Origin of the sequence: Aeromonas sp. ASNIH1 (genome assembly GCF_002934285.1) — a bacterium.
Classification (GTDB): domain Bacteria; phylum Pseudomonadota; class Gammaproteobacteria; order Enterobacterales; family Aeromonadaceae; genus Aeromonas; species Aeromonas caviae.
Map to the genome: position 1 here is coordinate 4224710 of NZ_CP026228.1, position 57671 is coordinate 4282380.

A 57671-nucleotide genomic window follows, 5' to 3' on the forward strand; every position below is an offset into this window, starting at 1 on the left:
AGCAGAGCAGTTGCTTCTTGCTGTCTTCGTTTCCACCGCAGGCGCTAGCGCTTGCCATGAATACAAATGGTTGGTTGCGGGGGCCGGATTTGAACCGACGACCTTCGGGTTATGAGCCCGACGAGCTACCGAGCTGCTCCACCCCGCGTCAGAGGTCGCCCATAATAGGCGCCAACGCTGAGATTGCAAGTAAATATCCTAAAAAAAGTTTATTCGGGGATTAAACCGTCACATACTGCGCTCTTTTGCAACAAATCGCAGTTTTTTCAGGCAGCTAGCGATCTCTCGCCCCTCAGGCCCCTCCCCGCGCTCCCCCCGACTTGCCCCTCTTTGCCATAAAAAAAGCCCGCACAACAAGGTGCGGGCGGGAGGATGCGCCGGGATCAGGCGAGCTGGTGCAACACGCTGGTCGCCGCAATCTGGGCGATGATGAGGCCGCACAGGGTCACGGAGACCACCACGGGGGCCGTCTCCTGCTGACGGTAGATGGGGCTGAACCAGAGCAGCAGGGCTGCGACCAGCAGGCCGGCCTGGGTCACTACCCCGGGGATCAGCGGGTCGAGCCCGGCGCTGCTCCCCTGCCAACCCACCAGCACCGCCAGCCAGATAAGACTCAGGATGGCGGAGACCAGCCCCGCCAGGGGCAGCAGCAGATTGAAGGCTTGCAGGCGGTGGCGGGCACGTAGCAGCATCAGGTGGGCAAAGGCCGACCCCAGCAGCACCATCTGCAGCAGGCCGCCGAGCCAGCCCTGGATCTGCATCAGACCCAGCCCGTAGAGGGCGAGCGGCATGGCGGGCAACCATAGCAGGGTGGCGGGGATGGCGCGCTTGCCCTCCAGGCGAGACTGGACCAGGGAGAGCACGATACCGAGCACCAGGGCGGCCCCCCCGCTCCAGATGAGCCAGCCCGCAACCTTGGCCTCCACCGCCAGCATCAGGGAGAGCCCGGTGATCACCCAGACCGAGAAGAGCTGGGTAGTGATCCGCGAGCGCTGGCCCGGGCAGAGATCCCCGCGCCACAGGACGAGCCCCACGGCGATCAGGGCTCCCAGGGCCATCAGACCGGTCAGGGGGAAGAGCCAAAAAGGAAGTTGGACGAACATAGGGTCTCCGGCAGCAGTCCGGGTGCGGGTGCACCCATCACAGGGTAAGGAAGGACAAGAGGCAGGGAGTATATCCAAACTCCCCCCGTCTTCCCAACGTCGCCGGTCAGCTTTGTCCCCGGGCAAGGGCGACCACCCGGGCAAACATCTGCTTGAGCACAGGGGGAATGTGCTCGCTGCCGAGGCGCTCCGCCTCCTCCACCACCGCCAGGGCCATGCCTGGCTTGCTGCGATGGTGGATCGCCTTGGCGATGACGCGCCCGGCGTTGAGGGTGGAGCGCCCCCCGACCCCCGCCTCACGCCGGAACACCCCCTCGAACCCGTTCTGGTAGAGGTAGTGCTCTATGTCTGCCGCCGGCAACTGGGTCAGCCGATCCCGCTCACGCTCCCCCTTGAGCAGGGAGCGGGCGGAGCTTGCATACTTGGCGCCCGCCTCGTCACCGTCGGTGAGCAGGTGCCACTCTATGCCAAAGTCCCGGGCCACCTTGATGAGGGGAGCCTGGCCGCACTGGGCGAACTCGATGATACGCACCCCCTCCGCCCGCAGGCTGTAGCCGCAGATCTGGGCCAGCTCCGAGAGCAGCCAGATCTCGGTCTCCCCTTCCACCAGCAGCCAGCAGCGGGCAAACATCGACATGGGCCTGTTGATGCGCACATGGAAGGCAATCTTGCGCAGATCGTCGCTGCTGTAGCGCTCCCCTCCCAACTGATGGCAAAGGATGTCCTGCTGGCGGCGCACCAGACGGCGCACCTGATTGAGGGGCAAGGAGGAGAGCAGGTCCCCCGAGTTGGTGGTGAGCAGCTTCTGGCCGGGCAACTGCTCCAGCAGACCCCAGGCCAGGGCCAGCATGGTGGGATGCAGGCGGCTCTCTGGGTCTTCCAGCATCAATATGGGTCTGGCCCCCTCCTCCAGCTCCCGGTTGCCTCGGGCGTGGAGCAGCATGGCCGCCATGCCCGCCATAGCCAGTTGCAGCGCCCGGTTGTCCGCATTGCGCAGCAGCACCTGCAGGTTGCCGGGATTGCGCAGGGTCATGGGGCGATTGACGATATCCCGCTGGCTGCGAGGCTTGTGCTTGATGGGAGCTAAAGCGCTGAAGTAGTGCTCCATCAACTGCTGCACCGCCTGCAGCGCCTCCTTGAGTTCAGGCTCGCCGATGCGCTGGGGCTCGTCGGTGAGCTTGCCGGCCAGCTCGTCCAGCCGCTGCTCGCACAGATCCCCCCAGGGCAGCCGCTCGATGCCCTCCCGGGCGGTACGGGCATCCCGCAGCCTGAACACCGGGTTCATGGTAATGAGCAGACGCACCAGCGCCTCGTTGTTGTCGATGGCCAGGCTCTTGCCGATGCCGTCGAGAAAGTCGTGGGTGGTGAGCACGCTGCCATCGTCCTGCAACTCGGCACTGGCACGATAATGCACCCGGTGGAACTTGTCCTTGTGGGGGATCCAGGCCGCCCCGAGGCGGGCCAGACGGCGGGAGTGCTGGCACATCTGGGGACGATACTCGCTGAAGGTGAGCACCAGTTGCAGCGTGCGCGAGGGTTCGAGCTCGGGATCTTCGGGCCGGTGAAAATCATCCTGACCAAATTGATAGGGCTCGGCATCCCCCAGCAGGCACCAGAGGGCCCGCAGCAGGCTGGATTTGCCCCAGGCGTTTTCGCCGATGAGCACAGTGGTGTTGTCCAGCCCGAGGGAGAGGCGATTTATTCCGCGAAAACCTTTGACTTCAATGCGTTCCAGAAACATGCGGCCATATCCAGTCCATCCTGATGGCGCAATAGTGGCAAAGTTGCCGGAAAAATCCTATCGGGTTAAGGCGTTTTCAGCGGGAACTGTGAGGAACGAGCGGTTCGGGCGGCGTCGGCTGGGTGGCGCGATAGAGGGGGGCATTCCAGTGGTTGAACCAGAGATGGCGAGTGCGGGTCTGACGTTTGCGATGATTCAATGGGCATTCCTTTCAATGGATAAGAGACAGAGGGTACACCTCTTTTGCCCAGAGTCTCAGGGTTATCTGTGACAGGAGAATGACAACTGGGCTCGCCACTGGCCCGGGCTCAGGCCGAACGCCTCCCGAAAGCGGTTGCCAAAATGGGCCTGGGAGGAGAAGCCGCACTGGGCGGCGATGCTGGCCAGAGGCTCGCTTCCCGCCAGCAACTGCTTGGCCCGCTTGAGCCGCAGCCCGAGCAGGTAGCGGTGGGGCGGACAGCCCAGGCTCTGCCCGAACATCCGGGCGAAGTGGTATTCGCTCAGACCCGCCTCCCGGGCGAGCTCTCCCAGAGTGACCGGCTCGGCCAGGTGAGCCTGCAGATACTCCTGCACCCGGCGCACCACGGCGGGGGCCAGGCCGCCGCGCACCTCCGGCAGCGCCGGGGCCTCGCGGGTGTGATGGCGATAGGCGTGCAGCATCAGCATCCAGGCACCGTGGGAGAGCGCCATGCGATCGATGCCGTGCTGCCAGTCCAGCTTCATCAATTGCCCCTGCACCAGGGCCGCCGCCTGGGGATCGTCGATGAAGGTCTTGTCTTCCAGTTGCAGATGACGCCCCTCCTTGTCACACGCCTGCTCGGCGATACGGGTGAAGTGGGCGGGGGTGAAGTAGAGGTGGAAGAAGCGAAACTCCTCGCGCACCAGCCACTCGGATCTGTGGTGATCCGGCATGATGCACACCTTGCCCGCACCGCCATGGCCACCGGGGCCGTCCAGCCGCTCAGTCTGCTCGCCCCCCTGCAGGTAGACGCTGATGGTGTGGTTGCCCGGCTTGTGGTAGCGGGTCTGATCGTAGCGGTTGCACCAGCTCGCCACCCCGAGCCCGGGCTCCAGCCAGCAGGAGTCCTCCAGTCTGGCACCGGTGCTCACCAGGGCATCAAAGACCCCCGCCTGTCTTGTCTGCTGCATGGCATGCTGCACGCTTGCGTCCCTCTCTGGCACTTGCCGCCCCTTTCCTGTCGCCATCTTATCGCGCCTCATGGTCAAAGGCTGCGCCTCCGTTGAAAAAACCGCAAGATGGTGCAAGCCGGCGCCCCGCCTCCCGGTTCATGCTGATCACATCATCTTCTCTTGATGGGATCACACCATGAATCTGATGCTCTATGTTTCCACCGTCCTCATCTGGGGCAGCACCTGGATTGCCATCGCCTGGCAGCTCGGCCCCATCCCCATCGAGGTCTCGGTGCTCTATCGTTTCGCCCTGGCGGCCCTGGCCCTGTTCGCCCTGCTCACGGTGAGCGGCAAGTTTCCGCGACTGCCCTGGGCGGGCCAGCGTTATGCTGCCCTGCTCGGCGCGTTGCTCTTTTCTACCAACTTCCTCTGTTTCTACCACGCCACCCTCTATATCCCGAGCGGCCTGTCGGCGGTGATTTTCGCCAGCGCCAGCATCTTCAACGGCCTCAATCTCTGGCTGTTCGAGGGTAAACGACCGGGCCTGCGCTGGCTGCAAGGATCGTTGCTGGGGCTGCTTGGCACCCTGCTGCTCTTCTGGCCGGTGCTGGCGGATGCGCAACTGGGTGCAAACGGCTGGAAGGGCTTGCTCTTTGCCTGCGCCGGCACCCTCTGCTTCTCCCTGGGCAACCTGGTCTCCGCCCGGGGACAGCGCCAGGGCTATCACGTATTGCAGATGGTACCCTGGGGCATGGTCTACGGCGTGGCGCTGCTGCTGGGCTGGGTCACGGTACTCGGTCAGTCACTCACCCTGCCCACCGACCCGCGCTACCTCGCCGCCATGGTCTATCTGGCCATCTTCGGCTCCGTCATCGCCTTCACCGCCTACCTCACCCTGGTGGGGCGCATCGGTGCCAGCAAGGCGGCCTACGCCACCGTGCTCTTCCCCCTGGTGGCCCTCACCCTCTCCACCTTCTATGAAGGCTTTGTCTGGCAGACGGTCTCCATCGTCGGCGTAGTGGTGAGTCTCATCGGCAACCTGGTGATCTTCGCGCCCCCCGTCAAGGCGTGGCGCTGGCCGCTATCAAGGGCCGCAAACGGTACTTGCCCCTGATGCCACCAGCCCCTAAGGTAACCGCGTCCAACACACGAGGAGGGAGGACGCATGTTACTGGAAGGGCTGGAGACACTCTGCCTGCTGGCAAGCGAGGGCACCATGGCCAAGGTTGCAAGCCGCCTCTATATCAGTCAGTCGGCGGTCAGCAAGCGCATCGCCCAGCTGGAGCAGCGCCTTGGCAAGAAGCTCATCGAGCCGGATGGCCGTCATATCCGCCTCACTCCCCAGGCCCGTGAGCTGCTCGCCCGGGTAGCCCCGAGCCTCGCCGAAATGAAGGGGGTGCTGGCGGACAGCCAGACCCTCACGGATCAGACCCCTCTGTCCATCGCCTGCTCCGAAACCCTGCTGGCGGGCTACCTCGCCCGCTTCATGCACGCCTACCTTGAACGGGATCCCCACATTGCCCTCTCTACCCACCACACCCCGGTCATTCTGGCCCGGGTGCGCGGCGGGGATGCCCTGCTCGGGATCTGCGCCGGCCGCCTGCCGCCTGGCCATGGGCTGTGTGCCGAACGGCTGCTGGAGGAGCCCTTCTATCTGGTGGGGGACGCTCTGGATGAGGCGGCACAGCCGGATCACCAGAGCGCCTTGCAAGAAACTGTGACCAGCAAGCAACTGGCTGAAGGCGACGTGAGTCAGGGGATGCAGGGCAAGGTGCGCAAGATCCTGACCATGGATCTGGAGAACCCCTCCAACCGCTATCTGCGCGAGCCCCTGGCCGCCCTCGGGCTTATCCCCGCCATGGAGCTCGATTCCTACCTGGCGCTGATCGAGCTGGCCAAGGCAGGCATTGGCCCCGTGCTCCTGCCCGCCGGCCTGCTGGCGCTGGTGGGTGAGCAGGGGACACAGGCACGCCCCCTGCCGGGACTGGGCCGCCCGCTCCACCTGGTCTATCGGCCAAACAGCCTCAAGCGCGATCGCATTGCCCGCCTGGTGCAGGCGCTGCAAGCCCATTTCCGGCAACTTTCGGCACTGGGCTGAAACGCAAGAGGGCCCGATCTGCGATCGGGCCCTCGTCATGGGGGGTACCGGCTCAGCCCAGCCAGGCAAAGAGCTCGGGGTACTGGCTCCACACCAGCTTGGCGGACATCACCAGGGAGACGGTCACCAGCAGCGGCTTGATGAGCTTCACCCCTTTCTTGAGCACCAGCTTGGAGCCCATGCGCGCCCCGATGAACTGCCCCAGCGCCATGCACAGCCCCACGCTCCACACCACCTTGCCCCCCAGGGTGAAGAAGAGCAGGGAAGCGATGTTGGAGGTGAAGTTGAGCAGCTTGGTGTGGGCGGTGGCCCGCGCCATGCCAAAACCCGCCAGGGCCACGAAACCGATGGCAAAAAACGACCCCGTGCCCGGCCCGAAGAAGCCGTCATAAAAGCCCACGCCCCCGCCCACCAGCAGGGCGAACGCCATGGGGGTGAGGCGGCGCTGGCTCTCCGCATCGCTCACCCTGGGGGAGAAGTAGAAATAGCAGGCAAACGCCATCAGCAGGAAGGGGAGCAGCCGCTCCAGGATGGCGGCATCGATGGTCTGCACCGCCAGGGTGCCGATGGCTGCCCCGATGAAGGTGCAGATGACAGCCGGCCAGATGATGGCCCACTCAAGGAGCCCCTTGCGGGCATAGAACCAGGTGGCGGAGAAAGAACCGAAACTGCTCTGCAACTTGTTGGTGCCAAGCACCAGGGCTGGCGGCATGCCGGTGGCCAGCAGGGCCGGCACCGTCAAGAGTCCCCCGCCCCCGGCGATGGCGTCGATAAAGCCGGCGATGAGGGCCACCCCGAACAGGGCAACCAGGGTGAGCAGTTCCAGTTCCATCCATAGACCTCGTGTGATTGGCGGCGCCCGGCATGGCCTGGAGCCTGAAGGAGTCAACAGGTCGCTATCCTAGCGAGGACAGGCTCATGAAGCCAACGAAACAATGGCAGCCAACTAATTCCTTATTTTCATCAATCAACGTGCGAGAGGGTCTGTGCTTTGATAACCGCCAGCCCCTCCAGCACGGGCGCTTCATCCGCGCCGGGAGCACGGCTTACCCGGCCAGCCATGTAGCGGCTGCTGAGAATTAATCCAGAGCGCGGCTCTGGGCTTTGATGGCCTCCAGCCCCTCCAGCAGGGGCGCTTCATCCTCGCCGGGTGCACGGCTTACCCGGCCAGCCATGTAGCGGCGGCTAAAGAGATTGAACCAGAGCTGCAGCGCCTGCCCCGCCCGTAGCTCCCCGGCCACTTCCAGCACGCAGGCGGCCACCTCGGCGGTGCACAGGTGCTCGTCGCTGTGGGCGACGCGCATACCGTAGGTAGAGAGCGCGTCCGGCTTGATGGCGAGCACAGGGAAGCCGTCCAGATAGGGACTCTTGTTGAACATCTTGCGCGCCTCGGGCCAGGTGCCGTCCAGCAGGATGAACAGCGGCTTCTTGCCGGGAGCCAGTACCACCTCGCCGGTCAGGCGGTCGGGCGCTTTTTCGCAGGCGGGAAAGACCACGTAGGGCTGCCAGGCGGGATCCGCCAGCAGGGCCAGCAGCTCGGGATGGGGTTCGGTACGCGACCAGAGAAAGGCCCAGGTAGAGTCCGGCAGCACGTCGGCGATGAGGCGCCCGGTGTTGGAGGGCTTCATGGGCTCGCTGTCATACATCATGAGGCAGAACCCGGCCTCGGCCTTGAGCGCCGGGCGCCAGTCGCAGGCACACCAGTCGTGGCGCAGCTGGCAGGCATCGCAGCGTGGCACGCTGCCGCCACGGGCAAGAAAGGGTCGGGTCGAGACGCTCTTGCGCCAGATGCGCAGGCGGTTGACGGCGTGATCGGGGATGGGCTTCATGGAACGCGGCTCTGACTGTGCCTGTGGCGGGACAAAAGGGGGCTGATTGTAACGGCGAGCCCTCCTGGCGGCAAGGCTTGCCAGGCGGCGCCCTGCCCCCTTCCCTCCCGCGTTCTGCCCGCCTCGCCCCCATGAAAAAAGGGGCCCTGAGACCCCTACTCACCATCCGTTGCAACCGGGTCTGGCGACGTCAGACCGCCTTTCGCAGGATCTGCTCCAGATAGTGCGCGAAGCTGTGGCCGTGGTGCTCCAGCAGTTTCGGGAACATGGAGATGGAGGTCATGCCCGGGAAGGTGTTGATCTCGTTGAGCAAAATCTCCCCCTCTTCGGTCAGGAAGAAGTCGATACGGGAGAGGTGAGTCAGTTTCAGCTGACGGAACGCCTTGAGCGCGTACTCGTGAATGGCGTCAGCCTGCGCCTGAGTCAGTCCCTCGGCCTTGAGCGCGGTCTCGGTGTGACTGGCGCTGCTGTACTTCTCTTCATAGGTGTAGAACTTGTCCTGGGGTACGCAGATCTCCCCCGGATAGGTGGCCACCAGCTCGTCACCATACTGGTAGACCGCCACTTCCAGCTCGCGGGGCTTGACCGCTTTTTCGATCAATACCTGCTCGGAGTAACCGAAGGCATCGGCAATGCCCTTCACCAGGTCTGCCTCGTTGCTGGCGGAGTAGCAACCCACGGAAGAGCCCTGGGAGGCCGCCTTGATGAAGACCTTGCCCCACTTGGCCAGCGCCGCTTTCGCCTCGATCAGGCTCGCCTCGCCTTGCTCGGTCAGGAACAGGTAGGGGGTATTGGGGATGCCGATGGCGGTGAGCCACAGCTTGGTGGTGATCTTGTTGAAGCACACCTTGCTCGCCTCGGCGTCACAACCCAGATAAGGCAGGCCGGCCAGCTCGAGGAAGGATTGCAGATCGCCGGTCTCACCGGGATAACCGTGGATGCAGGGCACCACGTAGTCCACCGGACGGGCCACGCTGTCGAACGAGAGCAACTTGTCCAGCCCCAGCTTGCACTCGCGACCGTCGGCGGAGAGCCAGCGGTCGGCAAACATCTCGACCCGGGTCACTTCGATACCGGGCAGGAGCCCGAGCTGTTTTTCGAGGAAATTGGCGCTGCGCAGCGAGACTTCGTGCTCGGAGCCGCCACCGCCGCACAGCAGCAAGACATGCATGTTCTTCATTAGATGTGATCCCTTGGGAGAAGCGGCTTCGTCATCACCATGTCAAACCCAACCGCATGAAAACCGGACGAAGCCAGAAACGAACATAAGTGCGGGCAGTGTAGCAAGGGAGGGGAAGCCTTGTCAGCCGATGGGGCGCACCTCCCCCTGCCCGGGCAGATAAAAGTCTCTTCCTGTGTCAGAAACAGGATGAAATGCGCTCAGCGGGGGGGATCGACCCGCCCGGCGCCATTGCCGTTGACCCGAAACCAGCCGGCAATGCTGTAGCGCTCCCGGCTTGCGGGCAGCACCTCGTGGGGAAACTCTTCAGACAGGAAGAGCACCAGCCGCCCGCCCCGGGGGGAGACATCCATCAGAAACTGCTCGCTGTCGTCATAGACCCGCAATATTCCCCCCGCCTCTGGCTGCCAGTCGTTGTTCAGGTAGAACACCGAGGTGAGCCGGCGGTTGGATCGCCCGGCGAAGGCGTCGCGATGGGTGGCGTAGAAGTCCCCCTGACGGTAGCGGGCAAAGTGGGCCTCGTAGTCGAATAGCCCCAGCATCAGGCTGCGATTGGCGGCCAGACGCAGGGACTCCATCCGGGCCAGATAGTCGGCCACCGGCGCGCCGAGGGAGGCGTCGAGCCAGTGGATCTGATCCCGACGGATATCGCGGTTGTCCTGATGCAGGGTCTCGCGCCCGATCCCCGCCGGTCGCCACTCGTCCGGCAGGCAGGCCTTGAGGGCATCCACCTCGGCGGCGGTTAAAAAATCATCCACTATCACCCAACCCCGGGTGTAGATGGCATCCATGACGGCTTGATAGTCCAAGATAGGCTCGCAGCGAGGGGAGAGAGTGCGCTTTGTAGCGACTTCGGACCATCGGCACAAACCGGATTGCTTCTCTTGAGAAGTCCCGCCATCAATAGGAGTCTGGGGGGCACAGACGCCCTCCCCCTTGCTCCCCGGCCCTCGGCCCGTTAACGTGCAAGGATTGTCCCCCGGGCGCCTTGTCGCCCCTCTTGCATCAGGAGAAACCATGCCCCTGCCCCTCATCCCCCTGCAACGACTCGATGGCACGGCCTGGTCCACCGCCGATCTGCAGGGCCGTGTCGTGCTGGTGGTCAACGTGGCAAGCCGCTGCGGTTTTACCCCCCAATACACCGGGCTTGAGGCCCTCTATCGCCAGTTCGGCCCCCAAGGCTTCGAGATCCTGGGCTTTCCCTGCGATCAGTTTGGCCATCAGGAGCCGGGCGATGCCGAGGAGATCGCCCGCTTCTGCTCTCTCGACTACCCGGTCAGCTTCCCCCTGATGGCCAAATGCGAGGTCAACGGCGCCGGGGCTCACCCCCTCTATCGCTGGCTCAAGGAGCAAAAGCCCGGACTCCTTGGCAGCGAGGCCATCAAGTGGAACTTCACCAAGTTCCTGATTGACCGAGAAGGCCGGGTGGTGGACCGCTTCGCCCCCCAGACCAGGCCGGAGGATCTGGTGCAGGCCATCGAGGGACTGCTCTGACGGGTGTGCGCCGCTCGCGACACGGCTGCTGCGCGTGCGCCTCGCATCTGCTATATTACGCGCCCACTGTTCTCTTGTGCGGTCGCTTTGCCGGGCTCAGGCCCAGCCTCGATGGCGACCCACCCTATTTTCCATGTCGTGACGGACCAAGGCTGCCGTCACCCGTTGAGCCCAAGGCTCGGAGTGTCCCTCGAACATGTCATTCAATGAACTGGGTCTGTCACCGCACATCCTGCGAGCCGTCAAGGAGCTGGGTTACGAACAACCCACCCCCATCCAGCAGCAAGCCATTCCCGCCATCCTGGCCGGGCAGGACGTGCTGGGCGGCGCCCAGACAGGCACGGGCAAGACGGCCGGTTTCACCCTGCCCATGCTTCATAGACTGCTGGCCAACCACGGCCGTGGCGGTCGTCGCCAGGTGCGAGCCCTGGTGCTGACCCCGACCCGGGAGCTGGCCGCCCAGGTGGGTGAGAGCATCATCAAATATGCCCACCACCTGCCGTTTCGTACCCTGATCGCCTATGGCGGCGTCAGCATCAAGCCAAACCTGGACGCCATCAAGCTCGGGGTCGACATCCTGGTCGCCACCCCGGGCCGCCTGCTGGATCTGCTGACCCAGGGCGCCCTGACCCTGAGCGCCCTCGAGGTACTGGTGCTGGATGAAGCGGACAGAATGCTCGACATGGGGTTCATCACCGACATTCGCCGGATCATGAAGGCCCTGCCGGAGGAGCGTCAGACCCTGCTGTTCTCTGCCACCTTCTCCAATGACATCAAGGCGCTGGCGGACGATCTGCTCAAGGATCCCACCCTCATCGAGGTGGATCCCAGCAACACCGCCGCCGAGCAGGTAAGCCAGCGCATCATCCAGGTCGATCGGGAGCGCCGCCGGGAGATGCTCTCCCACATGATTGGCCGTGGCAACTGGCAGCGGGTGCTGGTGTTCGTGCGCACCAAGCAGATTGCCGACAGGCTCGCCCAGCAAATGCAGAAAGATGGCCTGGATACGGTCGCCATCCACGGTGACAAGAGCCAGGGGGCCCGCAACCGGGCGCTGGCGGATTTTCGTGAAGGCAAGGTGCGGGTGCTGGTTGCCACCGACATCGCCGCTCGCGGCCTGGACATCGATCAACTGCCCCACGTGATCAACTTCGAGCTGCCCCAGATGGCGGAGGATTACATCCACCGCATTGGCCGCACCGGCCGCGCCGGCCGTGGCGGCGAGGCCATCTCCCTGGTGAGCCAGGACGAGCTGGGTCAGCTCAAGGAGATCGAGGCGCTGATCGGCCAATCCCTGACCGTGGAGATCCTGGAAGGATACGAGCCGAGCGGCAAGCCGAGCCGCCAGACCCTGCCGGGCAGCAAGCCGGTGCAAAACCCGCCCCGCGCCCGTGGCCATGCCAACGCCAAGGGCAAGCCCGCCGCCGGGAAAGGCAAAGGGGATGGCGCCAAGAAGCCGGCCCAGCCTGCGCAAAACAAGTCCCGCAAGCGGGAAGTGGTGGGCGAGGACATCGGTTTCGCCCCTATGCGCCGTCTGCCCAAGGCCCAGCGGGGCGACTATCAGGACAACTCCAGCGAGGAGTGAGGGGGCGCAAGCCAAACCTCCTGAACAACAAAAAACCGCCCTCGGGCGGTTTTTTTATGCTCTGGCGCCCTTAACCGGCGGCCAAGGCCATGTGCAGCAGCGGATAGGGCTTGCCCTGGCCATCCAGGGGGGAGCTCCCCGTCACCTCGAAGCCCATCCGTCGGTAAAACCCACAGGCCCCTTCGTTTTGCTCGTTCACATCCACCCGGCGCGCCCCGAGATTGGCGATGGCATGGGCCACCAGTTGGCGACCCACCCCCTGCCCCATCCCGGCGGGGTCGACGAACAGCATCTCGATATTGCCCTCGGCCACCCCGATAAAACCGACGATCTCGCCATTGTCTACTCTGGCACAGTTCAGCGTCACGGCATCAAAATAGTGCTCCAGGATCAAGGGCCTCAGGGCCGCTATGTCGGCTTCTTGCAGGAAGTGGTGGCTGGCGCGCACCGATGCCTCCCAGATGGTGATAAGGGTTGGGTGATCGCACTTTTGTGCGGCGTCAATTTTCATCGCTACCTCAATATGTTGCGGATAACAGCCCACGCCTTTGATGATGCAGCAGTCCATGGGACTTATTGCGGCGCCTTAATAACAAACCCTTTCTCGATGCCGGCCTTGAAACCGAGTCCCTCATAGAGGCGATGAGCGGCCTCCCGCCCCTCCCCTGAGAGCAGCATCACCTTGTAGCAATCCAGCTCCCAGGCCAGCGCCAGGGTATGCTCCAGCAACTGATGGCTGAGCCCCTGGCGGCGAAACGCGGCACCCGTGATCACATGCTCTATGATGCCGAAGGGTCGGCCGCCGTTGGTGAGGGTCGGGATCACCCCGAGCTGGCAGCTGGAGGTCAGCTGCCCCTCCACCAGGGCCACCATGATGCGGGTATGGGACAGATCAAGCATCGCCGCCAATCCCTCGCGGGCCCCTTGCTCGTCGAGCACGGGGTCCTGAGGCCTGAGTTCCTGATAAAGGGCCAGCAGCCCGGCCAAGTCCTGCGCCTCACACTCTCTTATCACCACTGTCGTCATCATGCTGATCTCCCTTGGCATCGATATCAGGCGGGTCTTGGGGCAAACATGATGATGGCCATGCCGATCAGGGCCACCCCGGCCCCCACCAGATCCCACAGGCTGGGTTTGATGCCATCCACGGCCCAGAGCCAGAGAATGGCCACGAAGATGTAGACGCCGCCATAGGCGGCATAGACGCGGCCAGCGGCGGTCGGGTGCAATGAGAGCAGCCAGGCGAACAGGGCCAGGCTCAGGGCCGCGGGCAGCAGCAGCCAGACGCTCTTGCCCTGGGTCAGCCAGAGATAAGGGAGATAACAGCCCAGGATCTCGGCAACCGCAGTCACCAGAAACAGGGCCAGGGTCTTGAGTTCAACCATGAATACTCGGGATCCTTGCAGGCAGAATGGACTTCTTGTGGCAAATCATACTGTTATATCCAGCCACTGCAATCGGCTTTCGAGGTGCACGGTTCAGGGCACGGGAGGCAGATGGCGGAGCGCGAACAGGATCGAGGAACATCATGCGCTTGGCATGGCGTGCGGTAGGTATAGAGGGTATGCAAACAGGGGGTAGAAAGCCGACAGGGAACGGGCTGCGCTGTGCTTAAAAACAGTCAGGCCCGCCGAAGCGGGCCTGACGACAGGATTAGCGGGTCTTGACCGCCTGCAGCAGCACGGAGACATCCGGCCCGAAGCGGCGGGCTCGGATGGCCTCCTGGATATCCTGCTCGTCGTAGCGACTGGCGGGGTAGACCACCACGCAGGCGGTGTCACCGGGGGCGAGGAAGTGGGTCTCGCCAAAGGGGGTATAGCGGGTGGCACCAATGCTGATGAGTGCATGGGCCGGGCGCCCCGCCTGGGTCAGCAGCCCCTGGATATGCTCGGCCGGGCCTTCGTCCTGCTGATGGTTGAACTTGTCGATGGCCCACGCCAGCAACTGACCGTGGAAATAACTGTAATCCACCGCCGCGCTGTCGATCCCGTAGGGGTGCAGCTCGCCGCCGCGCTCCAGGTAGCAGGCGATGCGGTAGTCATCGAGCTCGCATCCTGCGGCAAAGTGGGTCAGGGGCAGCAGGTTCGCAGCCAGCCCCTTGCTCTCTTCACCCCAGTTCTTCTTCTCGCTGATCTTGTTGGCATTGGGGCGACGGATGGAGCAGTCGTTGTAGGCGCCAAACGCCTTGGGATGGATGGCCACCACCTGCTCCCCCGTGTACTCCAGCTCGCACCACAGTGCCACCTCGGGTTCAATCTGCACCTTTTCGTCCCCGCTCACCGCCGCCTCCGGCAGGAAGATGGCCTCGCCGCTCAGGGGAAAGACCCCGAGCTGGCCGGGATGGTTCGGCACATAGAAGGGGAACAGCGCCTTGGGGGCGACCTTGTCGTCAACCTTGACGGCGACGAAATCCGCCGCCTCCCCTGCCTGCTCCAGGTGACCGGCGAAGTTGCCCGCCACGCCCAGTCCGATAAAGGGGGTCTGTGAGGTGATCTGCATCTGTGGCTCCACTGGCGCGGCCGGGGCCGCCGCCTCGTTGTCGTTGTTCAGGGCGGCAATACCGCCAAAGAGGGAGCTTATTAGAGCACAGCCCCCGGACGGCGCCCAGCCACCGGGCCACAAGCTGTGCACCAGGGCGGATTTTCCCTCACCATCTGGTCATAAAGTCTGCAGTCAATGCGAAGCTGTGATCCCGATGCTTGGGAGAGCCCGGCACTTTTGCTAGGCTGCCCTATTCATTTGCCGTTCGGGAGCCGTCGCAAGGCCATGACCACCCACTTTCAGGGGCGCTTCGAGGTGGAGTTCAAATACCGCCTGACGGACAGCGCCGCCTTTGTGCATACCCTCACGGCCCTCGGCCCCGAGGTGATGGTGGCGGACAATCATGAGCAGGACTGCTACTTCGACACGGCAGATGGCGCCCTGGCCCGGGAGGAGAAGAGCCTGATCATCCGCACCATGGCCCCCAGCGGCATCCGGCTCTGGATAGTCAAAGGGCCCGGACCCGATCGCTGCGAGGCGGTCAACATCACCGATGCGGACAAGGCGACCAGCATGGTGCGCACCCTGGGCTACCAGCCGGTACTGACCATCGACAAGCGGCGCAGCATCTATTTTCTGGGGGCCTTCCACGTCACGGTGGATCACCTGGCAGGTGTCGGTGATTTTGCCGAGCTCGCCATCATGACTGACGACGAGGCCGCCCTGCCCGCCTACCGCGCGCAGTTGCTGGCGCTCGCTAGCCGGCTGGGACTGGCGCCCGAGATGCGGGAAACCCGCTCCTATCGCACCCTGTGCGAGCAGCGAGCCCCCCTTTGACAAGCGGCAACAAGAGGAATCTGCCCATGATCGACAAACTCGCCTGGTTGACCTTCAAGGAGGGACAGCTGCTGTGCGCCCGCTCCCACGGCAAGGACATCTACTACATTCCGGGGGGCAAGCGCGAGCCGGGCGAGAGCGACGAGGCGGCCCTCGTTCGTGAAATCGAGGAAGAGCTCGCGGTCACCCTGAAACCCGACACCCTCGCGTTCTCCTGCGAGTTCAGCGCCCAGGCGGACGGCAAGCCGCAAGGGGTGAATGTCAATCTGCGTTGCTACACGGGGGACGCCGACGGCACGCCCGTCGCCTCGGCGGAGATCGCCGAGCTGCGCTGGCTGGACAGCCGCCACCTGGCCGAAGTCTCCCCCGTCTCCCGCCTGCTGTTCCAGTGGCTGGCAGCGCAGGGACTGATCCATTAAGAGACGGCGCACCTGACCGGATGATGATGGCACCGGCAGGAGAGTCCGCGCCCGAGACGTTAATCCCCCACGTGGGCCAAGAGAGAAGATGAGGACATTCAATGGAGATCCTTGAGGTCGAGAGCACCAGAGGCATCAAACCGGCGCTGATCGCCCTGCTGCAAGATTGCGTGGCCAGCGGTGCCTCGGTGGGCTTTCTGCCTCCCCTGCAGGAAGAACAGGGGCTGGCGTACTGGCAAGGCATCGAGGGGGAGCTGGCGGATGGAGTGCGCAAGCTCTGGGTGGCGTTTGATCAGCACCATCTGGTGGGCGCCCTGCAGCTCTCCCTGTGCACCAAGGCCAACGGGGGCCACAGGGCCGAAGTGGAAAAGCTGATGGTCCACAGCCAGGCCCGTGGCAAGGGGGTGGGCCGCGCCCTGATGAACGCCATGGAGCAAGGGGCCCGGGACGCCAGGCGTACCTTGCTGGTGCTGGATACCCGGGTCGGCGACGTGGCCTCCAGCCTCTATCGCCAGCTCGGCTATCAGGAGGCCGGCCAGATCCCGGACTTCGCCCGCAATGGGGACGGCACCCTCGCCGCCACCCAGTTCTTCTACAAGCAGCTCTGAGGCAGACGGCCTGGCAAGACCGGACAGCGTGCCGGTCTTGCCCCCTCCAAGGCTCGGCGTACATAGGTTTTTGGTTCAATCAGACTCATCGGCAAGGAGCCATCATGATATTGGAAGTCGCCCATCTGCAGATCATTCCCGGCAATGCCACTGACTTCGAGCAGGCCTTCGCCCGGGCCCAGCACATCATCAGCGCCATGCCCGGCTACCTGGGCCACCAGTTGCAGCGTGCCCTGGACGATCCCCATCACTATCTGCTGCTGGTGCAGTGGGAACGGCTGGAAGATCACACCCGGGGGTTCAGGGGCTCCCCCCGGTACCAGGAGTGGAAGGCCCTGCTGCACCACTTCTACGACCCCTTCCCCAGGGTCGAACATTTTCAGGATGCAACACCGATCAGCGCCGCAAGCTGAACCTTGATCAGACAGTCCCGTCACGGACTGATCAATGGCGTCAGGCCAGTCGCTCGGCCCTGTGGGCAATCTGCGGCTCGGCAAAGGCGCTCTGGGCCGCGATGAGCTGCAGCTCGTAGGCATTCGCCTCCCAGGTCTGTCGCAGCACCGCATCCACCGCGGCGTTGGTGCGCTCGAAGGCGCTCACCCCATCATATCCCGCCTGCAGGTTGGCCAGCATCAGGGCACTGATGAGATCCCCCACGCCCACCGGTTGGCGCGCGAAATCGTAAAGGGGACGGGCGATCAGATAGTCTCCCTCGGGGGTGGCAAGCAGCATCTCGAAGCGGCCGGGGACGCTGGCGGCGCGACCCAGGTGCTTGACCAGCACCATCTTCACCCCCTTCTCCAGCAACTGGTGTGCGGCGACCCGGGTCTGGGCCAGGGTTGTCAGATGGACATCGCACAGGGTCTCCAGCTCCAGCAGATTGGGGGCCATGATGTCCGCCACCGGCAGGGCCTGCTCGGTGAGAAAGCGGGTGACGCCCGGGGCGACGATACACCCCTTCTCCGGATGCCCCATCACGGGATCGCAGAAATAGAGGGCCGCCGGATTGGCTCGTTTCACCGCCGCCACCACCGCCAGGATCTCGTCCCCCTGCTCCGCCGAGCCCAGATAGCCGCTCAGCACCGCATCGCAGCGCGCCAGCACCTCGATATTGCAAAGCCCCTGGCACAGGGCGGCAATGTGGCCCACCGGCATTGCCATTCCCTGCCAACCCGCCTCGTACTGGGTGTGGTTGGAGAACTGCACCGTATTGATGGGCCACACCTCCATGCCGAGACGGCGCATGGGGAACACGGCTGCGCTGTTGCCGGCACAGCCAAACACCACGTGGGACTGGATAGAGAGAATGCGTTTCATCGACACCACCGCACAAGAAACCTGAGGAAAAGAGGCAATATATCGGATGAAGAGACGGCTCTTCCAGCAATTAACGCCATGACTCCCTATTTATGCTTCAGCAGGCTTAACCTGCCGCATATTTGACCGCCGCTACCCTGTTTCTGCACAACCCTGGAGCCATCTCCCCCGCTGCTGCGGGGTGATAAATGTACCTGGATGCCTCTTGTCTGATGGCATATGAGGTGATTTTTCAACCAACCACAAACAATCGGGATCAAGGATGAGGTCCGATGGAAAGGCACCAGTCGGCAGTCGGCAGTCGGCAGTCGGCAGTCGCAAAATAAGGCAACAAGGGCAAGGTCAAGGAGACGTCGGAAGATCACAGGACAAAGGCGGCCTACCCTTGCCTGACACCGTGGCAACGACAAGCCATACGCAGTGGCGACAGCAAGTCACGTCACCAGTGCCGTGACTACAGCGAGTCGCCAGCAGTCGTCAGAGGGAGCGCAGTGCCCTTGGGCGTCTCAATCCCGGGCGAAGTGGTAGACCCAGCCTTCGTCCGGTGCCATCTCGTCCGGCAGGTCCACCAGGGCAGGCAGCGAGGTGACGGCCCCTTCGGCCGCATATTGCAGGGCCATCAGGGCGCAGAGCGCGGCATCATAGGGATCCGTTCCAGGGATGAGGGACACCGGCAGGTGGGGTTGCAGCTCGGGCCGCACCGCAGAGGCTTTGCCCCCCATTTTGGCCAGGGCGGGATAGACCTCCAGCACCGCGCGCCCGGCAGCCCTCGCCTGTTTTGGCACCAGTTGCAGATCCCCGAGGCGCGGCAGCATGGAGAGGGCCAGGGTGGCGTTGTTGCCGAGCCTGTCGAAGGTGGCGGAGAGGGGCTTCTTGCCATAGTGCTGATGGAGCCAGCGCTCGCAATCCCGGTAGGCGTAAGGGTTGTCAATCTCCCGCTGAGGCACGGGAAAGCCGCTCCCCCGCCCCGCCAGCAGATCGGCGAGGGCGCGGGGAAAGGCCAGGGGCGCATCGATGCCGAGAGCAAGTCGCGGGCAGGCCAGCACCTGCATCAGCGCCACCTCGTCTTGCAGGGCCGGGCGCAGCAGGGCATCCAGATCCGGCGCGACCCGGGAGCTCAGCCGAAACAGGGGGGAGATCCCGAGCCAGTGCAGACGCGACTCCCGGGCCTGCCAACCCACCACCGCCACCGCCTGGGCATTGCCCTGCCAGCCCCTCACGTCCCAGCCGATGCCGATGGCGTCCATGTGTTCCGTTGTCATGCCCCTGTTACCTCTGTGCAGCCTTGATGGAGCACAGGGTAATGGCTGCCCCTCCTAAAGCAAAGGCAAGTTGGTCCCTAGAAGGATTTCTTGAAGTTGATCAGGGGCAGAATGGGGAAGATGCCGTTCTCGGCGTAGTTGGCCAGACCAATCTGCAAGCCGTCCAGGTGCTTGGTGGCATTGACGAATCCCAGCTGGAAGGTGGTGCGTTCGGCATAGTTGACGAAGCCGACGTTGGCCAGGGCATTGCCCTGGGCGATGTTGACCGCCCCCCAGTTGAGCCCCTTCACATTGTTGGTCAGGTTGACGAAGCCCAGATTGAGGCCGGTATCCTGCCCTTCGTGCCAGTTGACGGCGTTGATGGCGACCCCGCCAAACTGGTGGCGCACCCGGCTCGCGCCAAAGAACACACCAAGCTGCAGGCCGGTGAACTGATCCACGTCGGAGAGGGCGAACACCGGCAGATCGATCCCCTTCACCTGGCCGGTGCGGCCGTAGAGGAAGGAAGCCCGTGCCCCTTCCACCTGATTGGACGAGGGCAGGTTGACACCGGGCAGGGAGATCTGGACCGGCGTGCTGGCCTGGGCGACACCGGCGAGGGTCAGGGCACCACAGCCGAGCAGCAGGGCGAACGGTTTCATCGGGGATTCCTTGTGAAGAGGGTGTGGCTCAAGGGTACCAGCGCAGGCCCCGGGGAACGAGACCCCGCCCCCTGCCCTGCGTCACCTCTCGTCTGAACCCGGGGATGGCTCTCTCGGCGGATTGGAAAATTCAAACAGAAACTAACATTTATGCCATTTATACCAAAGGTGGATTGGTTGCAGAATGCTCAAACGTGTGTTTGAACAGAGCAAACAACACGTAACACAGGGATGACGTGCTGTACCCGCAAGAAGGGTCGATTGACCCGCAAAAACAGTGTTCTGCCGAACCGGAGACCCATGATGAATATGGACGTGATCAAGAGCTTTACCGAGCAGATGCAAGGCTTTGCCGCTCCCCTCCCCCGCTACAACCAGCTGCTGGCCAGCAACATCGAACAGCTGACCCGGTTGCAACTGGCGTCCGCCAATGCCTACGCCGAACTGGGGCTCAACCAGTTGTAGGCCGTCGGCAAGGTGCAGGATGCCCAGAGCCTGGCGGCCCTCGGCACCGTGCAGCTGGAGAGCGCCAGCCAGCTCTCCCGCCAGATGCTGGATGACATCCAGAAGCTCAACGCCCTCGGCCAGCAGTTCAAGGAAGAGCTGGATGCCCTGACCGCAGATGGCATCAAGAAGAGCACGGGCAAGGCCTGATAACCCCTGGCTGCCCGTCTTGCGGGCAGCCACATCTCCCTACGACTCGACAGAACGGGCAAGTGCCCGCCTCGGGCGTGGGTGAAGGAGAACACATGAGCCAATCATCTTACGGCCCGCTGTTCGAGGCCCTGGCCCACTACAACGACAAGCTGCTGGCCATGGCCAGAGCCCAGACCGAGCGCACGGCCCAGGCCCTGCTGCAGACCAGTCTGGACGATCTGGGCCAGGTGCTGGAGCAGGGCAGCCAGCAGCCCTGGCAGCTGATCCAGTCCCAGATGAACTGGTGGCAGGATCAGCTCAAGCTGATGCAGCACACCCTGCTCAAGAGTGCAGGCCAGCCGAGCGAGCCGGTGATCACCCCGGATCGCAGCGATCGCCGCTTCAAGGCCGAGGCCTGGAGCGAGCAACCCCTCTATGACTACCTCAAGCAATCCTATCTGCTGACCGCAAGACACCTGCTGGCGGCGGTGGATGCCCTGGAGGGCGTGCCCGAGAAGAGCCGGGAGCGACTGCGCTTTTTCACCCGCCAGTACGTCAACGCCATGGCTCCCAGCAACTTCCTGGCCACCAACCCGGAGCTGCTCAAGCTCACCCTGGAGTCCGACGGCCAGAATCTGGTGCGCGGCCTTGCGCTCCTGGCCGAAGATCTGGAGCGCAGCGCCGATCACCTCAACATCCGCCTGACCGACGAGTCCGCCTTCGAGCTCGGCCGGGATCTGGCGACCACCCCGGGCCGGGTAGTGCTGCGCACCGAGCTCTTTGAGCTCATCCAGTACAGCCCGACCACGGCGACGGTGGGCAAGACCCCGGTGCTGGTCGTGCCCCCCTTCATCAACAAGTACTACATCATGGACATGCGCCCCCAGAACTCCCTGGTGGCCTGGCTGGTCGCCCAGGGGCAGACGGTCTTCATGATCTCCTGGCGCAACCCGGGGCCGGCCCAGGCCGACATCGATCTCGACGACTACGTGGTGGACGGGGTCATCGCCGCCCTGGACGCCGTGGAGGCGGCCACCGGCGAGCGGGAGGTGCACGGCATCGGCTACTGCATCGGTGGCACTGCATTGTCACTCGCCATGGGCTGGCTGGCGGCGCGGCGCCAGAAGCAGCGGGTGCGCAGCGCCACCCTGTTCACCACCCTGCTGGACTTCTCCCAGCCCGGGGAGCTTGGCATCTTCATCCACGAGCCCATCATCGCGGCGCTGGAAGCCCAGAACGAGGCCAGGGGCATCATGGACGGGCGCCAGCTGGCGGTCTCCTTCAGTCTGCTGCGGGAGAACAGCCTCTACTGGAACTACTACATTGACAGCTACCTCAAGGGCCAGAGCCCGGTGGCGTTCGATCTGCTGCACTGGAACAGCGACAGCACCAACGTGGCGGGCAAGACCCACAACAGCCTGCTGCGCCGACTCTACCTGGAAAACCAGCTGGTGAAGGGGGAACTTCGGATCCGCCACACCCGCATCGATCTCGCCAAGGTGAAGACCCCGGTGCTGCTGGTGTCCGCCGTGGACGATCACATCGCCCTCTGGCAGGGGACCTGGCAGGGCATGGCGCTGTTCGGGGGCGAGCGGCGCTTCATTCTGGCCGAATCCGGGCACATCGCCGGCATCATCAATCCGCCGGATGCCAACAAATACGGCTTCTGGCAGAGCGAGGCCGAGGCGGACAGCCCGACGCAGTGGCTGGCGGGGGCGACCCACCAGAGCGGCTCCTGGTGGCCCGAGATGATGCGCTTTATCAAAGACCGTGACGAGGCAGAGCCCGTCCCCGCCCGGCAGCCTGTCGAGGGGCTGGAGGCAGCCCCCGGCAGCTACGTCAAGGTACGGCTCAATCCGGTGTTTGCCGGCGTCAGGAAGCAAGAAGAGGAACCCGCATGAGTACACAACCCCTTGCCGTGGGCCAGAAAGCCAGCCTGACCAAGCGCTTCGGCCCGGCCGAGGTGGCGGCCTTCGCCGGCCTCTCGGAGGATTTCAATCCCCTGCACCTGGACCCGGACTTCGCCGCCACGACGGTGTTCGAGCGCCCCATCGTCCACGGCATGTTGCTGGCGAGCCTCTTCTCCGGGCTGCTCGGTCAGCAGTTGCCAGGCAAGGGGAGCATCTACCTGGGCCAGAGCCTCGGCTTCAAACTGCCGGTGTTCGTGGGGGACGAGGTGACGGCGGAGGTGGAGGTGATTGCCCTTCGAAGCGACAAGCCCATCGCCACCCTGGCCACCCGCATCTTCACCCAGGGCGGCGCCCTCGCCGTGACGGGGGAAGCGGTGGTGAAACTCCCTTGAGCGCCAGTGGCCCCCAGAGACACAACCAGCCCGGTCGGGCTGGTTTTTTTGCCTGTGCTCGCCCCTTTTTCGGGGCAATTCGGCCCGGGCCCTTTCCCTGCCCCGCCTAACTGCCTAGAATGACCCCCCGCTGTTTCAGCCATTCATCCAGCTAGAGGATTTCCCATGGAGACGTTTCTGCTCGAAGGTCACCCCTTCGTTGCCTTGTGTGACCTGATCAAGCATCAGGGTTGGGCCGATTGTGGCGGTGCCGCCAAGGCGCTGGTCGCCGAGGGCCTGGTGGAAGTGGACGGTCAGGTCGAGACCCGCAAACGCTGCAAGATAGTCGCCGAGCAGGTGGTCAACTTCAACGGCATGAAGGTGGTCGTGAAAGAAGGCGTCAGCCCCGAGATCCTCTGATCCCGGCTTGAACAAGGGCGCCAAGCGCCCTCTGGCCTTCAGCTGGCCTTGATGGAGAGGGTCAGCACGAAGCGGGCCATGGCCTCATCGCCGTTGCGCGACGGGCAGGTGGCCACCACCTGGATGGGGCGGTTGATGCGCTGACCGCTCGCCAGGGACTCGTCGATCATGGCGTCGATAAGCTCCCCCGCCGCGCAATCAAACTGCACGTCCCCCTCCGGGCGCTTCAAAAACTCCCCCTGCACATCCTTGAAGGCGAAATGCACCTTCTTGCGCCGCGCCCGCCCCTTCTCCATGACCAGGAGCCCTCCCACCAGGTCGGCACCGGTGGCGAGCGCCCCGAAATACATGCTGCCCAGGTGGTTGCGGGTGCGCCAGCCCAGCGGAATGCGGATGCGCAGCGCCCTGGCGTCCATCTGCTCGATGACGGGGGCACAGAAACCAATGACGGGAATGTAACGCCAGGCGAACAGACGCAGGGCGAGGTTGCCTTTGAGGCGTTGCAGGTCCATTGCAAACTGATCCGATGAGTGAATGTGACGCAAATGTTGCCAGCCTGCTTCCCGATAGACAAGCCTCCCGTGCCATCCCTGTGAGCGGCCCCCCAAAGGGTATTTGCAAAATTCATGCAATGGCTGGGTTCTATTTACCTGGCAAATGATAAAACCGGCCTTTCCTGATCCCGGGTCGCCTCTCTTTTCCCCTTTTTCCGATTTTTATCAAGGTCCCGCCCCGGATGACGGGACCATGACAGCCATATCCGAATGAAACACAACGAGAAATACTCCCCGTCAGGGGGCTAGCCCAGGATCCCGCCCCCGCCACTGGGATTATTCGCAGTAACCAAACCCCCTCTCCCTCGCTAGGCTGTTGCTGGCCCGGAAGTAGCCACTCGGCACCGGGTCAACCCGTCTACCAATCTCACCATAAGGATAGAGAGATGAGTCACGTGCAACAGTTGTTCAACGGGGGCGAGAGCGCCGGTACTTTCCAGCTCAACTTCAACAACAACCGTGCCTACGAGCTGTTTGGCCGGGAGTACCTCAAGTGCTATGCCAACCTCAGCGCCAAGGGGAAGATGAGCAAGCCCCTGCCCACCGGGCCGCTGAGCTACACCGTCGACTTCGCCATGGATTGCGGCTGCAGTTCGGTGCTGTTTGACTTCAACCTCGCCTACAAGAAGACCTTCGGCAACCAGTTGCAGGCCCCCCTGTGGCGCGAGTCGGACTACGAGGCCGAGCTGGTGCTCTGCCAGCTGGTGCGCGAGGCACCGGCCAACCGCCTGAGCAACCATGATCAGTTCGCCGAGGCCGAGGCCTTCTTCAACGACGTCAATCTGCCCGATACCGTCCGGGCGGTGGGCAATGATCCCTATGCCGACAAGGACGGCCTGGTGGAGTTCATCGTGGCCAACGAGCTGCTGGACGATCCCGCCGTCATGGCCAAGCTGGCGGAGCAGAAGGCCTACCTCATCGCCATCACCTCCGTGGTCACCGCCTACATCAACCGTTACGCCGAAGCCTATGGCGAGCAGTACAAGACGGACGCGGATCTCTGGGCCAGGGCCCTCTCCAAGATCCCCCTGATGGGGCCGAGCAAGATCGATCAGCAGAGCTACAGCCGCCACATCAAGGGGCTCAGCATCGCCACCGACTTCATCAACTTCATCATGGACGTGGTGGTGAGCCAGGGCACCACGGCGCTGGCCAGCTTCAACAAGTTCCTGCAAAAGCAGGGGGATGCCATCCGCTTCGGGGTGGAGAACAACAAGGACTTCTACAAGACCATCACGGTGGGGGTCACGGTGGAAGTGTTCAAGGTGGGCAACGAGCTGGTCTATGTGCCGAAGATCAAGCAGTACCGCGTCAACTTCGACCGCCAGAACAGCAAGTTCACCTCCGCCTGTGCCAGCGCCGAGTTCGTCGACATCTACTTCAACTACCTCTATGCCGCCAACGTGTTCGACTACGAGGCCCTCAAGGACCCCGAGATCAAGCGCGACTTCGACAGCTTCATCCAGAAGCAGCGCAAGGCACAAATTGAAGAAGCGGATACCTTCTTCAACGATGACTTCCCGCCCCTGGAGCCCAAGCTGGTCAGCCGCAGCAAGGTCACGGTGTAACCCCGCCAGTCAAAAAAACAGCCGGCAGATGCCGGCTGTTTTTTTAGGTGGGCCTCAGGCCCGTTTCTCTTCAAGCCAGGCCCCCTGGCTCTGCATCTCGAACAGCTGGGCATAATGCCCCCCCAGCGCCATCAGCTCGCCGTGGGTGCCGCGCTCGCTCACCCACCCGCGGGAGAGCAGCAGGATTTCATCGGCATCCACAATGGTGGAGAGACGGTGGGCGATGGCGATGGTGGTGCGGCCACGGCGCGCCGCCGAGAGCGCCTGGGAGAGGGCGAGCTCGGTCTGGGAGTCCACGCTCGCGGTCGCCTCGTCCAGGATGAGGATGCGCGGATCCCCCACCAGGGCGCGGGCAAAGGAGAGCAGCTGGCGCTGGCCGGCGGAGAGGTTCTTGCCCCCCTCCTCCATCAGTGTGGCCAGGCCATCGGGCAGGCGGCGCACGAAATCGGCCAGCTGCACCTCCTCCAGGGCCTGCCAGAGCCGGCCATCCTCGATGCCGTCACGCCCAAGGCGCAGGTTCTCGGCCAGGGTGCCGACGAAGATGAAAGGATCCTGCTGCACCAGGCCGATGCTGCGGCGCACCGCCGAGAGGGCCAGGCCGTTCATGGGGTGATCATCGAAGTGGATGCTCCCCCGATCCAGGGGGTAGAAGCCCATCAGCAGGCTGATGATGGTGGACTTGCCGCTGCCGGTGTGGCCCACCAGCGCCAGCATCTGGCCCGGCCGGGTGGCAAAGCTCACATCTTGCAGTACCTGCTGCTCCCCGTCGTAGGAGAAGCCCACCCCGTCGAAGCGTACCCGTCCCTCCAGGGGGCGCACCTCCCCGTCGGTGCTCTCGCGGGTTTCATCGAGCAGGGCGAATACCCGCTCCCCCGCCACCATGGCCTGCTGCAACTGGTTGAGCTGGTTGGTCATCTCGATGAGGGGCTCGATCATCCGCCCCAGATAGCTGATGAAGGCGTAAAGCACCCCCACCTGGATGGCCCCCGCCGTGCTCAGCCCCTCGTGGGCAAACAGGGCCAGCAGACCGATGAGCACCATCATGTAGAAGAGATCGATGAGGGGGCGCAGCAGGATGCCGTTGATCTTGAGGCTCTTGATCCGCGCCTGCCAGTGCTGCTGGTTCACCCCGGCAAAGGCATTGGCGAAGTGGCGCTCCTGCACCATGGCCTGGATCACCGGCATCCCCTGCAACGACTCGTTGAGACGGCTGTTGATGTCGGAGAGCAAGGATCGGGTCGCCCGCACCACGGGCACGCTCAGTTTCTGGTAGAGCCACATCACGGCCCCCACCGCCGGCAGCAGGGTGGCGCACACCAGCATCAGGCGCAAGTCCAGCAGCGCCATGGAGAGCAGGATGCCGCACAGGAGCACCACTTTTTGCACCAGGAGCCCTATCACCTGGACATAGAGGTTCATGATCGCCTCGGTGTCGTTGGTGATGCGGGAGATGAGGGAGCCCGAGCGGTGCTTGTCGAAATAGCGGGCAGGCAGGCGGATGGCGGTGGCGAACACCTGCTCACGCAGGCGCTGCACCACCGCCTGGGCGATGCGGTTGAAGCGCAGGGATTGCAGATAGAAGCCGGCCGCCGACAACACCTGCAACCCCAGATAACCGGCGGCAAGGGCGGCGATGATGCCCCACTCCAGCCGGCGCGGCGCCAGGTAGTCATCGATGAAGAGCTTGATGAGCAAGGGGCCCGCCACCTCGGCGCCGGTGGCGAGCAGCAGGCAGATGCCCGCCTGCACCAGCCAGCGGGGGTAGCTGGCGCAGTAGGCGAGCAGCCGTTTGATGGTTGGATTCACAGACTTGCCTCCAGCGCAAGGTTCCACGGGAATTGACTCTCTTTGCTCCCCTCTCCGATCGCGGGAGCCGGGCGGGGGGTGAAGGAAACCAGGGGTCTTGTCATCCTGTTCACAGGCTCTCCTCCACGTCCTGCTCCAGGCGCTGGTAGCGGACCATGTCCGCGTACCAGCCGTTCCTGGCCATCAGGGCCTCGTGACGGCCCCGCTCGCTGATCGCTCCCTGCTCCAGCACCAGGATCTCGTCCGCCTGCTCCACCGCCGTCATGCGGTGGCTCACCAGCACCAGGGTGCGTTTGTGGACCTTGAGGGCCAGCAGGATCTGCTGCTCGGTGTGGGCATCCACCGCCGAGAGGGCGTCATCCAGCACCAGGATAGGGGCATCCAGCAGCAGGGCGCGGGCGATGGCCAGACGCTGCTTCTGACCGCCGGAGAGGGTCACCCCCTTCTCCCCCACCTCGGTTTCATACCCTTTGGGGAAGCGACTGATGTCGTCGTGCACGCAGGCGATGCGCGCCACCCGCTCAATCTCCTCCCGACTCGCCTCGGGGCGGCCCAGGGCGATGTTGGCCGCGATGGTGGTGGAGAACAGAAACGGCTCCTGGGGCACATAGGCAAACTGGCTGCGCAGCTCACCCAGCGACAGTTGCGAGATGGGCACCTCCCCCATGCGGATCTCCCCGGCCGTGGGGTTGGCCAGGCGCATCAGCAGCTTGAGCAGGGAGCTCTTGCCTGCCCCGGTGCGTCCCACTATCCCCAGCATGGCGCCAGCCTGCAGGGTGACATCCACCCCCTGCAACAGGGTGCGCTGCTCCAGCCGGTAGCCCAGTCCCTGCACCCGCAAGGGAAAGGCCGAGGCCAGCGCCACGGGATGGACCGGCTCCTCGATGTCGCTGCGCTCCCCCAGCAGGCTTTCGATGCGCGAGTAGGCGGCGCTGCCCCGCTCGATGATGTTGAACAGCCAGGCGATGGCGAACATGGGCCAAATGAGCTGGCCGAGGTACATGGTGAAGCTGGTGAGCTCCCCCAGAGTCAGCTTGTCTTGCAGCACCAGGGCGCTGCCCCCTGCGACCGCCAGAAAATAGGAGCAGCCGATGCACAGGTAAATCACGGGGTCGAACTTGGCGTCGATGCGGGCCACCGCCATGTTGCGCTCCCCCGCCTGACGAGTCAGCTCGGCAAAGCCCTCGTCCTCCAGGGATTCGACCGTGTAGGATTTGAGCACCCGTACCCCGGATAGGGCCTCCTGGGTCTTGTTGTTGAGGCGGGAGAAGGCCCCCTGAGCCGCCTTGAACTCCTTGTAGATCTGGGTCCCGAAGCGGTTCATGAAGAAGGCCATCACCGGCAGGGGCAGCAGGGAGAGCAGGGTCAGCTGCCAGGAGTACTGGCTGCACATGATGGAGAGCACCAGGATGCCGACGATGAAGGAGTCCACCAGGGTCAGCACCCCTTCCCCTGCGGTCATCTCCACCGCCTGGATGTCGTTGGTGGCGTGGGCCATCAGATCACCGGTACGGTGGCGCTGGTAGAAATCCGGGCTCATGCGGGTGAAGTGGCTGAACAGCCGGTTGCGCAGCACGTAGGCAAGCCGGTAGGAGGCACCGAACAGCATGACCCGCCACACGTAGCGCAGCAGGTAGATAAGCAGTCCCAGGCCAAAAAGCCCCGCCAGATAGCCGGTCAGGGTGCCGCTGTCCAAGTCACCCTTGGCGATGCCATCCACCACCCAGCCCACCACCTTGGGGGGGATCACGGTCAACAGGGCCACCAGCATCAGCAGGGAGATGGCCACCAGATAACGCCGCCACTGATCCTTGAAAAACCAGCCAAGCCGCAAAAATACGCTCACAGAGAAGTCCTTGGTCGCGGCGCGCTGCCGCGTGATCGTGAAGAGAAGCTCAATACAATCGCCCCCTGGCGGGGGCGAACGAGTGGGTCATCATAGCCTGAAGCGGGTGACTTGAGAACGATTGCTATCTTGCCCTCCCTCAGAGCCGCTTGTCGGGGGGCGAAAACGGGAAGGCGACCGACTCCTGCTGCTCCCCGGTGAGCAGGAAGTGGGAGACCTCCTCCCGGGTCTGGGTAAAGACCTGCTGCAACTGGTTGAGCTCCCCCTCGCTCAGCTCCTCCTGCAGCCGCAGCCGCCACTCCAGTTCCCCGGCCAGCAGTTGCAGGCGGGAAGCGGAGATGTTGGCCGACACCCCCTTCAGGGTATGCAGCAAGCGGCACGCCACTTCGGGCTGCTGGCGACGCAGGGCGGTGCGGATGTCCCACAGATCGTCCTTGTGCTCGGAGAGGAACAGCTTGAAGAGGATCTGCAGCGCCTCCCTGTCATGCTCCAGCCGGCGCAGGGCATCCTCCAGATCCAGCACGCCCATGAGGGCCGGCGGCTTGACCTCGATGGGCACCTTGGGCTCCCCGCCGCTGCTCTTCACCCATTGCAGCAGGTTGTTGTAGAGATCGAGCTTGCTCACCGGCTTGGTGACATAGCCGTTCATGCCGACGCCAAGGCAGCGCTCCCTGTCCCCCGGCATGGCGCTGGCGGTGAGGGCGATGATGGGCACATCGTGCTTGTCCACCATCTTGCGGATCTGGCGGGTGGCATCCAGCCCGTCCAGCACCGGCATCTGCAGATCCATCAGGATGACGTCGAACGGCTGCTCCGCCACCTGCTCCACCGCCTCGCGGCCGTTGTCCACCACGGTGACCTTGGCCTCCACCCGGCGCAGGTACTCCAGAATGAGCTGCTGGTTGACCCGGTTGTCCTCGGCCAGCAGCACCCGGGTACCGCGCAGCAGCTCCCGGAACTGCTGCTGATCCCCCTGGGCCTCCGCCTGGCGGACCTTGCTGTCATGGGAGCTGCCGTTGAGCAGTTCGTCCACCTTGGCCAGCAAGGCGTTTTCGGTCATGGGCTTGGCCAGGAAATGGGTCAGTCCCATGCTCTCCATCCGCCCGTGCAGCCCCTCCCTGGACCAGGCGCTGGTCATCAGGACAGGCAGGCGCCGCCACTGGCTGTGCTGGTACATCTCGAGAGCCAAGTCCAGGCCATCCTCCTGACCCATGCGCCAGTCGAGGATGGCGAGGCGGATGTGATGCCCCTCTTCCCGCAGCACCTGACGGGCGCGGGAGAGGCTGTTGACCGTGATGACGGACGCCCCCGCCCGTCCCAGGATGTCCTTGGCCAGCTCCAGCACCAGCTCGTTGTCATCCATCATCAGGATCAGAGGCTGGTGATCGAAGAAGACCCGGCGCCCCGAGACACCGTACACCGCCTGGGAGATGGGGATCTCGAACAGGAAGGTGGATCCCACCCCGGGCTTGCTCTGCACGGTGATCTCCCCGCCCATCAGCCCCACCAGCCGCTGGGAGATGTTGAGGCCAAGCCCGGAGCCGCCATATTTGCGGGTATTGCCCGCCTCCAGCTGGGTAAAGGGCTGGAACAGCTGGGCCTGTTTCTCCGGGGCGATGCCGATGCCGGTATCCCGCACGCTGAAACAGACCCGCATGGGATGCTGGCTGGTGAGCGTAATGGCCACCTCCACCTCGCCCCGCTCGGTGAACTTGATGGCATTGTTCACCAGGTTGACCAGCACCTGACCGAGGCGCAGCGGATCCCCGCGCAGGAAGTCGGGCACGGCGGGAGACTTGTTGATGATGACCTCGATGTGCTTGCGCTCCGCCAGATCCGCGAACATGGCGGCGAGGGAGTCGAGCTGCTCGCTGAGATCGAAGTCGATCTCCTCCAGAGTCAGCTTGCCGGACTCCACCTTGGTGAGATCCAGGATGTCGTTGATGAGCAGCAGCAAGGTATCCGACGAGGATTTGATCTTGTTGAGATAGTCCCGCTGCTGGGGATCCAGACTGGTTTGCAGTGCCAGGGCGCTGAAGCCGATGATGGCATTCATGGGGGTGCGGATCTCGTGGCTCATGTTGGCCAGGAAGTCGCTCTTGGCCTGGGCCAGCAGCGCGGCATGGCGAGAGAGCTCGCTCAGCTTCTGGTTGCGACGCCACAGGGTCGCGGCCACCAGCGAGAAGCAGAGCAGCGCTCCCCCCAGCACCATCAGGTAGAAGCGGCTCTTGAGAGAGGAGGCCCGCTCCAGCTTGCTCTGCTTCCAGGCGGGCAGCGAGCTCAGCCCCTTCATCTCCACCACCTGATTGCGCAGGCGATGGTACTCCATCACCTGCTGATTGAACTCCTGGCCCAGCCGAACGAGGGCCGCGACCCTCGGCTGCTCGCCATAGCGGTCGAGCAGGTGCTGCTGGAGTTGCAGCAGTTGCCGCTGCTCGTTCTGATCCCAGCTGCGTCTGAGGTAGTGGTGCAGGCGCATGAGTTCGGTCAGGTCGCGGTACTGCGCCTCACCGACCGGCAGGGTGCCTTGCAACGCCTTGAGCTGGCCCTGGAAGCGGGGAGCCAGATACTCGATGGTCATCTCCATGGTGTAGAGCCTGGCGAGATCCAGCAGATAACCGTCGATGTCCCGCTGCAACGCCTGGGAGCCGGGGTCGTCCACCGACTCCGGATCCTCGTGCACCAGCCTGACGAACCTGTCCAGGTGACTGGAGAGCAGGCTCAGGCGTTGCTGTACGCTGCCATCGCTGGCCTTCTCGCGCCCCAGCAGATAGACGGTATCGGTATTGACCCGATTGAGCACCATCTCAGCCGCCACGCTCAAATCGAAGGCACGCTGCTGCTGGCTGAGCAACTGCCAGCAATAGGCAGAAAAGCCCACCAGCGATACGATGATAAGGCCAAAGACAACACGATTGGCCCGTGCAACACTCTTCATCCCGTCTCGATTCTCATGTCATGGTCGGCCATCCGGTGACATCAGGTCACGGCCGGAGGCCAACTGTGAAAAACCACTGAGTGCTATGTTACCGTTAGTCGGCGCTTTGATTGCAATAAAGATGTTGCCGGGCCATGAAATAAGGAAGCAATTATGTCACTTGTCACCACCTATTGTAGCCAATGCTTTACCCGCAACCGCCTGCCTGTCGAAAAAGCAGACTCAAACGCGAAGTGCGGCCGCTGCCGTCACCCCCTCTTCGAACAAACCCCGGTGGCGGGGCGTCAGGCCAGCTTCGATGCCCTGATCCAGTCCGACATCCCGGTGGTGGTGGACTTTTGGGCAAGCTGGTGTGGCCCCTGCCTCCAGTTTGCCCCCGTCTTTCAGGAGGTCGCCCGGGAGCTTGAGCCCCGCCTTCGCTTCGTGAAACTCGATACCGAGCAGGAGGCCGCCATCGCAGGTCGCTATGGCATCCGCAGCATTCCTACCCTGATGGTCTTCCAGCGGGGGGAGATCCTGGCACAGCGCAGCGGCGCCCTGCCCAAGAGCCTGTTCAAGGAGTGGCTGCTCTCCTTCACCTCCCCCGTCAAATGAAAACAAAATGTTTCATTTCTGTTTGATTGAAGATCCATTTTCACTTGACTCTGTGAGTCGCCACATGATTTGACCATATCCCCCTGTTTCAAACAGGGGGATAAATGTAACCTCGGCATCACAACAACAACCATAAATTAACCGAGAGAACGTTATGCACACATCGGCTGTACCTACGACTCCCCCCTCACGCTGGCTGGACATCAAGTCCGGGATCGTCATCCTGGATCTGCTCCTGCTCTGCGCCATGCTGGCATGGCTCCCGTTTGACCCCATGGTCAACAAGGGGCTGGCCATCCTGATCTTCATCGCCATCCTCTGGCTGACCGAGGCCGTGAACATCACCATCACCGCCATCTCCATCCCGGTGCTCGCCACCCTGCTCGGGGTGTTCGACATGAGCAAGTCGCTGACCGACTTTGCCAACCCCGTCCTGTTCCTCTTTTTTGGCGGCTTTGCCCTCGCGGCAGCCCTCTCCAAGCAGGGACTCGACACCCAGATCGCCGGCAAGGTGATGCAGCTCGCCAAGGGACACCTGGGCTGGGCTTCCATCGTGCTCTTCACCATCACGGCCGCCCTCTCCATGTGGATCAGCAACACCGCCACCGCGGCCATGATGATGCCGCTGGCCCTCGGCATGCTGAAGGGGCTGGACGTTCACAAGGAGCGCCGCACCCTGGTCTTCGTGCTGCTTGGCGTCGCCTATAGCGCCAGCATCGGTGGCATCGGCACCCTGGTGGGCAGCCCCCCCAATGCCATCGCCGCCGCCCAGATGGGCTTGGGCTTCACCGACTGGCTGGAGTTCGGCATCCCCGTGGTGATCATCTTCATGCCGGTAGGTATCGGCCTGCTCTACTGGGTGACCCGTCCCAATCTCTCCCACCAGGTGAGCACCGAGCAGGTCACCATTGAATGGACAGGTCAGCGCAAAGTGACCCTGGCCATCTTCCTGACCACGGTGCTGCTGTGGATTGGATCCCAGCCTCTTGCCAAGGCGCTGGGCGGCATTCCCCAGTTCGATACCCTGATCGCCATGGGCGCTATCCTGGCCATCGCCGTCAGCCGGGTCGCCAGCTGGGATGACATCAACCAGAACACCGACTGGGGCGTGCTGCTGCTGTTCGGGGGTGGTCTCACCTTGAGCGCCATCCTCAAGCAGACCGGGGCCAACGCCTTCCTGGCGGAGCACCTCTCCAGCGGCCTCTCCTCCATGCCCATCTTCGTGATCCTGCTCTGCCTGGCCGCCTTCGTGGTGTTCCTGACCGAGCTGGTCTCCAACACCGCCACCGCCGCGCTGCTGGTGCCGCTGTTCGCCGGGGTGGCCGAGGCTCTGGGGGTCTCCCCCATCGTGGTCTCCGTGCTGATCGCCGTCGGCGCCTCCTGTGCCTTCATGCTGCCGGTGGCCACGCCCCCCAACGCCATCGTCTTCGCCAGCGGCCATATCCAGCAACGGGAGATGATGCGGGCCGGCCTGGTACTGAACCTGGTGTTCACCGTCATCCTGACCATGCTGGCCTATTTCATGGGGGATATCCTCCACTGAGGTTCGCCCCCTAATGCCCCTCCAAGCCCCGCATCGCCGGGGCTTTTTCTCGCCCCGACACCACCGCACTCCCTACCCGTGACATCACGGCGACATTAACTCGCACTTAAGAAATCACCTCCATGATGCTGACAACGGCCATCACGCAGCCATGGCTGACGATGGCGATGATCATGGACATCACGACAAGGGGATCACCTCATGGGAAAGACGATGCAGAACAACCGTGAAATCAAGGTATGGGATCCGGTGGTCAGGGGATTTCACTGGGCCACTGTGCTGTTGTGCGTGCTGAATCTCTTCATCCTTGAAGAGGGAGCGCGCAACCACCGCTATGCGGGATATGCGCTGGCAGGACTGCTGGTACTGCGCATCGTATGGGGTTTCATCGGCTCCTATCATGCCCGCTTCGCCCAGTGGCTGCCGACACCGGCCGGCGTCATCACCTATCTCAAGGAGACGATCAAGGGGCGCCACCCCTACTACGCCGGTCACAATCCTTTGGGGTCCTTGATGATACTGCTGCTGTTGACCTGCCTTGTCGGCACCGCCGCCAGCGGGATCATGACCGAATACGGGCCGCTCTCCGGCACCCATCGCATGGAAGAGATCCACGAGTTCTTTGCCAAGGGGTTGCAGGTGGCCATCTTCGTCCATGTGCTGGCCGTCATCGCCCTGGATCGCCTGGTACGGGGCGATCTCGTCAGGGCGATGATCACCGGCAAGAAACGGGTGCCGGCGGACACCCGGGTGGTCGACAGGCCCTGAGCCTCCCTCAGCCCGACAGATGAAAAAAAACCCCGCATCGCGGGGTTTTTCACAGGAGCAGACATCAACCGACGCTGCAGCTCGTCAGTTTCCAGATCCGGTCTACGTAATCCTGGATGGAGCGGTCGGAGTTGAACTTGCCCATGGTGGCCGAGTTGATGATGGCTTTCTTCGCCCACAGGGCCGGATCCCGGTACCAGGCGTCGATCAGCTTGTGCGTCTCGGAGTAGGACTCGAAATCGGCCAGGGTCAGGTAAGGGTCTCCCCCTTCCAGCAGGGAACGCTTGATGGAGGAGAGTTCCCCCGGGCGACCCGGCGTGAAGTAGTCGGTATCAAACCAGTCCAGCACGGCTTTCAGTTCGGAGTTGGCGTAGTAGAAGTCATACGGGTTGTAGCCGCGCGCCTTCAGGGACTTCACCTCGTCCACATTCAGACCGAAGATGGCGCAGTTTTCGGCACCCGCCTCTTCGGCGATCTCGATGTTGGCTCCATCCAGCGTCCCGATGGTGATGGCACCGTTCAGCGCCATCTTCATGTTGCCGGTACCGGATGCTTCGTAACCTGCGGTGGAGATCTGCTCGGAGACATCCGCCGCCGGGATCAGCTTCTCGGCAAGGCTCACGCGGTAGTTCGGCATGAACACCACTTTCAGCTTGCCCTGGATACGGGCGTCGTTGTTGACCCGCTCCGCCAGCTTGTTGATGGCGTAGATGATGTCCTTGGCCAGCTTGTAGCCGGGCGCCGCCTTGGAGCCGAAGATGAACACCCGCGGATGCATGTCATAGTCCGGGTTCGCCAGCAGGCGACGGTAGAGCGCCATGATGTGGATGAGGTTCAGCTGCTGGCGCTTGTACTCGTGCAGACGCTTGATCTGGACGTCGAAGATCGCCTCCGCGCTCACGTCGATGCCGGTTTCCGCCTTGATGACCTTGACCAGCTTCTCCTTGTTGTGGCGCTTGATGGTCATGAACTGCTGCTGGAACGCCTTGTCGTCGGCAAACTTCACCACGCTGCGCAGCTTGTCCAGTTGCAGCGGCCACTCCTTGCCCACTACCTCGTTGTAGAGTTCGGCCAGTTCCGGGTTGCAGGCCAGCAGCCAGCGACGGGGAGTCACGCCGTTGGTGACGTTGCACATCTTCTCGGGCCACAGCTCGGCATACTCGGGGAAGAGATCTTCCTTCACCAGCTTGGAGTGGATCTCGGCCACACCGTTCACCTTGGAGGAGCCGATGACGCACAGGTTGCCCATACGCACCTTGCGCACGTCACCCTCTTCGATGATGGAGAGCTTGGCCTTGATGGCATCGTTGCCCGGCCACTTGGGCTCCACCAGCTCGTTCAGGAAGCGGGCGTTGATTTCATAAATGATCTCGAGGTGACGGGGCAGTACCTTCTCGAACAGGCTGACGGACCACTTCTCCAGCGCTTCCGGCAGCAGGGTGTGGTTGGTGTAGGAGAAGACCTGATAGCAGATGCCCCAGGCGGTATCCCAGTTCAGCCCCTCTTCGTCCACCAGCACGCGCATCAGCTCGGGGATGGCCACGGTGGGGTGGGTATCGTTGAGCTGGATGGCGATTTGCGCGGCAAAGTTGCTGAAGTCACTGCCATGCACCCGCTTGTAGCGACGCATGATGTCCTTGATGGAGCAGGCGCAGAAGAAGTACTGCTGGATCAGGCGCAGCTCCTTGCCGGCGTCGGTCTCATCGTTCGGGTAGAGCACCTTGGAGATGGTCTCGGCCTGGGCCTTCTCGGCCTGGGAGTCGATATAACCACCGGCGTTGAACACGTCCCAGTCGAAGAACTCGGAGGCGCGGGATTCCCACAGACGCAGGATGTTGACGGTGTGACCACCGAAGCCGACCACCGGAATGTCCCAGGGCACCCCTTTGATCTTGCGACCGGCGTGCCACACCTTCTTCAGGCCACCCTTGTCACCAAAGACGGTCTCCACGTAGCCGTAGAGCGGGATCTCCTGCACCGATTCCGGGCGGCAGATCTCCCAGGGGTTGCCATATTCGCGCCAGGAGTCCGGACGCTCGATCTGACGGCCATCCTGAATTTCCTGACGGAACAGGCCGTGCTCGTAGTGGATGCCATAGCCCACCGCCGGGTAGTTCAGAGTGGCCAGGGAATCGATGAAGCAGGCAGCCAGACGACCCAGGCCGCCGTTGCCAAGGGCCATGTCAGGCTCTTGTTCACACAGATCGGTCAGTTCCAGACCAAGTTCACCCAGCGCCTCTTCACAGACTTTGTAGAGGGAGAGGTTGTGCAGGTTGTTGGAGGTCAAACGCCCCATCAAAAATTCAGCAGAGAGATAGTGAATCGCACGAGTATCTTTCTTGAAGTGAGCCTGCTGAGTACGGGTCAGGCGCTCGTACACCTGTTCATTGACGGCGGCAGCGGTCGCTTTCCACCAGGCATCCGGAGAGGCTTTCTGTTCGCTTGTACCCAAGGTAGAACGCAGGTGACGCACGATACTCGCCTTGAGCTGATCTTTATCCAGTTGGAGATCCTGGTCTGTCTTCTTCTTGGTAGCCATAAACCATTTTCCTTCGTTACAAATAAAAAATGTCATCCCATCGGGTGGACCGGCGCTGTTGTTATCTCAGAATATGCTCCGGCGGGGGCATACTAGCTAAAGCCAAGGGTTTAAAAGTTAACGTGAGTCACACTTTAACGCATAAAAATGACAGTTTCACCATGAAAACCCTTTCCTTGAGCCAGCCTGAATGAAATATAAATTTCGTTTTAAATCATAGTGATATAAGAAAACAAAAAAGATAGTTTCATGAATAGGTTTTCAATGATTGCCTGTGACTGAAAATACGTGAAAATAACCGCCGACTAGGGAGAAATTGAAAGCGCTTTCAATTCACACCCCCTCGTCAGGTAATAAAAAGGATGCCCCAATCGGAGCACCCTTTGATTTCAATTAACCATGTGCCTTGAACTGATTGCTCATAGGGTCGTAGTGATACCCGATCTGTTGCAGACGGGTAGCCAGCTGATCTTCTGTCATATCGTAGTAAGCCAGCAGCTCTTCCAGACCATCACACTCCAGCCGCAGCTTCTCGTTGATGATCCCGAGCAGAATGTTCGCATCCAGTCGTTGCAAGGTACTAACGTCCATCTCGCTCCCTCCTCTCCCTATACAGGACTGTATAACCATGAGCGCCGACCCGAAGTTTGTCTACAGGTTAAAAAACACCCTGTATAAGGAAGATATAAATATCCTTTTTAATCATGTAGTTAAAGTCATCTCCTGTTAATCGGCTCACACTTTTAGCCACAAATGACTTGTCACTCCTTGCGAACAGAACTACTGTATGTGCATACAGCATGGTTATTCATACAGGAACGACATATGAGCCAGCCCCTGAATCTTTGCCCCCCCTCCTCCTCTGCCGGTCTGATCACCACCTGGCCCACTCGCCATCAGAGCAAGATGGGACAAGAGCAGCGGCGCGGCCCTCTCCATCAGGAAGCGCCGCTGCTGGATGCCCTGGGGCAACTGAGTCAGTCTGACAGTGGCTGGATCCTGCTCGTCGCCCCGCCCGGTCTGCCCGCCGCCGCGCAATTGCAGGCCAGAGGGATCAATCCTGCCAGGGTGCTTGTCGTGCACGCCCCCAAGATCAAGAATTGGCAGCGCCTGCTGGAGCAGAGCCTGATCAATGGTCACTGCGCCGCCGTGCTGACCTGGCTGCCCGAACAGGTCGCCCTGGACCGGAGCACATTGAGCACCCTGGGCCAACGTGCCGGTGTCCTGACCCGCTTCTTCGAGCCCTCAACCCCTCTGGGTGGGGCACTGAGCTACGGCGGCCAGGATATCTACCTGAACCACTGATCGCCCCTTCGGCGTAACAGCCAATGCGCCGGCATTGCCCACCGGGTTATCCAGGCTTCCGACCCGGGATGCCATGACGACAAAGACAAAGCAGCACAGCAGCACAGCAGCACAGCAGCACAGCAGCACAGCAGCACAGCAGCACAGCAGCACAGCAGCACAGCAGCACAGCAGCACAGCAGCACAGCAGCACAGCAGCACAGCAGCACAGCAGCACAGCAGCACAGCAGCACAGCAGCAGTAAATTTGCTCAGGCCCAGACCGTCAAATGGGGCCCGTAAAAAAGGCGACCCGAGGGTCGCCTTTCAACATGCTGCTGTACGGGGGCTAATCGCTCTCCGTTTGCATCGAAGTCCGATTGATCAAGCCAGCTTGGTCTCCAGCTCGGCAATCTTGGCGGACCAGTAGGCCGGGCCGGTCTCGTGGATGTTGTTGCCCTGGGAGTCGACCGCCACGGTGACCGGCATGTCTTCCACCTCGAACTCGTAGATGGCCTCCATCCCCAGATCGGCAAAGGCCACCACGCGCGCCTTCTTGATGGCTTTCGCCACCAGATAGGCGGCGCCGCCCACCGCCATCAGGTAGACAGCCTGGTGCTGCTTGATGCTCTCGACCGTCTTGGGGCCGCGCTCGGACTTGCCGATCATGCCGATGAGGCCGGTTTCTCCCAGCATCATGTCGGTGAATTTGTCCATCCGGGTGGACGTGGTGGGGCCAGCCGGGCCGACCACCTCGTCACGCACCGCATCGACCGGGCCCACGTAATAGATGAAGCGGTTGGTGAAATCGACCCCTTCCGGCAGTCCTTCACCTTTTTTCAGCATGTCGGCGATGCGCTTGTGGGCGGCGTCGCGGCCGGTCAGGATCTTGCCGGAGAGCAGCACGGTATCACCGCTCTTCCAGCTGGCAAGCTCTGCCTTGGTGATGCCATCCACGTTGACCCGGCGCACATTGCCACCGGACTCACGGGTGATCTCCGGCCAGTCTTCCAGCCTGGGGGGTGTCAGCTCCGCCGGGCCGGAGCCATCGAGTTCGAAATGCACGTGACGGGTGGCGGCGCAGTTGGGGATCATCACCACGGGCTTGGAGGCGGCGTGGGTCGGTGCGGATTTCACCTTCACATCCAGCACCGTGGTCAGGCCGCCCAGCCCCTGGGCACCGATCCCGAGCTTATTGACCTTGTCATAGAGCTCGACCCTCAGCTTCTCTTCGGTGGTCTCGGGACCACGGGCAATCAGCTCCTGGATGTCTATGTGCTCCATCAGAGCTTCCTTGGCGAGCACCGCCGCCTTCTCGGCGGTGCCGCCGATGCCGATGCCGAGCATGCCGGGCGGGCACCAGCCAGCCCCCATGGTCGGCACCGTCTTGAGTACCCACTCCACGATGTCGTCGGAGGGATTGAGCATCACCATCTTCGATTTGTTTTCGGAGCCGCCGCCCTTGGCCGCGATACTCACTTCCACCTTGTTGCCCGGGATCATGTCGATGTGCACGACAGCGGGGGCATTGTCTTTGGTGTTCTTGCGGCTGCCGGCCGGATCCGCCAGCACGGAGGCGCGCAGCGGGTTGTCCGGATTGGTATAGGCGCGGCGGGTGCCCTCATCCACCATCTCCTGGACCGTCATGTCGCTGTCCCACTGTACCTGCATGCCGATCTTGACGAAGCAGGTGACGATACCGGTGTCCTGACAGAGCGGGCGATGACCTTCGGCAGACATGCGGGAGTTGATCAGAATCTGGGCCAGGGCATCTTTGGCGGCCGGGTTGATCTCGCGGTCATAGGCGGCCTTGGCGGCCTGCACGAAATCGAGGGGGTGGTAGAAGGAGATGTACTGCAGGGCGTCAGCAATGGAATCGATAAAGTCCTGTTTTCTAATGATGCTCATATCATCCTCACTGGTCCTTGTTATCGCTTGCGCGAGCAAGGGCTTCCATATGAGCCGGGCCTTCGGCAGGTGGCAAATGCACCTGGAGCCGGCAGACTGCGGCGTGTTTTTATAACGGTGTTTTTCTTAAAAATGCCGGCGGCCATGATACGCTTGACCACCCGAACCGGCTAGGGAGCCGGGCGCAAACTGTTGCCTATGTAACAAAAAATGAAACCAAGACTGCATATCCACCATTTCGACCCGCAGGCCTCGCTCCACACCTGGTTTGCCTGCCTGCAACACCAACCCTGGGCCATCCTGCTGGAATCCGCCGGCCCCCTGGGGGCTGACAACGGTTTTGACATCATCAGCGCCGATCCGCTTGCCACCCTGGAAACCCGGGGTACCAGCACCTGCCTCACCCAGGATAACCACCAGCACCATCATGACGGCGATCCCCTCGCCCTGCTCGCCAAGACCCAGCAAGCCCTGCTTGGGGAGCGCGTTGAGGATGACTCGGGATTGCCGTTTATCGGGGGAGCCCTGGGACTCTTTGGCTACGATCTGGGCCGACGATTCGAGCGTCTGCCCGCAGTGGCGCAACAGGACATCCAGGTGCCCGACATGGCGGTCGGGATCTACGACTGGGCGCTGCTGCGAAATGTCGCGACGGGACACTGGCAACTGGCCCACTGGGGTGATGAAGCCGGCCTCGCCCGCAGGCTCGACTGGCTGATGGCGCAGCGCGAACGAACCACCCTCCCCCTTCGCCTGACCGGCCCCTGGCAGAGCAACATGACGCGGGCCGAATACGGAGACAAGTTTGCCCGTATCCAGGCCTATCTGGCGGCGGGGGATTGTTACCAGATCAACCTGACCCAGCGCTTCAGCGCCCCTTATCAGGGGGATGAATGGTCCGCCTATCTCGCCCTGAGCGCCGCCAACAAGGCGCCGTTCTCCGCCTTTGTCCGCTTGCCGCACAGCGCCATTCTGAGCCTCTCCCCGGAGCGTTTCCTGCTGCTCGACAAGCGCCATATCGAGACCAAGCCCATCAAGGGCACCCGTCCTCGCCACCCTGATCCCGCCCAGGATGCCAGGGTGGCCGAGTCGCTCGCCAGCGCCGACAAGGACAGATCGGAGAACCTGATGATCGTCGATCTGCTGCGCAACGACATCGGCCGGGTGAGCCGGCCGGGGTCGGTCACGGTCCCGCACCTCTTTGCCGTGGAATCCTTCCCGGCGGTGCATCATCTGGTTTCCACCATTCACGGAGAACTGGATGCGCGCTGGCAAGAAGTGGATCTGCTGCGGGCCTGCTTCCCCGGCGGCTCCATCACAGGGGCTCCCAAGATCCGGGCGATGGAGATCATCGAGGAGCTGGAACCGGTGCGGCGCAATGCCTACTGCGGCAGCATCGGTTATCTGAGTCAGCACGGAAGGATGGATACCAGCATCTGCATCCGTACCCTGATCGCCGAAGCCGGTCAGCTGCACTGCTGGGCGGGGGGCGGCATCATCGCCGACTCCGATCCCGACGCCGAATATCAGGAGACCTACGACAAGGTGGCCCGCATCCTGCCACTGCTCGATGCCCTTTGACCCCATCCGGCCCTGCGGGGCCGACACAAGGAGACCCATGGAGATGACGAGTGCCGAGCTGCTGACCCGCTTTTTGCTGCAGCGCCCCGCCCCCGCCCATCGCCTGGCACTGGCCGGGCTCAAACCTGCCGCCGTGTTGATCCCCCTGGTGGAGCGCCCCGAGGGCCTGCACCTGCTGCTGACGCGCCGCAGCGCCGCCCTGCGCCACCACCCGGGGCAGATCAGCTTTCCCGGCGGGCGCCAGGACCCGGAAGACCGGGACCTCATTCACACCGCGCTCAGGGAAACCGAGGAGGAGCTTGGCATTCCCCCCTCCCAGATCCGGATCATCGGCAGCCTCACCCCTCTCAATACCGTCTCACGCTTCGATGTGCTGCCGGTCCTCGCCATGCTCGACCCAGGCTACGGGCTGACCCTGAGCCAGGACGAGGTGGCCCAGGCCTTCGAAGTCCCCCTCGCCCACGTGCTGGATCCGGGGCAGCACATAGCCCTGAGCCTGCCAAGGGCGGACGGACGTCACACCATCTATTGGATCCCTTGGGAGCAATCTTTCATCTGGGGGGCCACTGCCAGCATGATCCGCCAGCTTGCCCAACACATCTCGACATAACATTTCGACAACATGATGAGGTGGGAAATTATCCAGTTAACATTCAAATAACACTGCATTTGATAAATAAGTTTTGATTTTTTATTCTTTTGATCACATTTCTACAAGAAAGTACGGGTTTTAGCCGCACAAAGGTGAATTTGATCAACATTTTTGATTAAAAAGAAAGTATTCTTGCGCCGACTAATTAAAACCACACATTCGGGGTGAGACACATGTCCAATACTGTCACTGGCGCACAGGATGTTGCAGCCGCACAGGAGCAAGGAATCAGCTCGGTCCAATCTCGCGGTTGGAGTAAACAAGACACCACCTGGGTGATCAGCCTGTTCGGTACCGCCGTCGGTGCAGGTATCCTGTTCCTGCCCATCAACGCCGGCATGGGTGGCTTCTGGCCGCTGGTAGTGATGGCGCTGCTGGTCGGCCCCATGACCTACCTGGCACACCGTGGTCTGGCGCGCTTCGTGCTCTCCTCCAAGCAGCCCAATGCCGACATCACCCAGGTGGTGGAAGAGCACTTCGGCGTGGGTGCCGGTAAATTGATCACCCTGCTCTACTTCTTTGCCATCTACCCCATCGTGCTGATCTACGGCGTGGGCATCACCAACACGGTGGAAAGCTTCCTGGTCAACCAGTTGCAGATGACGCCGCCCCCGCGCTGGATCCTCTCCATCGTGCTCATCATGGCCATGATGTCCGTGATGCTGGCTGGCGAGAAGCTGATGCTGAAAGTGACCGAGTTCCTGGTCTATCCGCTCATCGCCATTCTGGCGGGCATCTCCCTGTACCTGATCCCGGACTGGACCGGTGCGGCCCTGAATGAAATGCCGAGCACCAAGGATTTCGCCACCACCCTGTGGCTGACCATCCCGGTGCTGGTGTTCTCCTTCAACCACAGCCCGGCCATCTCCAGCTTCGCCCTGGCTCAGCGCCGTGATCACGGTGAGCATGCCGTCGCCAAGTCCGACGCCATCCTCAAGCGCACCGCCATCATTCTGCTGGGCTTCGTGATGTTCTTCGTCTTCTCCTGCGTGATGAGCCTGACGCCGGCCCAGCTGGCAGAAGCCAAGTCCCAGAACATCGCCGTGCTCTCCTACCTGGCCAACCAGCATGCGAGCCCCATCATCTCCTACTTCGGTCCGCTGGTTGCCTTCGTGGCCATCGTCTCCTCCTTCTTCGGCCACTATCTGGGTGCCCGTGAAGGTCTGAAAGGGATGATCGTCCAGAACATGCGCAGCTCCGGCAAGGCACCGAACCACAAGAAAGTGGAGCTGTTCATCATCGCCTTCTTCATCCTGACCCTGTGGGGCGTGGCCGTGATCAACCCCTCCATCCTCGGGATGATCGAATCCCTGGGTGGCCCCATCATCGCCACCATCCTGTTCCTCATGCCCATGTACGCCATCAAGCGCGTTCCGGCCATGGCGAAATACCAGGGTCAGATCAGCAACGTCTTCGTGGCGACCATGGGCCTCATCGCCATCTCCGCCATCCTCTATCAACTGGTCGGCTAAGCCTTCCTGCGATACCGTCGGGCCAGCATCTGGCCCGGCGCCTCCCACAGCCCGGCAGATCTCCTCTGCCGGGCTGTGTTCGTTATGATCATCAGACACTGGACTCAGATGATCAGAGCCCCTCAGATCAAAGACAGCCCTTTCATCCACTCTCTTTCCCCTTGGTGACAGCTTGCCGCTCATATTCCTTTCCCCATGGCACACGACCAAGGCGTGCTGCGTTATCCCGTCATCTGCCGCACGCCATTTGCCTTGCCAGACAGAACACCAGAGCCCTTGTCCTTACCAGGAACGCCCGATCTTCGGGGTTTAGCCCAGAGAGCCCAGATCCCCACCCAATTGAGCCTTTCTTCAAGGCATTCAAGGAAAATACCGGCCACAGGGCGCAGGCAAACCGCCGAGAGGGCCTTGACCGGGCTTCCCGTACAGCGTCCGAAGAGCAGATGACCCCTTCGGTCACCAGAGGGGATGCCACAGGCCGCCATGCTGACAGCACAAACAGCCCGATATGCCCTGCCGAATGCAGTGCCGGGCACGCGGGTACAGGGAATGGCTTGTTGGCGGTGGCGAGAACACGTAAGGCGGCCAACGGGCCCCTCCCGGGAAATCACACAGGGGGATCCGAGCACTGTCAGTGCCATGACACGGCGAGAAGGTGCAGGGCGCCTGACGCGCGCGCAAATAAAAAGCGCCCTCCGAAGAGGGCGCCTGTGCAGAGCGGAAAGTCTGAGGGGATCAAGCTTCGCGGCTGGGGACCGGGGCGGCATCCAGCAGGCTCTCATCCTCGGCCATGCAGGCGGCCGCAGTGAACAGCACGTCGGTGGAGCTGTTGAGGGCCGTTTCGGCGGAATCCTGCAACACCCCGATGATGAAGCCAACGGCCACCACCTGCATGGCGATGTCGTTGCTGATACCGAACAGGCTGCACGCCAGCGGGATCAGCAGCAGGGAGCCGCCCGCCACACCGGAAGCGCCACAGGCACTGATGGTGGCGACGACGGAGAGCAGAATGGCGGTTGCCATGTCCACTTCCATCCCCAGGGTATGCACCGCCGCCATGGAGAGCACGGTAATGGTGATGGCGGCGCCGGCCATGTTGATGGTGGCCCCCAGCGGGATGGAGACCGCATAGGTGTCTTCCGGCAGGCGCAGCCTCTCGGCCAGGGCCATGTTGACCGGAATGTTGGCGGCGGAGCTGCGGGTGAAGAAGGCGGTCACACCGCTCTCTTTCAGGCAGGTCAGCACCAGGGGATAGGGGTTGCGCTTGATCTTCCAGAAGACGATGAGCGGATTGACCACGAAGGCGATGAACAGCATGCAGCCGATCAGTACCACCAGCAGCTGGGCATAGCCAAACAGCGCATCGAAGCCGGTTTCAGCCAGGGTGGAGGCAACCAGGCCCAGGATGCCGAGTGGAGCGCAACGGATCACGGCCTTGACGATGGCGGAAACCCCGTGGGACACATCGGAAATCAGTGATTTGGTGCTCTCATTGGCGTGACGCATGGCGATACCAAGGCCGATGGCCCAGGCCAGGATGCCGATATAGTTGGCTTCCAGCAGTGCTTTCACCGGGTTGGTCACCACGTTGAACAGCAGGGTCTGCAGCACTTCCGTGATGCCCCCCGGCGGCGTGATCTCGGTAGCGCCTGCCACCAGATGCAGGTTGGAGGGGAAGAGGAAGCTCGCCACCACTGCCACGGCAGCCGCCAGGAAGGTACCCAGCACATAGAGCAGCAGGATCGGTTTCATGTTGGTCTTCTGACCCTGCTTGTGGCCGATGATCGCCGACATCACCAGCACGAAGACCAGCAGCGGCGCCACGGCCTTCAGGGCGCCGACGAACAGGCTGCCGAGCAGACCCGCCGCCTTGGCCCACTCGGGCATGAACATCGCAAGAAGGATACCGAATACCAGACCGACTAGGATCTGGCTAACCAGACTGGTGCTGTTGACCAGTCGAATGAGGGGGTGTTGTTGTGTCATCAAGTAGTCCCTGTGCACTCATGGTGCGTGAATCATTAGTCCTGTTGGCAACCAGCCCCGCGCATTGGCACCGGTCCGTTGACGGTGACGCCGTGGGCAGCTCTTCTGGTGGATCTGTCCCGTTCGCGTGGGGTTGCGGACAAGAATATCCCATCTGCCATGGTTTTTTTCCACATAATCACTGAAAAATATCAGGGTTACCTCACAAAAAATCTACAACAATGTGATAACACAATATCAACCACGGTCAAAATGTCACCAAACCAGTCCGATCATCGGCCACCACTGGGCCAGAAGTGATATGATGACGCCCTTTTTCAGGGAGCCTTGCCATGATCACCTCTTTATTGACCCGACACTTCGACTTTGATCGCTTGCGGCCCGGGCAGGAAGCGGTGATCAGTCGTCTGCTGGCCGGCAAGAGCGCCGCAGCCATCTTCCCGACTGGCGCGGGGAAATCCCTCTGTTATCAATTGCCCGCCCTCGCACTGCCCCACCTGACCCTGGTCATCTCTCCCCTGCTGGCCCTGATGCACGATCAGCTCGCCTTTTTGCGCAGCAAGGGGATCGCCGCCGCCACTCTGGACTCCAGCCAGACAGCGGAAGAGAGCCGGCGCGTGATGCAGCAGGCCAGCGATGGCCAGCTCAAGATCCTGATGATTTCGGTGGAGCGCCTCAAAAATGAGCGCTTTCGCCGCTTCATCGCCCACATCCCCCTGTCACTGCTGGTGGTGGACGAGGCCCACTGCATCTCGGAGTGGGGCCACAACTTTCGCCCCGACTACCTCAAGCTGCCGGATCATCGCCGTGAACTGGCCATCCCCCAGGTGCTGTTGCTGACCGCCACCGCCACCCCGGCCGTCATGGCGGACATGCAGGCAAAATTTGCCATCGACCGGGACGATCTGGTGGTCACCGGTTTCTACAGACCCAATCTGGATCTGGCCGTCCTCCCGCTGGCCGGCAGTGCCCGCGATACCTGGCTGCGCGAGGAGCTGCACCGGGATCCGGCCGCCCCCACCATCGTCTACGTGACTCTGCAACACAGCGCAGAGCAGTGCGCCGCGCAGCTACAGGCCAGCGGCATCCGGGCATGCGCCTACCATGCGGGGCTCGATCCCGCCCTGCGCAGCCAGATCCAGCATGACTTCATGGCTGGCAGACTCGACTGCATCGTGGCCACCATCGCCTTTGGCATGGGCATCGACAAGGCCGACATTCGCCGGGTCATTCACTACGACCTGCCCAAGTCCATCGAGAACTACAGTCAGGAGATAGGCCGCGCCGGACGTGACGGGCTTCCCTCCCGCTGCACCGTGCTGGCGAGCCGCGCCCAGTTGCCGGTACTGGAAAACTTCGTCTATGGGGATACGCCGGACAGGGACGCCATCGCGCACTTGCTCGATATCGTGCGCCAGAGCGGCGCTGAGTGGGAATTCAGCCTGCTGCGCCTCTCCAACGAGACCAACATTCGCCAACTGCCCCTCAAGACCCTGCTGGTCTATCTGGAGATGGCGGGGGTCATTGCACCGGCCTACAGCTACTTTGCCGAGTACCGCTTCAGGTTCGTACTGGAAAAACAGGCGATCCTCGCTCGTTTCAATTCCGAACGCCGCCAGTTCCTGGAGCAGGTCTTTGCCTGCGCACCCCAGGCGCGCACCTGGAGCACCATGGACTTCGAAGCGCTGTGGCAGGGATACCAGGGGGAACGCCAGCGCGCCGCGACGGCGCTGGACTACCTGCAGCAGCAGGGTTGGATCGAGCTTGAAAGCAAGCAGATGACCGAGGTCTATCGGGTGCTGAGCCAGCAAATCGATACCGCGACCCTGGCCGAAGAGCTGCATGGATTGTTTGAAAAGAAAGAGCAGAGCGAACTGGCCCGCCTTCAGGCGCTGCTGGCCTTTTTCACCTCGACCACCTGCCTCAGCCATGAGCTTGCCCGCTATTTTGCCGACGACGCGGCCCCCGAGCGGTGCGGGCACTGTTCCGTCTGCCGGGGAGAGATCGCCGTGTTGCCGCCGCTTGCATCACCGGGCTTGCCCAACGAGCACGGTTTGCGCGCCTGGTGCGATCCGCTGATCGCCCTGTGCCATCAGCGCCATCCCAGGATCCTGACCCGTTTCCTGTGTGGCATCGCCACCCCGCTGACGACCCGTCTCAAGGCCAGGGATCTGGCCGGTTTTGGCCAGTTGGCGGACCATCCCTTCGCCGAGGTGCTGGCGGTGGTGTCAGCCCTCTATCCCGCCGAATCCTGAGCTTGCAGGTTTGGCGCCGTTCAGGCGCTGAAAAAATAAGACCCTCGCGGATGCGAGGGTCAAGCCAACGGAAACGTGCTTAAACAGAGCTTAGTATCTGCACAATCACCCACTCTCTTGCTAAAGCGATGACTGCTCGACACAGGGCCAATCTAGAGCAGCCAGAATGTAGCGTCAATGTAAAAATTAGAGCAAAAGCATCAAACAAATAACGTTACGTTAACGTAAGCGACACGTCTTTTTACCCTCTATTCCCTGCCGCCCTTGCCCTTGCTGGCACCGCCCCCTGACAAAACAGAGCGTCACCATTTTCTCCCTCTGGCACACAAAGATTTATTTTTTATGTCTTTGACATTTGCATCACTGTCGTGGCAAAAATAATTTAACAGTCAGTAACATAGGTATGTCACTTACTGCTTCTTCCCGCACGAGGATCGGGAAGCTCCCGCACAAACTTAAACCAATGATGGCGATGGATTACTGGGGGCTGTTGACTAGGCTTAAGAGGTAAACAGAACAAAAGTAGTGATCCACTCTTTTTCAGGGCAAGCGACTATAACGAGGGCTAAGTTATGGGCATCTTCGAGCACTATCAACAGCGGTATGAGAAGGCCAGAGAGGAGGAGTACAGCATCCAGGAGTTTCTGGATATGTGCAAACAGGACAAATCCTGCTACGCCTCTGCCGCCGAACGTCTGCTGACCGCCATCGGCGAGCCGGAAATGATCGACACCTCGACCAATCCACGTCTCAGCCGTCTCTTTTCCAACCGCGTCGTCGCACGTTATCCCGCTTTCAAAGACTTCTATGGCATGGAAGAAGCCATCGAACAGATTGTCTCCTATCTCAAACATTCCGCTCAGGGTCTGGAAGAGAAGAAACAGATCCTCTATCTGCTCGGACCGGTTGGCGGCGGTAAATCCTCGCTGGCAGAGAAACTCAAATCCCTGATGCAAAAAGTGCCCATCTATCGCATCAAGGGCTCACCAGTGAATGATCACCCCTTCTGCCTGTTTGACATCGACGAAGATGGCGAAATCCTCGAGAAGGAGTACGGCATCCCTCGCCGTTATCTGCGCCCCATCATGTCTCCCTGGGTCGCCAAGCGCCTTCACGAGTTTGGCGGCGACATCACCAAGTTCAAGGTGGAGAAGGTGAACCCCTCCATCCTCGATCAGATCGCCATCGCCAAAACCGAACCGGGGGACGACAACAACCAGGACATCTCCTCCCTGGTCGGCAAGGTCGATATCCGCATGCTGGAACACTTCGCCCAGGATGATGCCGATGCTTACTCCTACTCCGGTGCGCTATGCAAGGCAAACCAGGGGATGATGGAGTTCGTCGAGATGTTCAAGGCCCCCATCAAGGTGCTGCACCCGCTGCTGACGGCGACGCAAGAGGGGAACTACAACGGTACCGAGGGGCTCTCCGCCCTCCCCTTCGACGGCATCCTGCTGGCCCACTCCAACGAATCCGAGTGGCAGCAGTTCCGCAACAACAAGAACAACGAAGCCTTCCTCGACCGTGTTTACATCGTCAAGGTGCCCTACTGCCTGCGCGTCTCGGAAGAGGTGAAGATCTATGAAAAACTGCTGTTCAACAGCGAGCTGACCGAGGCCAAATGCGCACCGGGTACTCTGGAGTTGCTGGGCCAGTTCTCGGTGCTGTCGCGGCTCAAGGAGCCGGAAAACTCCAGCCTCTATTCCAAGATGCGAGTCTATGACGGCGAGAGTCTCAAAGACACGGATCCCAAAGCGAAAAGCTATCAGGAGTACCGGGATTATGCGGGGGTTGACGAGGGCATGAACGGCCTTTCCACCCGTTTCGCGTTCAAGATCCTCTCCCGTGTCTTCAACTTCGACCACGCGGAAGTGGCAGCCAACCCGGTGCACCTCTTCTATGTGCTGGAGCAGCAGATAGAGCGCGAGCAGTTCCCGCAAGAGCTGCACGATCGCTATCTGGAGTTCATCAAGGGTTACCTGACTCCGCGCTACGTCGAGTTCATCGGCAAGGAGATCCAGACCGCCTACCTCGAGTCGTATTCAGAGTACGGTCAGAACATCTTCGATCGCTACGTCACCTACGCCGACTTCTGGATCCAGGATCAGGAGTATCGTGACCCAGAAACCGGCCAGCTGTTTGACAGAGCGTCTCTCAACAGCGAGCTGGAGAAAATTGAAAAACCTGCCGGGATCAGCAACCCGAAAGATTTCCGCAACGAAATCGTCAACTTCGTGCTGCGTGCCCGGGCCAACAATGCAGGCCGTAACCCCAACTGGACCAGTTACGAGAAGCTGCGCACCGTGATCGAGAAGAAGATGTTCTCCAACACGGAAGAGCTGCTGCCGGTTATCTCCTTCAACAGCAAAACCTCGGCTGAGGAGCAGAAGAAGCACGATAACTTTGTCGAACGGATGATGGAGAAAGGCTACACACGTAAACAGGTGCGGCTGCTCTCCGAGTGGTATCTCAGGGTACGCAAGTCATCCTGACCCTGCCGTGTTCAAGGGGGAGTTATGGCGCATTTTATCGACCGCAGGCTCAACGGCAAAAACAAAAGCGCTGTCAATCGGCAGCGCTTCATCCGCCGCTACAAGAAGCAGATAAAACAAGCGGTCTCGGATGCTGTCTCCAAGCGCAGCATTCAGGACGTGGACAAGGGTGAGAGCATCAGCATCCCGACCAAGGACATCGGGGAACCCCATTTTCATCAGGGTCATGGCGGCAAACGGGAGATGGTGCATCCAGGCAACGACCAGTTCGTATCTGGTGACAAGATTGACCGGCCCAAAGGGGGTGGCGGCGGCCAAGGGAGTGGCGAGGGCCAGGCTTCGGATCAAGGAGAGGGAGTCGATGATTTCGTCTTCCAGATCTCCAAGGACGAGTACCTGGACTTGCTGTTCGAGGATCTGGAGCTGCCGCGGCTGCAAAAGACCCAGCTCAACCAGCTGATGGAGATGAAGACCTATCGGGCCGGCTACACCTCCAACGGGGTGCCTGCCAACATCAACGTGGTGCGCTCCCTGCAAAATTCGCTGGCGCGGCGCATGGCGCTGCAGGCAGGCAAGAAACGTCAGTTGCGTGAACTGGAGGAGCGCCTGGCCCAGCTGGCTTGCGAGCCCAACGACCATTTCGCCGAAATGGCGCAACTTGAAAAAGAGATCAGGGAGCTGAAACGACGGATCGATGCGGTCCCCTTTATCGACACCTTCGACCTCAAATTCAACAACTTTGTCAAACGGCCCGTCCCCTCGAGCCAGGCGGTGATGTTCTGCCTGATGGACGTCTCCGGTTCCATGGATCAGGCTACCAAGGAGATGGCCAAGCGTTTCTATATCCTGCTTTATCTATTCCTGAGCCGGACTTACAAGAATGTCGAGGTGGTCTACATCCGCCACCACACCCAGGCCAAGGAGGTGGACGAGCACGAGTTCTTCTACTCCCAGGAGACCGGCGGCACCATCGTCTCCAGTGCGCTCAAGATGATGAACGACATCATCAACGAACGTTTTCCCGCCAACCAGTGGAACATCTATGCGGCGCAGGCCTCTGATGGTGACAACTGGGCCGATGACTCACCCCAGTGCAGGGAGATCCTGATGCGCGACATCATGCCGCGGGTGCGTTACTACTCCTACATCGAGATCACTACCCGCGCCCACCAGACCCTGTGGCACGAATATGAGGCGGTGGCAGAGCAATACGCCCACTTCGCCATGGAGCACATTCGCAAGGTCGAGGACATTTATCCGGTGTTCCGGGAATTGTTCAAGAAGCAAGCGGCTTGAGGGATCACATATGGTAGAAACCGCAAGAAAGATAGCGCCGCTGGACGATGGTCCTGACTGGAACTTCGATCTGCTGGAGCTTTATCACCAGGAGATAGCCCGGGTCGCCAAATTCTATCGGCTCGACACCTATCCCAACCAGATCGAGGTGATCACTGCAGAGCAGATGATGGATGCCTACTCCAGTGTCGGCATGCCCATCGGTTATCAACACTGGTCATTCGGCAAGCGCTTTATCCACACCGAGCGCAACTACAAGCGCGGCCAAATGGGACTGGCCTACGAGATCGTCATCAACTCGGACCCCTGCATCGCCTATCTGATGGAAGAGAACACCATGCCGATGCAGGCGCTGGTCATGGCCCACGCCTGCTATGGTCACAACTCCTTCTTCAAGAACAACTATCTGTTCAAGGCCTGGACCGATGCCTCCTCCATCATCGACTACCTGTTGTTTGCCAAGAACTACATCACCGAGTGCGAGGAAAAACACGGCATCGATGCGGTGGAGAAACTGCTTGACTCCTGCCATGCCCTGATGAACTTCGGGGTGGATCGTTACAAGCGGCCCCAGAAGATTTCTCTGGCCGAGGAGAAACGGCGCCAGAAGGCGCGGGAAGATTATCTGCAAACCCAGGTCAATGAGCTGTGGCGTACCCTGCCCAAGCAGCACAAGATTGCCGGGGTGGAAGACAGGCGCTATCCTGCCGAGCCTCAGGAGAACATCCTCTATTTCATCGAAAAGAATGCCCCCCTGCTCGAGCCCTGGCAGCGCGAGGTGGTGCGTATCGTGCGCAAGATCAGTCAGTACTTCTACCCGCAGAAGCAGACGCAGGTGATGAACGAGGGCTGGGCCACCTTCTGGCACTACACCATTCTCAACCACCTCTATGACGAGGGAAAAATCAGCGATCGCTTCATGCTGGAGGTACTGCACAGCCACACCAACGTGGTCTATCAGCCCCCCTACAACAGCCGGTATTACTCGGGGATCAACCCCTACGCCCTTGGCTTTGCCATGTTCACGGACCTGCGTCGCATCTGCGAACACCCGACCGAGGAGGACAGATACTGGTTCCCCGATTACGCTGGCACCAACTGGGTCGAGACATTGCATTTCGCCATGCAGAACTTCAAGGACGAAAGCTTCATCAGCCAGTTCCTCAGTCCCAAGGTGATGCGCGACATGAAGCTCTTTGCCATCGATGACGACGATCTGAAGAACTACCTCAAGGTGTCCGCCATTCACAATGAAGAGGGCTACCGACTGGTGCGTAGCACCCTGTCCGCTCAATACAACCTGAGCAACCTGGAGCCCAACATTCAGGTCTACAACGTGGCAGTGAAAGGCGATCGCTCCCTGACCCTGCGCTATGTTCCCCACAACCGCATCCCCCTTGGCGAGTCACGCCACGAGGTGCTCAAGCATCTGCATCAGCTGTGGGGCTTCGATGTGGTGCTGGAGCAGGACAATGGCGAGCTATCCGCAGATATCATCGGCCGTTGTCCGGACCGCAAGAGCATGACCTGACGTCAGTGCCGGGCATAAAAAAACGCGCCATCAGGCGCGTTTTTCTTGGATCAGGGCAATCAGTTGTCACACAGGTTGCTTGGCATGTCCTGACGCAGACGGGTCCAAAGCTTGCCAGACTCGATGCCGTACTGGCGTACCGTCATGAACACGGCTTCGTGATCCTTGGTTTCGGCCAGCTTGCGCAGCGTCTTGTAGTAGGCATCTGCGGTTTCCCGCGCCTGTTTGTCCGAGAAGTAGTAGCGGCCAACCCGGCTGTACAAGCCCTTGAAACCGTTGAGAATCAAGGCATAGATGGGGTTGCCCGAGGCAAATGAAAGCTGGTGATGCAAACGGTAGTCGAAGTCCGCATAGGCCTCGGCCGTGTTCTCCACATCATCGGCACCCCGCAAGATCTCGGCGGCCTGTTCCGGGTTGTTGCGAATGGCGCCACGGATGAAGATGGTGCAGATGTTGGTCCGGGCGGAGAGCAGCTGTGCCACCAGATCCGGCACCTTGTCCTGATCGAGACGTGCCAGTGTCTCCAGAATGTTGAGACCGGAGGTTTCCCAGAAATTGTTGACCTTGGTCGGTTTGCCATGCTGGATGGTGAGCCAGCCATCACGGGCAAGGCGCTGCAACACTTCACGCAAGGTAGTGCGAGTCACGCCGATCAATTCGGACAGCTCGCGCTCCGCCGGCAGAATGGATCCAGGAGGAAAGCGATTGTTCCAGATGGACTCGATGATGTATTCCTCGGCAAACCCGGCAGGGCTTTGCGCTTTAATGACCATGTAATGACTCTGTTGTAGTGCGTAAAAAGGCCCCCGAATAATAGCAAAGCCGGTCATGCTGGCAAGCAGAAGGTCGGTCCTCTGCTCACATTACCCCGATCTTTTTGTTAAAAATATGTATACAGCAACAAGTGGGGAGTCAACCAACACCAAATGATGGGGATATAAGCGTTTGCTCGCTGGGCAAGTTCGGCGAGCTTATTTATAGTTATCGCTCCCTTGATTAAAATCATGTGCAATCAATCTGATACAGGTGAATATCCGGATGTTCGGCTCGGGTCGGGCTCGACTGCATAGACGCAGATATCAACAACAGAACAGAGAACCATCATTATGCCAATCAGCCTAGGGCGCGCGTTTACAAAGAACTTTTTGGGCAATGCTCCGCGATGGTACAAAATTGCCATCGTTCTATTCCTGCTGATCAACCCGGTCATTTTCTACGTTGATCCCTTCCTGGCCGGCTGGCTGCTGGTTGTCGAGTTCATTTTCACCCTGGCCATGGCCCTCAAGTGCTATCCGCTGCAACCGGGCGGACTCCTGGCCATCGAAGCCGTGCTCATCGGCATGACCTCCGCCAACCAGATAAAGCATGAGCTGGTGGCCAATATCGAAGTGCTTCTGCTGCTGGTCTTCATGGTGGCCGGCATCTACTTCATGAAGCAGTTGCTGCTCTACGTCTTTACCAAGATGCTGGTGCGCATCCACTCCAAAACGTTGCTTTCTCTCGCCTTCTGCCTGGTGTCTGCCTTCCTCTCCGCGTTCCTTGATGCCCTGACCGTGATCGCCGTGGTCATCAGCGTCGCCACCGGCTTCTACGCCATCTACCACAAGGTGGCCTCCCGGGATGAGTCCGGCAATCTGCATCATGATGACGAAGAGATTGACGAGCTCTCCCGCCAGCATCTGAACGAGTTTCGTGCTTTCCTGCGCAGCCTGATGATGCACGCCGCCATCGGTACCGCCCTGGGGGGCGTCTGCACCCTGGTCGGCGAACCCCAGAACCTCATCATCGGTGAACAGGCCGGGTGGCACTTCGGTGAATTTGCCATTCGCATGGCACCAGTCACCATTCCGGTCTTCATCTGCGGCCTGCTGACCTGCATCCTGGTCGAAAAATTCCGCTGGTTCGGTTATGGCGCCCGCTTGCCCGAGCCCGTGCGTCACATCATGGAATCCTACGAGCGCGACGAAGACGCACAACGTACCCCGCAGGACAAGGCCAAGCTGATCGTCCAGGCGCTGATTGCCACCTGGCTTATCACGGGTCTTGCCCTCCATCTGGCTGCAGTTGGGCTGATCGGCCTGACGGTCATCGTGCTCGCGACGGCGTTCACCGGCGTGACTGAAGAACACGCGCTTGGCAAGGCATTCCAGGAGGCTTTGCCATTCACCGCCCTGCTCACCGTCTTTTTCAGCGTGGTGGCGGTCATCATCGATCAACAGCTGTTCAAGCCGGTGATCCAGTGGGTACTGGCGGCCAAGCCGGAGGATCAGCTTGCCCTCTTCTACCTAGCAAACGGTCTGCTCTCCATGGTCAGTGACAACGTCTTCGTCGGCACCGTCTACATCAACGAGGTGAAGACCGCCCTGATCAACGGCGCCATCAACCGGGAGCATTTTGATCTGCTGGCCGTGGCCATCAACACGGGCACCAACCTGCCGTCGGTCGCCACCCCCAATGGCCAGGCCGCATTCCTGTTCATGCTCACCTCGGCCCTCGCTCCCCTGCTGCGCCTCTCTTATGGCCGTATGGTCTGGATGGCGCTGCCCTATACCCTGGTGCTGGGGCTTGTCGGCTTTTTCTCCGTGGAACTGCTCCTCGGTCCTGCAACCGAATGGTTCTATCAGGCAGGGTGGTTGCTGGATCATGGGGCACTGCCACTGCCCACCCCGTCCACACACTGATCATGAAAGGGGCTGTTCGGCCCCTTTCTTTTCAGATGGGGCTCTGCTCTAATTCAGCCACTATTTTTCTCTGAGAGATCAATCATATGATCGAGTATCTTCGCCGCATTGCCAGTCATCGTCTGGCCTGGGGATTGCTGGCAGCCTCCGCTTTCGCGCTGGAACTCTGCGCCCTCTTCTTCCAGCACGTGTTGGGTTTGCACCCTTGCGTGATGTGCATTTATGAACGTATCGCCCTCCTCGGCGTACTCACGGCCGGCCTCCTCGGCATGGTCGCGCCAGAGCGCTGGTACCTGCGCTGGAGTGCCATGCTCCTGTGGGGTTACAGCGCCTTCTGGGGCCTGAAACTGGCGCTCAAGCATGTGGATTACCAGATGAACCCCTCCCCCTTCAACGTATGCGAGGGATTTGTTGACTTCCCTGCCTGGGCACCACTGGATAAGTGGGTTCCCTGGATGTTCTACCCGGACGGCGACTGCAGCGAGATCAGCTGGCAGTTCCTCGGTTTCTCCATGCCGCAGTGGCTCGTGGTCATCTTTGCCGCCTATCTGCTGGTGTTCGTCATCGTGGCTGCTGGCAACCTGATAAAAGGGCGCTGCTGCAACTAGTTCGTCACTCGACCCTAAGAAGGGAGCCCATGGCTCCCTTTTTATTTCCTCTTTATCGCCTCACGACCCCATGCCCAGAGGGCCGGATCTCCTTCTCCCTGTTCTGCCAATGAAGTGGCTGCCTGCGGGTGTGCATCATCGTAACAGGCCACAAGCGGGTCAAAGGGCGCAGCAGCGACCTGCCACTCGGCCTACCAACAAGAAGGGAGCCATCGGCTCCCTTCTTTCATGTCGTGCACGGCGATGTCACGCGCCTTCGGAGGTAGCCTTGCTGGCACTTCTCCTGGCCTTCACCATGCCGATCACCATGGGCAACAAGGAGACCGCGATGATGCCGAAGATGAGCAGGGTAAAGTTGTGGCGCACTACCGGCAGATTGCCAAAGAAGTGGCCGGCATAGACGAAGGAGAGCACCCACAAGAGCCCCCCCACCAGGTTGAACGCCAGGAAGCGGGGATAGGTCATGGCCCCCATGCCCGCCACGAAGGGGGCGAAGGTGCGCACTATGGGCAGGAAGCGGGTGATGATGATGGTCTTGCCGCCATGCTTGGCATAGAAGGCATGGGTCTTGACCAGATAGTCCCGGCGAAAGATTTTGGAATCGGGGTTGCGAAACAGCTGCTCACCGAAGAAGTGGCCTATGGTGTAGTTCACCACGTTGCCGAGCACCGCGGCGATGATCAGCACGGCGGCTAGGGTGTGCA

General features: G+C 61.5%; 51 protein-coding genes, 1 tRNA gene and 1 pseudogene (1 of these 53 cut by a window edge). 27 read left to right on the plus strand and 26 right to left on the minus strand.

Features of this window, described 5'->3' with window-relative positions:
- Positions 1–71: 71 nt before the first annotated feature.
- The 5 genes from C2U37_RS20500 to C2U37_RS20515 form a co-directional block, all read right to left on the minus strand.
- Positions 72–148, minus strand: a tRNA-Met gene (locus tag C2U37_RS20500).
- 235 nt (positions 149–383) lie between these two features.
- A complete protein-coding gene (locus C2U37_RS20505) occupies positions 384–1103 on the minus strand; it encodes a hypothetical protein (protein WP_010674858.1) in 720 nt (239 codons plus the stop codon).
- Between the two features lie 106 nt (positions 1104–1209).
- Positions 1210–2844 carry an ATP-dependent endonuclease gene (locus tag C2U37_RS20510; RefSeq protein WP_104452965.1) on the minus strand — a complete coding sequence of 545 codons (1635 nt, stop codon included), beginning with the start codon at positions 2842–2844 and terminating at the stop codon, positions 1210–1212.
- A gap of 76 nt (positions 2845–2920) precedes the next feature.
- Entirely contained in the window at positions 2921–3043 is a 123-nt protein-coding gene (locus C2U37_RS25275) for a hypothetical protein (protein ID WP_256094327.1), read from the minus strand.
- 62 nt (positions 3044–3105) lie between these two features.
- Positions 3106–3993 (minus strand): helix-turn-helix domain-containing protein, encoded by an 888-nt coding sequence (locus C2U37_RS20515; RefSeq protein ID WP_042016580.1) that lies wholly within the window; start codon positions 3991–3993, stop codon positions 3106–3108.
- 178 nt (positions 3994–4171) lie between these two features.
- Here C2U37_RS20515 and C2U37_RS20520 point away from each other — a divergent pair, with 178 nt between their 5' ends.
- Both C2U37_RS20520 and C2U37_RS20525 read left to right on the plus strand, forming a co-directional pair.
- The gene (locus C2U37_RS20520; protein ID WP_041215090.1) at positions 4172–5089 is read left to right on the plus strand and encodes a DMT family transporter; all 918 of its coding nucleotides are present in this window, start codon (positions 4172–4174) and stop codon (positions 5087–5089) included.
- A 51-nt stretch (positions 5090–5140) separates the two neighbouring features.
- Positions 5141–6073, plus strand: a complete 933-nt coding sequence (locus C2U37_RS20525; RefSeq protein ID WP_104452966.1) for a LysR family transcriptional regulator — start codon at positions 5141–5143, stop codon at positions 6071–6073.
- A gap of 52 nt (positions 6074–6125) precedes the next feature.
- Here the strand turns inward: C2U37_RS20525 and C2U37_RS20530 are convergent, their stop codons facing one another.
- The 4 genes from C2U37_RS20530 to C2U37_RS20545 all read right to left on the minus strand — a co-directional run bounded on the left by C2U37_RS20530 (position 6126) and on the right by C2U37_RS20545 (position 9891).
- The gene (locus tag C2U37_RS20530) at positions 6126–6905 is read right to left on the minus strand and encodes a TSUP family transporter (protein WP_010674863.1); all 780 of its coding nucleotides are present in this window, start codon (positions 6903–6905) and stop codon (positions 6126–6128) included.
- A 247-nt stretch (positions 6906–7152) separates the two neighbouring features.
- Positions 7153–7902 carry a tRNA-uridine aminocarboxypropyltransferase gene (locus tag C2U37_RS20535; protein WP_104452967.1) on the minus strand — a complete coding sequence of 250 codons (750 nt, stop codon included), beginning with the start codon at positions 7900–7902 and terminating at the stop codon, positions 7153–7155.
- A 190-nt stretch (positions 7903–8092) separates the two neighbouring features.
- Complete coding sequence (locus C2U37_RS20540) at positions 8093–9082, minus strand: D-alanine--D-alanine ligase (RefSeq protein ID WP_010674866.1); 990 nt, start codon at positions 9080–9082, stop codon at positions 8093–8095.
- 200 nt (positions 9083–9282) lie between these two features.
- A complete protein-coding gene (locus C2U37_RS20545) occupies positions 9283–9891 on the minus strand; it encodes a 2OG-Fe(II) oxygenase (protein WP_041211488.1) in 609 nt (202 codons plus the stop codon).
- 208 nt (positions 9892–10099) lie between these two features.
- Between C2U37_RS20545 and C2U37_RS20550 the strand changes: the two genes are divergently transcribed.
- Together C2U37_RS20550 and C2U37_RS20555 are read left to right on the plus strand one after the other, a co-directional pair.
- On the plus strand, positions 10100–10576 hold the full coding sequence (locus C2U37_RS20550; RefSeq protein ID WP_039038588.1) for a glutathione peroxidase: 477 nt from the start codon (positions 10100–10102) through the stop codon (positions 10574–10576).
- Positions 10577–10772: 196 nt separating this feature from the next.
- Positions 10773–12161, plus strand: a complete 1389-nt coding sequence (locus tag C2U37_RS20555; protein ID WP_104452968.1) for a DEAD/DEAH box helicase — start codon at positions 10773–10775, stop codon at positions 12159–12161.
- 70 nt (positions 12162–12231) lie between these two features.
- On the opposite strand, the gene C2U37_RS20560 is transcribed toward C2U37_RS20555, so the two are convergent.
- From C2U37_RS20560 to C2U37_RS20575, 4 genes are all read right to left on the minus strand, one after another.
- On the minus strand, positions 12232–12672 hold the full coding sequence (locus C2U37_RS20560) for an acetyltransferase (protein ID WP_104452969.1): 441 nt from the start codon (positions 12670–12672) through the stop codon (positions 12232–12234).
- Positions 12673–12734: 62 nt separating this feature from the next.
- Complete coding sequence (locus C2U37_RS20565) at positions 12735–13187, minus strand: GNAT family N-acetyltransferase (protein ID WP_104453289.1); 453 nt, start codon at positions 13185–13187, stop codon at positions 12735–12737.
- A gap of 26 nt (positions 13188–13213) precedes the next feature.
- On the minus strand, positions 13214–13546 hold the full coding sequence (locus C2U37_RS20570; RefSeq protein WP_039038590.1) for a YnfA family protein: 333 nt from the start codon (positions 13544–13546) through the stop codon (positions 13214–13216).
- Between the two features lie 268 nt (positions 13547–13814).
- Positions 13815–14660 carry a DUF5718 family protein gene (locus tag C2U37_RS20575; RefSeq protein WP_104452970.1) on the minus strand — a complete coding sequence of 282 codons (846 nt, stop codon included), beginning with the start codon at positions 14658–14660 and terminating at the stop codon, positions 13815–13817.
- Positions 14661–14927: 267 nt separating this feature from the next.
- Here C2U37_RS20575 and C2U37_RS20580 point away from each other — a divergent pair, with 267 nt between their 5' ends.
- From C2U37_RS20580 to C2U37_RS20595, 4 genes are all read left to right on the plus strand, one after another.
- Positions 14928–15479 (plus strand): class IV adenylate cyclase, encoded by a 552-nt coding sequence (locus C2U37_RS20580; protein ID WP_042016569.1) that lies wholly within the window; start codon positions 14928–14930, stop codon positions 15477–15479.
- 26 nt (positions 15480–15505) lie between these two features.
- A complete protein-coding gene (locus C2U37_RS20585) occupies positions 15506–15898 on the plus strand; it encodes an NUDIX hydrolase (RefSeq protein WP_042863933.1) in 393 nt (130 codons plus the stop codon).
- 101 nt (positions 15899–15999) lie between these two features.
- A complete protein-coding gene (locus C2U37_RS20590) occupies positions 16000–16506 on the plus strand; it encodes a GNAT family N-acetyltransferase (protein WP_010674875.1) in 507 nt (168 codons plus the stop codon).
- 104 nt (positions 16507–16610) lie between these two features.
- The gene (locus tag C2U37_RS20595; protein ID WP_104452971.1) at positions 16611–16919 is read left to right on the plus strand and encodes an antibiotic biosynthesis monooxygenase family protein; all 309 of its coding nucleotides are present in this window, start codon (positions 16611–16613) and stop codon (positions 16917–16919) included.
- Between the two features lie 40 nt (positions 16920–16959).
- Here C2U37_RS20595 and pdxY read toward each other — a convergent pair whose 3' ends face one another.
- The 3 genes from pdxY to C2U37_RS20610 form a co-directional block, all read right to left on the minus strand.
- The gene (gene pdxY / locus C2U37_RS20600) at positions 16960–17823 is read right to left on the minus strand and encodes a pyridoxal kinase PdxY (RefSeq protein WP_104452972.1); all 864 of its coding nucleotides are present in this window, start codon (positions 17821–17823) and stop codon (positions 16960–16962) included.
- A gap of 506 nt (positions 17824–18329) precedes the next feature.
- A complete protein-coding gene (locus C2U37_RS20605; protein ID WP_104452973.1) occupies positions 18330–19085 on the minus strand; it encodes a DUF429 domain-containing protein in 756 nt (251 codons plus the stop codon).
- Positions 19086–19162: 77 nt separating this feature from the next.
- Positions 19163–19726, minus strand: a complete 564-nt coding sequence (locus C2U37_RS20610; RefSeq protein ID WP_010674879.1) for a VC2662 family protein — start codon at positions 19724–19726, stop codon at positions 19163–19165.
- Between the two features lie 303 nt (positions 19727–20029).
- Here C2U37_RS20610 and C2U37_RS20615 point away from each other — a divergent pair.
- The 4 genes and pseudogenes from C2U37_RS20615 (at position 20030) to ybcJ (ending at position 23063) form a co-directional block, all read left to right on the plus strand.
- Positions 20030–20380, plus strand: a pseudogene (locus C2U37_RS20615) (phasin family protein).
- A gap of 95 nt (positions 20381–20475) precedes the next feature.
- Entirely contained in the window at positions 20476–22263 is a 1788-nt protein-coding gene (locus C2U37_RS20620; RefSeq protein ID WP_104452974.1) for a class I poly(R)-hydroxyalkanoic acid synthase, read from the plus strand.
- The gene (locus C2U37_RS20625) at positions 22260–22664 is read left to right on the plus strand and encodes a MaoC family dehydratase (protein ID WP_104452975.1); all 405 of its coding nucleotides are present in this window, start codon (positions 22260–22262) and stop codon (positions 22662–22664) included. The genes C2U37_RS20620 and C2U37_RS20625 overlap by 4 nt, the downstream gene beginning before the upstream one ends.
- A gap of 165 nt (positions 22665–22829) precedes the next feature.
- On the plus strand, positions 22830–23063 hold the full coding sequence (gene ybcJ, locus C2U37_RS20630) for a ribosome-associated protein YbcJ (RefSeq protein WP_010674882.1): 234 nt from the start codon (positions 22830–22832) through the stop codon (positions 23061–23063).
- A 38-nt stretch (positions 23064–23101) separates the two neighbouring features.
- Here ybcJ and C2U37_RS20635 read toward each other — a convergent pair whose 3' ends face one another.
- Complete coding sequence (locus C2U37_RS20635) at positions 23102–23575, minus strand: DUF4442 domain-containing protein (RefSeq protein WP_104452976.1); 474 nt, start codon at positions 23573–23575, stop codon at positions 23102–23104.
- Between the two features lie 428 nt (positions 23576–24003).
- Between C2U37_RS20635 and C2U37_RS20640 the strand changes: the two genes are divergently transcribed.
- Complete coding sequence (locus C2U37_RS20640; protein WP_042016562.1) at positions 24004–25185, plus strand: hypothetical protein; 1182 nt, start codon at positions 24004–24006, stop codon at positions 25183–25185.
- A 54-nt stretch (positions 25186–25239) separates the two neighbouring features.
- Here C2U37_RS20640 and C2U37_RS20645 read toward each other — a convergent pair whose 3' ends face one another.
- The 3 genes from C2U37_RS20645 to C2U37_RS20655 all read right to left on the minus strand — a co-directional run bounded on the left by C2U37_RS20645 (position 25240) and on the right by C2U37_RS20655 (position 31775).
- Positions 25240–26991 (minus strand): ABC transporter transmembrane domain-containing protein, encoded by a 1752-nt coding sequence (locus C2U37_RS20645; RefSeq protein WP_043155177.1) that lies wholly within the window; start codon positions 26989–26991, stop codon positions 25240–25242.
- Between the two features lie 109 nt (positions 26992–27100).
- Positions 27101–28837 (minus strand): ABC transporter transmembrane domain-containing protein, encoded by a 1737-nt coding sequence (locus C2U37_RS20650; protein ID WP_104452977.1) that lies wholly within the window; start codon positions 28835–28837, stop codon positions 27101–27103.
- A 139-nt stretch (positions 28838–28976) separates the two neighbouring features.
- Entirely contained in the window at positions 28977–31775 is a 2799-nt protein-coding gene (locus C2U37_RS20655; protein WP_041211503.1) for a hybrid sensor histidine kinase/response regulator, read from the minus strand.
- A gap of 153 nt (positions 31776–31928) precedes the next feature.
- On the opposite strand from C2U37_RS20655, the gene trxC reads away from it, so the two are divergent.
- The 3 genes from trxC to C2U37_RS20670 all read left to right on the plus strand — a co-directional run bounded on the left by trxC (position 31929) and on the right by C2U37_RS20670 (position 34680).
- A complete protein-coding gene (gene trxC / locus C2U37_RS20660; protein WP_041211504.1) occupies positions 31929–32369 on the plus strand; it encodes a thioredoxin TrxC in 441 nt (146 codons plus the stop codon).
- A 154-nt stretch (positions 32370–32523) separates the two neighbouring features.
- The gene (locus C2U37_RS20665; RefSeq protein WP_041215077.1) at positions 32524–33912 is read left to right on the plus strand and encodes an SLC13 family permease; all 1389 of its coding nucleotides are present in this window, start codon (positions 32524–32526) and stop codon (positions 33910–33912) included.
- 201 nt (positions 33913–34113) lie between these two features.
- A complete protein-coding gene (locus C2U37_RS20670) occupies positions 34114–34680 on the plus strand; it encodes a cytochrome b/b6 domain-containing protein (protein ID WP_080770075.1) in 567 nt (188 codons plus the stop codon).
- A gap of 64 nt (positions 34681–34744) precedes the next feature.
- On the opposite strand, the gene C2U37_RS20675 is transcribed toward C2U37_RS20670, so the two are convergent.
- Entirely contained in the window at positions 34745–37219 is a 2475-nt protein-coding gene (locus tag C2U37_RS20675; RefSeq protein ID WP_104452978.1) for a glycogen/starch/alpha-glucan phosphorylase, read from the minus strand.
- 393 nt (positions 37220–37612) lie between these two features.
- Positions 37613–37810, minus strand: a complete 198-nt coding sequence (locus C2U37_RS20680; RefSeq protein ID WP_005323525.1) for a DUF4250 domain-containing protein — start codon at positions 37808–37810, stop codon at positions 37613–37615.
- Between the two features lie 234 nt (positions 37811–38044).
- On the opposite strand from C2U37_RS20680, the gene C2U37_RS20685 reads away from it, so the two are divergent.
- Positions 38045–38524, plus strand: coding sequence for a cell division inhibitor (locus C2U37_RS20685; RefSeq protein ID WP_104452979.1), 480 nt, complete (start codon positions 38045–38047; stop codon positions 38522–38524).
- A gap of 73 nt (positions 38525–38597) precedes the next feature.
- The gene (locus C2U37_RS24745) at positions 38598–38768 is read left to right on the plus strand and encodes a hypothetical protein (protein WP_158656291.1); all 171 of its coding nucleotides are present in this window, start codon (positions 38598–38600) and stop codon (positions 38766–38768) included.
- Between the two features lie 118 nt (positions 38769–38886).
- Here the strand turns inward: C2U37_RS24745 and C2U37_RS20690 are convergent, their stop codons facing one another.
- Complete coding sequence (locus tag C2U37_RS20690; protein ID WP_010674897.1) at positions 38887–40410, minus strand: fumarate hydratase; 1524 nt, start codon at positions 40408–40410, stop codon at positions 38887–38889.
- 210 nt (positions 40411–40620) lie between these two features.
- Between C2U37_RS20690 and pabB the strand changes: the two genes are divergently transcribed.
- From pabB to C2U37_RS20705, 3 genes are all read left to right on the plus strand, one after another.
- Positions 40621–41991, plus strand: a complete 1371-nt coding sequence (pabB, locus tag C2U37_RS20695; RefSeq protein ID WP_050498229.1) for an aminodeoxychorismate synthase component I — start codon at positions 40621–40623, stop codon at positions 41989–41991.
- Positions 41992–42034: 43 nt separating this feature from the next.
- Entirely contained in the window at positions 42035–42601 is a 567-nt protein-coding gene (locus tag C2U37_RS20700; protein WP_104453290.1) for a CoA pyrophosphatase, read from the plus strand.
- A 215-nt stretch (positions 42602–42816) separates the two neighbouring features.
- Entirely contained in the window at positions 42817–44115 is a 1299-nt protein-coding gene (locus C2U37_RS20705) for a serine/threonine transporter (protein WP_029314600.1), read from the plus strand.
- Between the two features lie 735 nt (positions 44116–44850).
- On the opposite strand, the gene sstT is transcribed toward C2U37_RS20705, so the two are convergent.
- Complete coding sequence (gene sstT, locus C2U37_RS20710) at positions 44851–46101, minus strand: serine/threonine transporter SstT (protein ID WP_010674901.1); 1251 nt, start codon at positions 46099–46101, stop codon at positions 44851–44853.
- Positions 46102–46433: 332 nt separating this feature from the next.
- On the opposite strand from sstT, the gene C2U37_RS20715 reads away from it, so the two are divergent.
- From C2U37_RS20715 to C2U37_RS20730, 4 genes are all read left to right on the plus strand, one after another.
- Complete coding sequence (locus C2U37_RS20715) at positions 46434–48356, plus strand: RecQ family ATP-dependent DNA helicase (protein WP_104452980.1); 1923 nt, start codon at positions 46434–46436, stop codon at positions 48354–48356.
- 572 nt (positions 48357–48928) lie between these two features.
- Positions 48929–50851 carry a PrkA family serine protein kinase gene (locus tag C2U37_RS20720; protein ID WP_010674903.1) on the plus strand — a complete coding sequence of 641 codons (1923 nt, stop codon included), beginning with the start codon at positions 48929–48931 and terminating at the stop codon, positions 50849–50851.
- Between the two features lie 24 nt (positions 50852–50875).
- Positions 50876–52147, plus strand: a complete 1272-nt coding sequence (locus C2U37_RS20725) for a YeaH/YhbH family protein (RefSeq protein WP_053288418.1) — start codon at positions 50876–50878, stop codon at positions 52145–52147.
- 10 nt (positions 52148–52157) lie between these two features.
- Positions 52158–53678, plus strand: coding sequence for a SpoVR family protein (locus C2U37_RS20730; RefSeq protein WP_039040868.1), 1521 nt, complete (start codon positions 52158–52160; stop codon positions 53676–53678).
- Positions 53679–53737: 59 nt separating this feature from the next.
- Here the strand turns inward: C2U37_RS20730 and fadR are convergent, their stop codons facing one another.
- The gene (gene fadR, locus C2U37_RS20735) at positions 53738–54451 is read right to left on the minus strand and encodes a fatty acid metabolism transcriptional regulator FadR (protein WP_010674906.1); all 714 of its coding nucleotides are present in this window, start codon (positions 54449–54451) and stop codon (positions 53738–53740) included.
- Positions 54452–54784: 333 nt separating this feature from the next.
- Here fadR and nhaB point away from each other — a divergent pair, with 333 nt between their 5' ends.
- Positions 54785–56359, plus strand: coding sequence for a Na(+)/H(+) antiporter NhaB (gene nhaB, locus C2U37_RS20740; RefSeq protein ID WP_052814370.1), 1575 nt, complete (start codon positions 54785–54787; stop codon positions 56357–56359).
- A gap of 86 nt (positions 56360–56445) precedes the next feature.
- A complete protein-coding gene (gene dsbB / locus C2U37_RS20745) occupies positions 56446–56967 on the plus strand; it encodes a disulfide bond formation protein DsbB (RefSeq protein WP_010674908.1) in 522 nt (173 codons plus the stop codon).
- A gap of 246 nt (positions 56968–57213) precedes the next feature.
- Here dsbB and C2U37_RS20750 read toward each other — a convergent pair whose 3' ends face one another.
- Positions 57214–57671: the 3' portion of a DedA family protein gene (locus C2U37_RS20750; protein WP_010674909.1), read on the minus strand. It continues 205 nt past the right edge of the window; only the last 458 of its 663 coding nucleotides appear in the window; the start codon falls outside the window, past its right edge — the gene reads right to left on this strand; the stop codon is at positions 57214–57216.

Bases quoted from the DNA above. Each gene is read 5' to 3' on its own strand.
- C2U37_RS20505 (WP_010674858.1), bottom strand. From the start codon at position 1,103: ATGTTCGTCCAACTTCCTTTTTGGCTCTTCCCCCTGACCGGTCTGATG.
- C2U37_RS20510 (WP_104452965.1), bottom strand. From the start codon at position 2,844: ATGTTTCTGGAACGCATTGAAGTCAAAGGTTTTCGCGGAATAAATCGC.
- C2U37_RS20515 (WP_042016580.1), bottom strand. From the start codon at position 3,993: ATGCAGCAGACAAGACAGGCGGGGGTCTTTGATGCCCTGGTGAGCACC.
- C2U37_RS20520 (WP_041215090.1), top strand. From the start codon at position 4,172: ATGAATCTGATGCTCTATGTTTCCACCGTCCTCATCTGGGGCAGCACC.
- C2U37_RS20525 (WP_104452966.1), top strand. From the start codon at position 5,141: ATGTTACTGGAAGGGCTGGAGACACTCTGCCTGCTGGCAAGCGAGGGC.
- C2U37_RS20530 (WP_010674863.1), bottom strand. From the start codon at position 6,905: ATGGAACTGGAACTGCTCACCCTGGTTGCCCTGTTCGGGGTGGCCCTC.
- C2U37_RS20535 (WP_104452967.1), bottom strand. From the start codon at position 7,902: ATGAAGCCCATCCCCGATCACGCCGTCAACCGCCTGCGCATCTGGCGC.
- C2U37_RS20540 (WP_010674866.1), bottom strand. From the start codon at position 9,082: ATGAAGAACATGCATGTCTTGCTGCTGTGCGGCGGTGGCGGCTCCGAG.
- C2U37_RS20550 (WP_039038588.1), top strand. From the start codon at position 10,100: ATGCCCCTGCCCCTCATCCCCCTGCAACGACTCGATGGCACGGCCTGG.
- C2U37_RS20555 (WP_104452968.1), top strand. From the start codon at position 10,773: ATGTCATTCAATGAACTGGGTCTGTCACCGCACATCCTGCGAGCCGTC.
- C2U37_RS20560 (WP_104452969.1), bottom strand. From the start codon at position 12,672: ATGAAAATTGACGCCGCACAAAAGTGCGATCACCCAACCCTTATCACC.
- C2U37_RS20565 (WP_104453289.1), bottom strand. From the start codon at position 13,187: ATGACGACAGTGGTGATAAGAGAGTGTGAGGCGCAGGACTTGGCCGGG.
- C2U37_RS20570 (WP_039038590.1), bottom strand. From the start codon at position 13,546: ATGGTTGAACTCAAGACCCTGGCCCTGTTTCTGGTGACTGCGGTTGCC.
- C2U37_RS20575 (WP_104452970.1), bottom strand. From the start codon at position 14,660: ATGCAGATCACCTCACAGACCCCCTTTATCGGACTGGGCGTGGCGGGC.
- C2U37_RS20580 (WP_042016569.1), top strand. From the start codon at position 14,928: ATGACCACCCACTTTCAGGGGCGCTTCGAGGTGGAGTTCAAATACCGC.
- C2U37_RS20585 (WP_042863933.1), top strand. From the start codon at position 15,506: ATGATCGACAAACTCGCCTGGTTGACCTTCAAGGAGGGACAGCTGCTG.
- C2U37_RS20590 (WP_010674875.1), top strand. From the start codon at position 16,000: ATGGAGATCCTTGAGGTCGAGAGCACCAGAGGCATCAAACCGGCGCTG.
- C2U37_RS20595 (WP_104452971.1), top strand. From the start codon at position 16,611: ATGATATTGGAAGTCGCCCATCTGCAGATCATTCCCGGCAATGCCACT.
- pdxY (WP_104452972.1), bottom strand. From the start codon at position 17,823: ATGAAACGCATTCTCTCTATCCAGTCCCACGTGGTGTTTGGCTGTGCC.
- C2U37_RS20605 (WP_104452973.1), bottom strand. From the start codon at position 19,085: ATGACAACGGAACACATGGACGCCATCGGCATCGGCTGGGACGTGAGG.
- C2U37_RS20610 (WP_010674879.1), bottom strand. From the start codon at position 19,726: ATGAAACCGTTCGCCCTGCTGCTCGGCTGTGGTGCCCTGACCCTCGCC.
- C2U37_RS20620 (WP_104452974.1), top strand. From the start codon at position 20,476: ATGAGCCAATCATCTTACGGCCCGCTGTTCGAGGCCCTGGCCCACTAC.
- C2U37_RS20625 (WP_104452975.1), top strand. From the start codon at position 22,260: ATGAGTACACAACCCCTTGCCGTGGGCCAGAAAGCCAGCCTGACCAAG.
- ybcJ (WP_010674882.1), top strand. From the start codon at position 22,830: ATGGAGACGTTTCTGCTCGAAGGTCACCCCTTCGTTGCCTTGTGTGAC.
- C2U37_RS20635 (WP_104452976.1), bottom strand. From the start codon at position 23,575: ATGGACCTGCAACGCCTCAAAGGCAACCTCGCCCTGCGTCTGTTCGCC.
- C2U37_RS20640 (WP_042016562.1), top strand. From the start codon at position 24,004: ATGAGTCACGTGCAACAGTTGTTCAACGGGGGCGAGAGCGCCGGTACT.
- C2U37_RS20655 (WP_041211503.1), bottom strand. From the start codon at position 31,775: ATGAAGAGTGTTGCACGGGCCAATCGTGTTGTCTTTGGCCTTATCATC.
- trxC (WP_041211504.1), top strand. From the start codon at position 31,929: ATGTCACTTGTCACCACCTATTGTAGCCAATGCTTTACCCGCAACCGC.
- C2U37_RS20665 (WP_041215077.1), top strand. From the start codon at position 32,524: ATGCACACATCGGCTGTACCTACGACTCCCCCCTCACGCTGGCTGGAC.
- C2U37_RS20670 (WP_080770075.1), top strand. From the start codon at position 34,114: ATGGGAAAGACGATGCAGAACAACCGTGAAATCAAGGTATGGGATCCG.
- C2U37_RS20675 (WP_104452978.1), bottom strand. From the start codon at position 37,219: ATGGCTACCAAGAAGAAGACAGACCAGGATCTCCAACTGGATAAAGAT.
- C2U37_RS20680 (WP_005323525.1), bottom strand. From the start codon at position 37,810: ATGGACGTTAGTACCTTGCAACGACTGGATGCGAACATTCTGCTCGGG.
- C2U37_RS20685 (WP_104452979.1), top strand. From the start codon at position 38,045: ATGAGCCAGCCCCTGAATCTTTGCCCCCCCTCCTCCTCTGCCGGTCTG.
- C2U37_RS24745 (WP_158656291.1), top strand. From the start codon at position 38,598: ATGACGACAAAGACAAAGCAGCACAGCAGCACAGCAGCACAGCAGCAC.
- C2U37_RS20690 (WP_010674897.1), bottom strand. From the start codon at position 40,410: ATGAGCATCATTAGAAAACAGGACTTTATCGATTCCATTGCTGACGCC.
- pabB (WP_050498229.1), top strand. From the start codon at position 40,621: ATGAAACCAAGACTGCATATCCACCATTTCGACCCGCAGGCCTCGCTC.
- C2U37_RS20700 (WP_104453290.1), top strand. From the start codon at position 42,035: ATGACGAGTGCCGAGCTGCTGACCCGCTTTTTGCTGCAGCGCCCCGCC.
- C2U37_RS20705 (WP_029314600.1), top strand. From the start codon at position 42,817: ATGTCCAATACTGTCACTGGCGCACAGGATGTTGCAGCCGCACAGGAG.
- sstT (WP_010674901.1), bottom strand. From the start codon at position 46,101: ATGACACAACAACACCCCCTCATTCGACTGGTCAACAGCACCAGTCTG.
- C2U37_RS20715 (WP_104452980.1), top strand. From the start codon at position 46,434: ATGATCACCTCTTTATTGACCCGACACTTCGACTTTGATCGCTTGCGG.
- C2U37_RS20720 (WP_010674903.1), top strand. From the start codon at position 48,929: ATGGGCATCTTCGAGCACTATCAACAGCGGTATGAGAAGGCCAGAGAG.
- C2U37_RS20725 (WP_053288418.1), top strand. From the start codon at position 50,876: ATGGCGCATTTTATCGACCGCAGGCTCAACGGCAAAAACAAAAGCGCT.
- C2U37_RS20730 (WP_039040868.1), top strand. From the start codon at position 52,158: ATGGTAGAAACCGCAAGAAAGATAGCGCCGCTGGACGATGGTCCTGAC.
- fadR (WP_010674906.1), bottom strand. From the start codon at position 54,451: ATGGTCATTAAAGCGCAAAGCCCTGCCGGGTTTGCCGAGGAATACATC.
- nhaB (WP_052814370.1), top strand. From the start codon at position 54,785: ATGCCAATCAGCCTAGGGCGCGCGTTTACAAAGAACTTTTTGGGCAAT.
- dsbB (WP_010674908.1), top strand. From the start codon at position 56,446: ATGATCGAGTATCTTCGCCGCATTGCCAGTCATCGTCTGGCCTGGGGA.